The sequence below is a fragment of the Marinomonas sp. UCMA 3892 genome, from assembly GCF_012726345.1.
Classification (GTDB): Bacteria; Pseudomonadota; Gammaproteobacteria; order Pseudomonadales; family Marinomonadaceae; genus Marinomonas.
Genome location: NZ_PTXN01000023.1, coordinates 1 through 57671 on the forward strand (window position 1 = coordinate 1; position 57671 = coordinate 57671).

A 57671-nucleotide genomic window follows, 5' to 3' on the forward strand; every position below is an offset into this window, starting at 1 on the left:
GCATTATCTCTCGCTTGTGACAGACGCTTTTAATCGAAAAATCATGGGGTATAAACTCAGTCATGATATGAAAGCAGACAATGTCGTTAAAGCCTTAAAGAAAGCGGTTCAGTCTCGTAAAACGACAAAGCCACTAACGCATCATTCAGATAGAGGGTCGCAGTATTGTTCGGCTCTTTATCAAAAAGAATTACAACGTAATAAAATACGACCGTCGATGACAGATGGCTATGACTGCTACCAAAATGCGTTAGCAGAAAGGGTGAATGGCATATTGAAGCAAGAATTTTTGATTGGAAGATGCAGAACTTTTAAAGAGTTAGAAAGGCATATTAGTGAGTCTATTGATATTTATAATAGGTATCGACCTCACTTAAGTCTAAATATGAAAACACCAGAAGAAGTGCATGAAAAAGCCAGTATGGAATCCATACTGGCTTAACAAAAATCGTCAACGTATTTTAGGACGAGACATAAGGCTAGACTAATTGAGTTGAAAGGGTTCGGAGCCTTTTTAATAGATAATGCGTCATTAGAACGAGACTTGAATATTTTTGTCAGTTAACTGGCGCTTTTTTGTTATTGATGAAAAGCATTCCCAAACTACTATAGAGGGTAAGTGAAGAGTTCTATTGATAGGGAATATTAATATGTAATCAATCTAGTGAAAGTTAAGGTTGAATGCATGAAACAGAACTTAATAATAAATACGAGGGGCTTATGAAAATTTTAGTATCTGTAAAGCGAGTCATAGACTATAACGTCAAGGTTCGTGTCAAATCCGACCATACAGCGGTCGATCTTACCAACGTCAAAATGTCCATGAACCCTTTCTGTGAAATCGCCGTGGAAGAAGCTATTCGCTTAAAAGAGAAAGGTGTTGCTTCTGAAGTTGTGGTTGTTTCTGTTGGTTCAAAGTCTTGCCAAGAAACTTTGCGTACAGCAATGGCATTAGGTGCAGACCGCGCCATTCAAGTGGAAGCGGAAGATGGTTTAGATTCATTGTCCGTTGCCAAATTGATCGCAAAAGTTGCCCAAGAAGAAGCGGCAGATTTAGTGATTATGGGTAAACAAGCCATTGACTCAGATAATAACCAAACAGGCCAAATGGTCGCAGCGTTATTGGATTACCCCCAAGCGACTTTTGCGTCAGAGGTGGTTATTGAAAATGGCGAAGCACAAGTTACTCGTGAAATTGATGGCGGTTTGCAGACCTTGGCGATTACCCTGCCCGCGGTTGTTACTACGGACTTGCGTTTAAATGAGCCACGTTTTGCTTCTTTACCAAATATTATGAAAGCCAAGAAAAAACCATTGGATGTAAAAACACCTGCCGATCTAGGTGTAGAAGTTGGGTCTAATGTCAGCATCGTATCTGTTACTCCGCCGCCACAACGCGCTGGTGGTATTAAAGTGGGCTCGGTTGCTGAGTTAGTAGACAAACTTAAAAATGAAGCGAAGGTGGTGTCATGAGCGTTTTAATCATTGCAGAACACGACAATAAATCTCTTAAGCCTGCGACGCTAAATACAGTAACCGCAGCCACACAAATTGATGCCGAAGTTCATATGCTCGTTGTTGGCTTTGAATGCCAAACGGTTGTTGAACAAGCATCACAAGTCGCTGGGGTGACAAAAGTTTTAGTGGCAGATAATGCAGCCTATGAGCATCAGTTGGCTGAAAATGTTTCTAAATTAATTGTCGACGTTGCTGAGGGTTATGGACATATTTTAGCGCCTGCAACCACGACTGGGAAAAATACCTTGCCACGTGTAGCGGCACTTTTGAATGTTGCTCAGCTGTCTGATGTTATTAAAGTTGAGTCGGCCGACACATTTGTTCGTCCTATTTATGCTGGCAATGCTATTGCTACTGTTAAAACAACTGACGCAGTAAAAGTTCTTACAGTTCGAGCAACTGGCTTTGATGCCGCGGCTAGCTCCGGTGGCAGCGCAGAACGCCAAGTATTGTCTCAAGTAATCAATTCTGAGCGCAGTCGTTTTGTTAAAGAGCAACTTGCAGAGACTGATCGCCCAGAGTTGACTGCGGCCAATGTAATTATTTCGGGTGGTCGTGGTATGGGGAATGGTGATAACTTCAAATTACTTGAAGGTGTCGCGGATAAACTAGGCGCCGCTATTGGTGCTTCACGTGCCGCAGTGGATGCTGGTTTTGTGCCAAATGATTTGCAAGTTGGTCAAACCGGTAAAACTGTTGCGCCAGATCTTTACATTGCTGTGGGTATTTCTGGTGCTATTCAGCATTTAGCTGGGATGAAAGACTCTAAGGTTATTGTTGCAATTAACAAAGATGAAGATGCACCTATCTTCCAAGTAGCTGATTATGGATTGGTTGCTGACTTGTTTGATGCCGTACCTGAGCTAGAAAAAAGCTTGTAATTTTTTAATAGAAAGTCGCCTGTTTAAGCTTTTTGACAAAGCTTAAACAGCTTTTTAAATACCGGATAGTGGTGAAAGATTGTTTCACCACTATCAAAATAAAAATAACTGGAGACCAGCATGATTTTCGAAGGACAAGCAGTCAAGGTTGCAGTCGATGATGCCGGCGTAGCAACCGTTACTCTGGATTTGGTCGGTGAATCGGTCAATAAATTCAATAGTCTTACCTTGAATGAATTGGCCGAAGCCGTTACTGCGCTAAAACACATTGATGACTTACAAGGTGTTATTTTTGCCAGTGCAAAAGATGTTTTTGTCGTAGGTGCGGACATTACCGAATTTACCTCTTGGTTCAAGCTTGAGGACGATGATTTAGCCGATAAATTGCGTCACGCTCACAGCATTTTTAATGACATCTCTAACCTATGTTGCCCAACGGTAGCCGCTATTAATGGTATTGCTCTTGGTGGCGGCATGGAGTTGGCCTTGGCTTGTGATTATCGCGTGATGGCTGACACAGCGAAAATCGGTTTACCAGAAACTCAACTGGGTATTTACCCAGGTTGGGGTGGTACCGTTCGCTTACCTCGTTTAATCGGTGCCGATAACGCTTGTGAGTGGATTTGTGGTGGTGCTCAGAAACGCAGCGAAGATGCTTTTAAAGATGGTGCGGTTGATGCGGTTGTGCCTGCAGCGAAAGTCAATGAGTCAGCTCGTCATCTTATTCAGCAAGTGCTGGATGGAAAGTTGAACTACCACGCTCGTCGTGATGAATTACGCGCACCAATGGAATTTACTCCTATTGAAAAAATGATGGTTTTCGAATCGGTACGCGGTGTAGTTGGTGCGAAAGCGGGTAAACATTACCCTGCGCCAATGGCTGCGATTAAAACCATTGAAAAAGGCATCAGCCAAGATATGGAAAAAGCCCTTGATACCGAAATCAAAGGTTTTATTAAACTTGCTAAGGGCCCAGTAGCGAAATCTTTAGTGAACTTATTTTTAAGTGATCAACAGATTAAGAAAACGGCAGGCAGATACGCTAAAAATGCGACGCCAGTTAAGCAAGCTGCGGTATTGGGTGCAGGTATTATGGGTGGTGGTGTTGCCTATCAGTCTGCGTCAAAAGGCACACCAATTATCATGAAAGATATTCGTCCTGAAGCCCTAGAGTTAGGTTTGAGCGAAGCGAATAAGCTATTCAATGGTCAAGTAGAGCGCGGACGTTTAACAACCGAAAAAGCCTTTAAAGCAATGAATGCAATTATTCCTGCTTTGAGCTATGGCGAATTTGAACATGTTGATCTAGTAGTCGAAGCGGTTGTTGAAAACGTTAAAATCAAAAAATCTGTTTTGGCTGAAGTAGAAACTAAGATCTCAGACGACGCTATTTTGACGTCTAATACTTCAACTATTTCCATTACTGAATTGGCAAAAGATCTAAAACGCCCAGAAAATTTCTGTGGTATGCATTTCTTTAACCCTGTGCACCGTATGGCTTTGGTCGAAGTTATTCGCGGTGAAAAAACCAGCGATGCTGCAATTGCCAAAACGGTTGCTTATGCTCAAGCTATGGGTAAAACACCTGTTGTGGTAAATGACTGTCCAGGGTTCCTAGTTAACCGTGTGTTGTTCCCTTACTTTGCTGGTTTCTCCTTGATGATGCAGGAAGGCGCGGATTTCCAAGTGGTAGATAAAACCATGGAAAAATTCGGTTGGCCAATGGGGCCTGCTTATTTGCTTGACGTGGTTGGTATCGATACGGCTTATCATGCGGATCAAGTTATGGCAGAAGGCTTTCCAGATCGAATGAAGCATGAAGGCACAAACGCAGTAGATTGTTTGTTCGAGTTAGAGCGTTTTGGTCAGAAAAACGGTAAAGGTTTTTATACTTACGAACCAGATCGTAAAGGTAAACCGAAGAAAATCTTTAATGAAGAAATCGATGTTTTACTTTCTTCCATAGTTGTGTCGAAGTCTGAGTTGAGCGAAGACGACATAGTGGCACGGATGATGATTCCACTTTGTATTGAAACAGTACGTTGCCTTGAAGAAAATATCGTGGCATCGGCGGCAGAAGCTGACATGGGATTGATTTACGGTATTGGTTTCCCTCCATACCTTGGCGGTGCTTTGCACTACTTAGATCAAATGGGACTGCAGGCCTTTTGTGACCTTGCAGATAAATACAGCCACTTAGGTAAGTTGTACGAGCCAACCGCAAAAATGCGTGAAATGGCGAAGAATAACGACACTTATTACGGCGCATAATTTCCCATAGGCTAGAGGAGAATTTCCATGAAACTGAATCCAAATGATGTCGTCATTATCGACGCCGTTCGCTCACCAATGGGGAAAACGAAAAATGGCGTATTCCGTAATGTGCGAGCAGAAAACTTATCTGCAGCGCTAGTAAAAGAATTGTTCAAACGCAATCCAAATGTGGATCAAAAAGACGTTGAAGATTTAATCTGGGGTTGCGTTAACCAAACCTTAGAGCAAGGTTTTAACATGGCGCGTGCTGTGTCTTTATTAGCAGGTTTGCCTATTACATGTGCAGCACAAACCGTGAACCGCCTTTGTGGTTCATCTATGTCAGCCATTCATACAGCGGCTCAAGCTATTATGACAGGACAAGGTGATGTATTTGTTGTAGGCGGTGTCGAGCATATGGGGCATGTTGGCATGATGCATGGGGTAGATGTAAACCCAGCGCTGTCAAAACATATGGCGAAAGCTTCTATGATGATGGGGGTGACTGCCGAAATGTTGGGCAAAATGCACGGTGTGAGTCGTGAAGACCAAGATGCCTTTGCGGTACGTTCACATCGTCTTGCCCACGAAGCGACTTTGCAAGGGCGTTTCAATAACGAAATCGTATCTATTGAAGGTCATGATGCAGATGGTAATAAGATCCTCGTTGAAGTGGATGAAGTGATTCGTCCAGAAACCTCTATGGAATCTTTAGCGAAATTAGCACCGGTGTTTATGCCTAAAGTGGGTACTGTAACGGCGGGTACGTCTTCCGCTTTGTCTGATGGTGCGTCGGCTATGCTGATGATGTCTGCTAAGAAAGCCGAAGAGCTTGGCCTAACGCCAATTGCTAAAGTACGCAGCATGGCAGTAGCGGGTTGTGATCCAGCTATTATGGGTTATGGTCCAGTACCTGCAACGAAGAAAGCGCTAAAACGTGCTGGTTTGACGATTGCGGATATCGATATTGTTGAGCTAAACGAAGCCTTCGCTGCCCAGTCTATTCCAGTACTTAAAGATCTTGGCTTGCTGGATCTTGTCGATGATAAAGTGAACTTGAACGGTGGCGCGATTGCCCTTGGTCATCCGCTTGGTTGCTCTGGTACTCGCATTTCAACGACCTTGCTAAATGTGATGCGTGAAAAAGACGCGACCGTTGGCCTAGCAACCATGTGTATTGGTATGGGGCAGGGTATAGCGACGGTATTCGAGCGCATTTAAGTAATATTGAACTAAGTACATGAAGTTGTGTGCCTCCTTGCTCTAGAACAGCAAATTGTAATCTCTGTCTTTAGCCCCGCCATGTGCGGGGCTTTTTTTGCTCTGGTGTTTTGTACTATCTTGGTCGATGATAAGCACCATTAACCAAGCGATATCAGATGAGTAAACGAGGATTGTTGCGTGAAAGTAGCCGTATTAGATGATTACCAGAATTGTGTTAAAGATCTTGCTTGTTTCCAAGTATTACAAGGTCATGATGTACATGTATTTAATGAGACTTTTACTAATACAGAAGAGTTGGTCGCTAAGCTAAAGGATTTTGACGCTTTGGTTTTGATACGAGAGCGCACGGTGATCTCTGAAGAATTGCTTGCTAACTTACCTAATTTAAAACTGATTAGTCAAACAGGAAAAATCAGTAATCACATTGATGCCAAGCTCTGCCAAAAATACGGGGTTGCTGTGGCGGAAGGTGTTGGTTCTCCGGTTGCGCCATCTGAATTATGCTGGGGTCTTATTATGTCTGCGAGTCGACATATTCCTGAATACGTTGGGCAATTTTCACAAGGCTATTGGCAACAGTCTGGTTCTTTAGGGTTAGGTCGAGTATTGAATGGGTCAATGTTGGGGATTTGGGGCTACGGTAAAATAGGCCAACGTATTGCGCAGTATGCGAAAGCTTTCGGCATGAAGGTACTGGTTTGGGGAAGCGAAAGCTCAAGGTCATTAGCCCAAGAGCATGGCTTTTTAGCGGCTGTCTCCAAAGAAGATTTTTTTAAAACGGCAGATGTTATTACTTTGCATTTGCGACTTAATGACGCAACTAAAGCCATAGTGACGCAAGCGGATTTAGCCTTGATGAAATCGGACTCTTTGCTCGTAAATACCAGTAGAGCAGAGCTTATTGAAAGTGGTGCCTTGTATAGTGAGATGTCATTGAATCCAAGTAAACGTGCTGCCGTCGACGTGTTTGAGACAGAACCTGCGAATACTAATAATGAGCCTTTGTTATCACTCCCCAATGTACTATGTACGCCGCACATTGGTTATGTCGAAAAGAACAGTTATGAGCTTTACTTCAAAATTGCTTTTGAAAATGTTGTGGCTTTCGCCAACGGTAAAGCGGAAAACTTGGTTGTTAATCCATAAGATCGGACGCGAATTAACGTTGTTATTAGCTCCGTTAATTCGTGTTAACATTTATTGGCTAAAGCTTTTAATCAATCTGCGCAATGACTTCTCATTACGCCACTGGATATATTTTAAATTACATAGGATGTCGCGATGAAATTTTTTGTACCTAAGCTGTTTGTTGCAGTGTCAGCCTTAGTTTCTTCTAGTTTATTAGTTGCTGAAGAAACCACTGAGGCGCCTGTCTGTGAAATCAAAGATATAACGTCTTTTTCTTACATGGAAAACCTTCCGCCTAATAGCGACATAGATGTTGGGGCGATATATAAAGCCAAAACAGAAGAGCTTATTGCTTTTGGTAAAACGAATAATTTAGAAGACTTTCAAGTCATTAGCCAAGATGCATCTTTTAGCCCTAACTGCTGTGGCAATTATGGTTCACAAGTAAATATGAATTATACCGTGAGCTATAAGCCTAGCTATGATGCATTTAATGCTTTCCGTAAATTTGCGGGGATGGGAGCCGTATCAACGTATCGCGTTGGTATGGAAAACTGTCCTGTAGAGAATAATTAATTAACTGTCTTGCTCTTTAACTGCTAATGTTAAAGAGCAAGACGCTATTTATAGCTCACTTTATCTTTTACTAATTTCTACCTCTAGTAACACTAGATTTTAAAGTTTCCTACTTCGTTGTTAAGTGTTTTATACAATTCTGTGATTTGTGTGGACTGTTTGTTTATTAGGTTTGAAACATCTTTCACACCGTTGGTTTGCTCTTTTAGCAGCATAAGGCTCTGGTTTATACCGTCGGACAGCGCTGCTTGTTCGATTGTAGCTTGGGCTGTTTTTGAGGCCATTTGTTGTACTTTTTCAAAGGAATGATTTAGAGAGTCAAAAATGTTGATGACGTTGTCGAAGTTAGCTGCTGTGTTATCGGCGTTGCTCCGGCTGTTTTGAGTGGAAATAGAGGACTCTTTAACATTCTGTTTGAGTTGTTCAATAATGGTTTCTATTTCATCTGTACTGTTCTGTGTACGGGTTGCCAATGTTCGTACTTCATCTGCAACCACGGCAAAACCACGACCTTGTTCCCCAGCTCGAGCAGCCTCGATGGCTGCGTTTAAGGCCAATAGGTTGGTTTGTTCGGCAATGTTTCTAATCACTTCAAGTACGGAGGAAATATTTTCTGAGCTTTTTTCTAACTCTTCTGCTCGTTTCAATGATTCTTCGATATTACTGATTAGACTGGAAATGGCTTTGTGTGACGTATTTACTGCTTGAATACCTTGTTCGGTTAATTGGCTTGAAGTGGTTGCTTCAGCTTCGGTGTCTTTTGCAACTTCCGCCATCTGCTGGTTAGATACATTCATTTCTTGTCCAGCACTGATCATAGATGACGATGCATCCACTAGAGCATGAGTTATATTATTAGTGGTTTCGGAGGCATTCTTTAATTCTGTTGTCATGCTGCCAAGAGCCGATGATTGTTTATGTATATTGCTAATGATTGATCGTAGTTGTTCAACAAAACCGTCGAACTCTTTAGCAAGATCGCCAAGTTCGTCTTTAGCGCTTGAGTTAATTCGTTGGGTTAAATCACCATCACCTTCGGCGATCTCTCTAATCCGGCGTGCCATACTTTCCACATTACGAGTTATTTTGAGTGGAACGTAATAACCAAAAGCCATTGCAAAAATAAACGCGATTACCGTTAATGTCATAGCAAGTTTTTGGTTTTGTTCGACGTTTTCAGCTGTTTGTTGTTCCATGTCTCGAGCGTGTTTTCTTACTGTTTCACCTGCTTTGTCTAATAGCTCGCGAATTTCAGCGAAATTTTTGTCAGCTTCAACAATTTCTTGTGGTAGTTTTTTAACTAAATCTGATTCTGGAGAGCTAATTTGATCAAGACTGCCTTCGTACCATTCATTGAAGAGCCCGCTAAACTCGTCATAAGGTTTTGTAAGCTCGGGCTCGTTAACTAAATAACCTCGGTAAGCTCTAAACCTGTCTATGGCTTGTTTACCGTTTAATCTAAACTCTTCTTTATTGGCTTCTTTATCACCAATGCCATTGAGTATTCTTTGGTGGGCGAGGCGAGCTTGATAGAGGTCGCGGTCAGCGTTGAGGACTTCGGTAATGGCTTCTATAAAATGGTTTAATTCATTGGCTGAGTTGAATTCGTCTTTATGTTCGTTGGTATAATCATGTAGTTTCTCACCGGCTTTATCCAGCATGTCCCGAATGACTTGGAATTTCTGATCGAGCTCTATCATAGCGTTTGAAAACTGCATGCTGCCGTTTGATGATGTGATCAATCTTTCGCTTGAATTTACCCAAGAATTATAGAGTTCTTCAAAAGATTTAAAGGGGGTTAGTAGCTCTTGAGGTTCGTCTTGAAGATACTTTCTATAAAGTTGAAAACGATCAAAAACTTGCTGGGCGTTTTCTCGAAAGTCGACCTCATTTTCTTTATTAGGGGCTTTACCATTTAGCATTTTTTCTTGTGCTAAACGGGCTTGATAAATATCTCTATCTGCATTTAATACAACTGAGATTGCTTCGAAATAATGCTCTGCTTGTCGTTTCATATTATTTTTTTGAATACTGCTCATTAGCATCATAAAGATAAAAAGGCAGATCAAAATTGCTGAGAGAAAAATGATTGGAAGCATCATTTTGATTCGAATTGAATGGACGCGCATATATAATCCTTTATCATTTTTAAGTTATTTACAGTCTAGGAAAAGATGTTTGTAAGCGCAAAAAAATGATCAAATTTTGATCTGATCTTTTGTTTTATTGTTAGCTACTTATTTTGTTTTATTGTTAGCTACTTATTTTGTTTTAATGGGAATTAGACGTACAGAAAAGGTGAAAGTGCTATATCATTCACCTTTTCATTGAAGGAATATTCACTTGTAGATTATTTTGTCGCTTGTGTAATCCAAGGTGGAGTTATCACCTGAGATGGTTGGCGTTGCATAATAATTTCACCGCGACGAACAGACAGTAAAACCTCTCCTTGTTTACGCAGCACGCTGTAATCATCTTGCCCTTCCAATAAGATAAAGTTTGCTGCATTACCTTCTTGAATTCCGTAATTTTTTAAGCACATAGTGCGAGCGCTGTTGTCGGTAATCATATCTAGTGCACGAGCGTAGTCTTGATAGCCCATCATTTGGCAAATATGCATGGCATAATCTAATGTCCGTAGTAGTTTGCCATTGCCGAGTGAATACCATGGATCGAAGATAGAATCTTGACCCAAGCACACATTGATATTGGCTTCTCTTAGTTCTTTGACTCTGGTCACTCCACGACGTTTTGGATAAGTGTCAAAACGGCCTTGTAAGTGAATGCTTTCGGTGGGGCAAGAGATGAAGTTGATGCCAGAATTTTTCAGCAATCGGAATAGCTTTGAACAATAGGCGTTGTCATAAGAGTGCATCGCTGTCGTGTGGCTAGCGGTGACTTTTGAGCCCATGTCATGGAGTAAGGCTTCATGAGCGAGAAACTCTAAGAACCGAGAGTTCGGGTCGTCAATTTCGTCACAATGGACATCGACCAAGCGATCGTATTTTTGAGCCAACTCAATGATGAGTTTGACGGACTTTTCTCCTAACTCGCGCGTGTATTCAAAATGTGGAATGCCGCCAACCACATCAGCACCAATTTCCAAGGCTTCTTCCATTAATTTTAAGCCATTTGGGTAAGACAACATGCCATCTTGTGGGAAGGCCACCACTTGCAAGTCGATTTTGTCTTTTAGCTCATCCCGTAAAGCGCAAAGTGTTCGAACACCAATTAATGTTGGATCTGTAGTATCTGCATGGGTTCGAATGGCTTGAACACCGTTTTGCACCAAAAGCTCTATTGTTGATAGCACTCGTCGGCGGATATCTTCTTCATTCAGCATGGGTTTTCGTTGACGCCAGCGTTCAATGCCTTCAAACAAGGTACCACTTTGGTTCCATTCTGGTTCACCGGCTGTTAGAGCTGCATCAAGGTGGATATGAGGCTCAACAAAAGGGGCGCAAATTAAATTACCGCCAGCATCTATTGCATTGTCGGATGCTACTTGCGTGCTTTCTTGAACTTCAATTTTACTGAAACGGCCTTTGTCTATGTAGATGGAAAATAGCTCTGGACGTTGGCGTAAACGGGCGTTGATGATTTGCATAAAAATTCAATCCTTTTGGGTCAGGCGTGACGGCCTGATCATCAAAGTTGTGATGGTGAAATATGATTTGTTCAATGAGTAGAGCATTTTGTAAGTTGAGTCGCAAAAATGGGTCTTGTAAAGAATAGCCTAAGCGTTGTTCCGGTGACAAAAAACAGCTTACCACCACTGCCCCATGGTTGAATGGAGTCGTTCTCTGCAACATAAGGCCAGCAGACAATACGTTGACCTCCAGTTAAACCGGCTCGAAAGCTGATGCTTTCGAGCCGGGTAGACGAGGTATATCTGCGCAACAAATACTCATTAGTTTCCTAGTGCGGTGACCGTTTGTCTATGGGTTAGAAAAGATAATATGCCATAAGCCACAATGGCCACAAAGACCCCAACAATAGGTGGCATAACAGGAGATAGATAGGCCGCTGCAGACGCAATAGCATAAGCGCCAAGCCCAATCCAGTTAAAAGCGGGAAGGTTTACATCGGCTAGTAAAGGATACTGACCTTTATGGCGTAACCAAAAGTCCGCCATGATGACGCCACCAATAGGCGGGATAAATGTTCCCAGTAATACTAAAAATGGAATAAGGAAATTGTACATACCAAACACAGCCATGACTGTGCCAATGGCTGCCCCAGTGACGGTCACAATTCGACGTTTATCGGTGCGAAGAAGGTTACACCCAGCAACGGCAAAGTTATAAATGGTATTGTCTTGAGTGGTCCAGATATTAAGAAATAGCATAAGCACAGCCAGAATCATAAAGCCTTGAGCGAGCATAACATCGACAATATCCGCTTGTTGATAAATTAACGTACCAAGCGCTCCGGTTAATACCATCAAACCATTGCCGATAAAGAATGCGCCCATGGTTGCCCAAATAGCGACCTTGCCACTGTTCGCAAAACGACTCCAATTGGTTGCCTGAGTGGCGCCGCTGACAAACGTACCTATGACGATGGTGATGGCGGCGGTGAAGCTCAAACTTTGTGTTGGCTCAATACCAAATAAAGCTGAGAGTCCACCTACATCGACTAAGCCAGTATAAAGACTAATTAAAATAAACAAGAGCATGGCAGGAACGGCGATGCGGGACAAAATATCCATGCCTCGAAAGCCAATCATGGCGGTGATACAAAAAGCCATACCAAACAAAATCATTAATGGCGTTTGCCATACTTCTGGTATGCCCGTGATTTTAACCAACACAATAGCGAGCGTTGCCGTTCCCCATGCGTACCAACCTATTTGAGTAAAGCCCAAGATGAAGTCGGCTAGTTTGCTACCAATTTCACCAAAACAAAATCGACCCATTAAAACGCTGTTTAAACCACTCTTATAGGCAATGAATGCTAGACATGAAGCATAAAGACCAAGAAGCAAGTTGCCGACAAAAATGACCAAGAGTAATTCGGCAAAAGAAAAGGCTGTACCTAATGTACCTCCAGCCCACATGGTGGCAGTAAAAAAAGTGAAGCCAAGCAGAATCACTGCCATCGGTAGCAATCCTCGACGTTGGTTTTGAGGCACTTCAATTAATGGATAATCTGATTGAGTCATAGTCGTTTCCCATGATGGTTAAGTTAAAGTCGCTTTCATTTGTGGCCTTGCTTTACCTGACTAAGCAACTTGTGAACCAGTTTTGGCTAAACACGGTATAAGAAATGAGTTTATGGCGAGATGACCAAGAATAGTAATAATCATTAGTTAACTTATACATAGCTGGGTTTTAGTTAACCTTGAATACTTATGTTTTTGAATGCTGGATGCACCATTTGATAGCAATAAAACAGCTGGTGGCCAGTTTAGGCTATCGTAGTCTTAGTTTTTATTTATTAGTTACTTACTCTTTTTAAGTTTATAACTATAGTTAATTAAGCGTTATTGAAAAATAAATGTTCTAAGCAGCAAGCAGGAGAGACAGTCATGTCTAAAGAAAATATGTCAAACGAAGGTAAGTGTCCTTTTAATCACGGTGCCGCTGGTACAAATCAATCATCAGGTCGCGGTACATCTAACAAAGACTGGTGGCCCAACCAGTTAAACTTAAACATTCTGCATCAGCATTCGCCAAAGTCCAATCCGATGGGTGAAGACTTTGATTACGCTAAAGAATTTAATAGTTTAGATCTTGAAGCGATTCGCCAAGATTTGTTTGCCTTGATGACAGACTCACAAGATTGGTGGCCTGCCGACTATGGACACTATGGTCCATTCTTTATTCGTATGGCGTGGCACAGTGCTGGTACTTACCGTACAGCCGACGGCCGTGGCGGTGCCACTTCAGGTACCCAACGTTTTGCACCATTAAACAGCTGGCCAGATAACGTTAACCTAGACAAAGCACGTCGCTTGCTTTGGCCTATTAAGCAAAAATACGGTCGTAAGATCTCTTGGGCCGATTTAATGATATTGGCTGGTAACTGCGCACTAGAATCCATGGGATTCAAAACATTCGGCTTTGCTGGTGGTCGTGTTGACGTATGGCAACCAGAAGAAGACATTTATTGGGGAACAGAGAAAACTTGGTTAGATGACGAGCGTTATACCGGTGATCGTGAATTAGAAAATCCATTAGCTGCGGTACAAATGGGTTTAATTTATGTCAATCCAGAGGGTCCAGAAGGCAAGCCAGATACGTTAGCCTCTGCTCGTGATATTCGCGATACCTTTGGTCGAATGGCGATGAATGACGAAGAAACCGTTGCCCTTATTGCTGGTGGTCATACCTTTGGTAAAGCCCATGGTGCGGGCGATGCAGCTCAAGTTGGCGCTGACCCTGAAGCAGCAGGCATAGCCGAGCAAGGTTTTGGTTGGAGCAATAGCATGGGCACGGGTAAAGGTGTCGATACTATTTCTAGCGGACTAGAAGGCGCTTGGACGAAAAGCCCAATTGCTTGGGATAATGGTTACTTCGAAAACTTATTTGAATACGATTGGGAATTGACTAAAAGCCCAGCTGGTGCTTGGCAGTGGACGCCAAAAGATGGCGCGGCAGCTAATTCTGTTCCAGATGCTCACGATTCATCTAAACGCCATGCACCAATTATGTTTACATCGGATTTGGCGTTACGTGATGATCCAATTTACGCACCAATTTCTAAACGTTTTTACGAAAATCCAGATCAACTTGCCGATGCGTTTGCTCGTGCTTGGTTTAAATTGACTCACCGTGACATGGGGCCAGTAGCTCGTTACCTTGGGCCTTTGGTGCCACAAGAAGAGTTAGTATGGCAAGACCCGATTCCAGCCGTGACTTACGTCACCATTAATGATCAAGATATTTTGGATCTTAAAGCAAAAATTCAGGCTTCGGGTTTGACAGTTGCGCAATTGGTATCGACAGCTTGGGCATCTGCATCGACTTACCGCGGTTCAGATATGCGTGGTGGAGCAAATGGTGCTCGAATCCGTTTGGCGCCACAAAAAGACTGGGCCGTAAATCAGCCAGAACAGCTTGCCAAGGTGTTGTCTGTTTTAGAAGGTATTCAAGCAGAGTTTAATCGCCAAGATTCCACTAAGCAGGTTTCCCTTGCTGACTTGATCGTTTTAGGTGGCTCTGTTGGCGTTGAGCAAGCTGCAAAAGCAGCGGGACACAGCGTTACAGTCCCATTTACAGCAGGCCGTGCTGATGCTTCTCAAGAGCAAACGGATGTGGAATCTTTTGCTTTCTTAGAGCCTGCTGCAGATGGTTTCCGTAACTATTTGAAAGGTAAGTACACTGTATCGGCGGAAGAAATGCTGGTGGATAGAGCGCAGTTGTTAACGCTTTCTGCGCCAGAAATGACCGTGTTGTTAGGTGGTTTACGCGTTTTGAATGCTAATGTTGGTCAATCCCAGCATGGTGTGTTCACTGACAAGCCAGAAACCTTAAGCAATGATTTCTTTGTCAACTTATTGGATATGGGAACTAAGTGGTTTGCGACTTCGGAAGAAGAAGAGGAGTTCCAAGGGCGTGACCGTACAACAGGTAAGATCAAGTGGACAGCGACTCGTGCGGATTTGGTCTTCGGTTCAAATTCTCAACTACGCGCAATTGCTGAAGTGTATGCTTGCTCTGATTCACAAGAGCGCTTTGTGAAAGACTTTATTGCAGCCTGGACGAAAGTAATGGAATTGGATCGTTTTGATCTAGCTTAATCTCTTATCTTTATTTATTAGCGTTACCAACACCAAACCCCGTTTCCGAAAGGAATTCGGGGTTTTTTTTATACAGTCTTCGTTAAAAAGCCAACTTCTTACACTAAAAAGCTAGTAAAGGTAGAGATTTATAAATAGCTGTTATAACTTCAGCGTAACTTGTTAAATTGAAATAATTTGGTGTTATCAAGTTTAATATTGAATTTGCATGGAAGCGGTGACGCTGTTTTAAGTTTATTAAATAGGTGGTGAAAAATGAAGGTCTCTCATAAGGTTGTCTTGTGCGCATCAATTATTGTTGTTTTAGCATTATCCATATATTCATGGTTGCAATACAGCAGTCTTAGAAGTGCATTGTTTGAGAAAACCACAACGAGTACTCAGGAAAGTAGTAAGGCACTGGCTTTACAAGTTGAAAACTGGTTGAAGAATAAAATGGATTTGATTGATGTTATTTCGCAGAAAGTCGATGCTAGTTTTAGTAAAAAAACAATCCAAGAGGCGTTTGATCTTCCAATTTATCAAAAAGAATTTATTCAGCTATTCGGCGGTTTAGATGTCGATGGCAAACCGATAACTAATGACCCAAATTGGAATCCCGTTGATTGGGACGCTCGCAAACGTCCTTGGTATAATTTTGGTAAGGATTATAAACAAGCAATTTTGACAGAGCCATATATGTCTGTTGAAGGGGAGTTGCTAATTTCGGTGATTTCAGGTTTTCGGGATCGCGGTGAGTTTAAGGGAACTTTTGGTGGTGATATCAGCCTTAAAACAGTCTCTGAGTCAGTAAATGCACTTAACTTTAATAATACTGGTTATGCTTTTTTATTGAGTAAAGATGGAAAAATCATTAGTCATCCTAATGCGGATTTAAACGGCAAGTCGGTTTCTAGTTTACTGCAAGGTGGTGTGCCAACATTAAGTACAGACTTGGTAGAAAAACAGCTGACTGACGATACTCCTGTGTATGTTTCTTTTAGTCCATTACCTAATTTGTATGGCTCAGATTGGTATGTCGGTGTGGTGTTGGATAAAGATAAATTGTTCGCCAGTGTCAGAGAATTTGGCTGGGTGGCTTTTTGGGGAACCTTAATTGCTGCTTTGCTTGTTTCTATCGTGCTGTATTTTGTCGTGACAGGTTTGCTACAACCACTTCGTGCTTTGCATGAATCGCTAAAAGATATCAATGGCGGAGAAGGTGATTTAACCAAACGTCTTGCGATTACCAGTGACGATGAATTTGGTCATGTATCGGGTGAATTTAATAAGTTTATTGATTATTTACAGCGATTGATTGGCGAAGTGAAAAGTCAATCTCGTCATATTCGTGAAAATACGGACAAGACAGCCGCGTCTTCTGTAGAGTCCTCAAAGCAGTTGTATACTCAGCTTAATGAACTGGACCAACTTGCGACAGCGATGCATGAAATGTCAGCCACAGCCCATGATGTGGCTGACAATGCTCAAACGGCGGCAAGCCGAGCGAATCAAGCGGATGTTGCTGCGAAAGAAGGTGAGGTTATTGTTGATCGCACGACCACTTCGATTGCTGAATTGACTCATAAAATGGGCGATGTAGTTACTACCATTAATGATTTGGTGAAATACAGCGATAATATAGAATCGATTCTTACCGTTATTACTGACATTGCTGATCAGACTAACTTGTTAGCCTTAAATGCGGCGATTGAAGCGGCGCGAGCTGGAGAGCAGGGCCGAGGCTTTGCTGTCGTTGCTGATGAAGTTCGAAACTTGGCTTCGAAAACTCAGGAATCGACGGAACAAATTCAGAAAATGATTCAGCAGTTGCAAACCGGTGTAAGAGGAGCGGAAAAAGCCATTCTTGAAAGTCGAGAGGGCGCCAATACAACGCAGCAGATTGCCGATAAAGCCAAGCAATCTTTGCAAGCTATTCGTTTAAGTATTAATGAAATTAATGATATGACAGTGCAAATTGCTGCCGCAGCAGAAGAGCAAAGTGCAACATCCAATGAAATTAACCGCAATACTACGAATATTCGTGATATTAGTCAGTCCGTTTCGGATGCGGCACAAGGTCAATCTGTGCTTTGTGAAACTATGGTTGAGATTACCGTTGAACAAGCGAGATCATTAGATAAATTTAAAGTGTAGATTTTTCTAAGTTTTATAAAAGCGAGCTAGGCCTTTGAGTCTGGTTCGCTTTTTTTAATGACTCATTAGTCAGCTTCTATAACCATTGGTAACAAAGGAGGAAAAATATAGTAATCACTTTTTTGTCATCCCATTCAGGTATGCTGACTTTTTTAAAAAGAAGTAGCGTCTATGAAGTTTGAAGGCTTAAAAGCAATTGCGGTCGTTGATGGGGTAAAAGGTCTGCTGGCTTTATGCTTGGCTCTGAGTGTCAATGTGATTGCTGAGCAAGATCTTCATCAACTTGCCGCTAAGGCGATGCAAAATTGGCCAATTTCGCCAAACAATTATTATGTTAATTTGCTGTTAACCTTTGTCGAGAAAGTGACTCAGCAAAATCATCTTTTAGTTATTACCCTTTGTTTAATGTATTCGTGTTTTCGTTTTGTTATCGCCTATGGTTTATGGCATAAACTACGCTGGACGGAATGGTTCGCTTTCATCAGTGGTTCACTTTATATTCCCTTTGAACTCTACGCCATTTACCAAAATCCCAACCTAGTTAACTTTTCAGTGCTCTTGTTTAACTTTGTGGTTGTTGCATACTTGTATTGGATACTTAAACGGGGCAAAAGGGCCTTAGCAAAGACTGTTAAATAGAAGGGTCATGTTGTATGAAAATTCGTCCATTTGAAGAAAAAGATAGGGCCGCTACCATTACCTTGTGGCAACAGTGTGGCTTGGTTGTTCCGCATAATGATCCCAATAAAGACATCGACCGCAAATTAAAAGTAGACGCCGATTTGTTTCTGGTTGGTGTCGATAATAATAAAATAGTGGCTTCTGTTATGGGAGGCTACGAAGGTCACCGTGGTTGGATTAACTATCTTGCTGTAAGTCCAGATCACCAAAGAAAAGGCTACGGACAAGCCATGATGCAAGCGGTTGAAGAATTAATTTTGGCTAAAGGTTGTCCGAAAATTAACCTGCAAGTCCGTAATTCCAACCAAGCCGTCATCGCATTTTACAATGCGATTGGCTATGGTCAGGATCAGGTTATTAGTTTAGGCAAGCGCTTAGAACACGATAATTAATTCTTACTCTTTAAGCCCTTCAAATTTGTTATCGAATGCTTCTATAAAGGCGTTTTTCAATGCTTCTAAAACAGCGTCAAACGCACTAATTTCTGGGTCGTTTAGTGAACCGGTAATTTCGATGATGGTAGCGGCTTTGTCCGTATCGCTGTTGGTAAATAAGCTTGTTAATCCACCACTTAGCCCTTCCCAAGACAATTGAAAGAGTCCGTCGCCATCTTCTACCGCGTCTTGTTGCCAATCAAGAATATCGACTTTTTTGAATAAGGGTTTTACGTAACCGTTTAATTCTCCATCCGCGGCTTTTAGTTCACTGACCACTTCGCCTGTACCTGCTCGAAAATCAAATCCGGCATAGGCTTGGGCAAAATCATTGAGTAAAGGCAGTGAAACGGACTCTGTTTTTAAGGCGATACTAAAATCGTTTGAGACAAAAGGGTCGAACTCAGCATTCATTTCCAAAGAGGCTGAATTCAGAAGTTTTGCGTCTAGATTTAAGCTCGCCACACGTTTACCGTCTTGTCCGGCAATATTGGTCAGGTTAGACACTTCAGCATTGAGTTCGGTAAGCTGTACATTAACAGGCGGCTCGGATTCAAAATTACGAAAGGCAATGCTGCCATTGTTTAAACTGATTTTACTAATGGTAATAGGAATAAGTCCTTCGACGACACCTTGCCAGTCTCCACCTTTGCCTGATTGCGCATTATCCGCTTTATCACTATCGACAAAGTTTACCTGTGGTGAGTTCAGAGCGATATCAGCAAGAATTTCGCCTTTAAATAATGCGCGCCAGCTTAAGGCAATATCTATGTTATCGGCGCGAATGAATGGCACTTTGTGCGTACCTTTTATCTTTGAAACAGATAATTCCTGTAGCTGATAAGCACCTCGATAAAGATCTATGTCGACGTTTTCTATGTGTCCCGAATAATCTCCCATATCAGATAATTTTTGATTCACTGTATAAAGTGCCCAATAGGGTAAATACAGTCTTAATATGATGAGAATACTTAAGATCATCATAAGAAAAGTGATGGTGTTTTTCAGTCGTTCTGCTTTCATGCTAATTTCTCCTTGTTAGCATTTAGATTAAGGTGCAGCGCGATTTTTCTCAATGAGAATCAATGCTTTTCATAATCTATACGAGACCTTTGCATTATGTTAAGTCCAGTTAACATTGAAAAACAAAACAGCTTAAGGCTTATTCAAATGCAGCAATAGACAACTCAACTCTTTGTCGGAAGTCATCAGGAAAGGGAATGGCAGCTTTGGCGGCTTTGGAGAAGCACACATAAGTCACATCGGCTTCAGCTACGGTCTCATTGGTTGGAACCTTGATGATGGTTTGTTTCATGGTGATGCTGCGATTACCGATTTTAGTGTAGCGGGTTTGTACTTCGAGAAGATCCCCGAAGTTCGCTTCGGATTTAAAATTAATGTTTATATTAACCACTGGCCAGACGAGATCTTGCTGCATCCAATCGTTGTCATCGAAAAACTCATCAAAAAAAGCCCAACGACCTTCTTCAATGAACTCTAGATAGCGAGCATTGTTGACGTGTTGAAAAAGATCAAGATGATAACCGCGTACTTTTATTTGCGTTTTGTTGAGCATGTTATTGTTCTCCATAAAAAACTAACGGAAAAGGTTACGATGCTTTAAAAACGAAACAAATAACAAAATCGCTCGATTTTACTAACAGCGAATTTGAATAGTTATGAAGCGCTTGGACGTACGGTGTGTCTCCACACTGGTGGAGCGTGAAATATTAGATGTTGTTTTTTACGCTGCTCTTTGTCAGAGGCGTTTTCCAGTAATGTTGAAATAGCATCTGCCATTGCACCAAGTGGTTGAGAGAACGTAGTTAGTTGATAGCCAAGCCAACTTGCTTGTTCTATATCATCGAAACCGACAATACAGATATCTTCTGGAATACGTAGACCAAATTCATTTTTCGCCACATCCATAAAGCCGCAAGCAATCAGATCAGTGACACAAAAAACGCCATCCGGTCTATCCCGAGAGGCTAATAAACGTCGTGCTGCGTCTACGCCAGTTTGGTAACTCGTTGGTCCTGCTCGTAACAAGGTACAAGCTTGCTTGGCGTCTTCGGCGGCTTGAATAAACAGTTTTTCACGAGTTAGTAAACTAGGTGATTGAATTGTCGACGACACAACCGCAAGCTTCTGGCAGCCTGCTCGTAGCAGCATGTGATGGGCGTCAGCCATAGCAGATTGGTAATCTATGCTGATGTGGTCTGTGCCTTCAAATTGTCCGGCACGGTTCACAAGGATGACTTGTTGTCCGCTTTGTACACAAGTTTCAATCAAAGTGGTTTGTGGTGTGCCTGATAAAACGATGGTCGCCGAGGCGCGGTAATTTAACGTTTGACGTAACGCCGCATCGGCACTGGCTTCGCCGCCTGAGGTGTTAATCACCATCACGGCTCGACCAGCCAGTTGCAGACGTTGGGTGAGAGCATCGAGCAAGCTTGCTTGATAAGGTGCATTAAGATTGGCGCCTAGAATACAAACAGGTCGGCTTTTTTCACTGGATAAGCCACGGGCGAGATGATTGACGTGATAATTCAATTCTGCGGCCGCGGCCAGCACACGTTCACGAGTGTCTTTGGAAACGCTCGCACCTTGGGTAAAAGTGCGAGAAACAGCAGACCGAGAAACGCCCGCTAGTCTGGCGACTTCTGCTGCACTGGCAATGTTTTTCGGTCGTTGCTGTGTCATTATTTTTTCATATCCTGACCAAAACCAGCGTCTCGCAATATTTTTTCCATGCTTGCGGCACGTTCTGCTAAGTGAATCAAAGCCGGTTTTGGGGTTTCAAACCATTCATCGGGATGAAGCTCTCGTGTTTTACGAATGTGTGCGATGGCTGCATCCAACGTAGGGTAGCGATCTGGGTATTCTAGATGTAAAAACAAGGCAACTATGGTGACGGAGCGGCTACGTCCACCGCGACAATTCACTAAGATATTGCCTTTTTCGCGAACTTTATAAGAGGCTTTCTCGGGTAGCTCTTGATCCAGTGCTGAACGCATTAAATGGTAACCTGCCAAGACCATAGATTCAGGGTTACCAGGGCCGTCAATAAGGCCAATTTTATAATAACGAACAGGAGCCCAACCATGTTTTAGCAAGTGTGCTGGTGGGTTAGGTTCTTGCAAATTCACAAGGTCAATATCTAAGTTTACGGCACAATTTAGCACGACTTTGATGTTGTGTTTTTCAAGCAATTCCGCGTCAGCTACACCGTTAGAACCGCCAATATAAATGTCGACGCCCCAGCCTGGAATATTGCTTTCGATCAAGCTAATCGGTGGACGTGGATAATGCTTTTTTACCTTTTTAGATGTCATGGTTTTTCGTTCTCTTTTTTTTGCGCTTGTCTTTTATAAAGTACAAATGAGCCAAGGTGTTAGGTAGTAAGTTCAAGCTCTGTCGTGCGTTGGTTATATAGTTCTTTTGGGGCTTTATGTTCAGCTGCAAGCGATATCATGGTGTCATTGGCAAACTGTTCTGCCACACCGGGAGCGACCGCTAGAATAGCCCCGCCATGCGCTATTTCCTCGTGAGTTTTAGGATAGGTACCTGTTCGTCCACCAGCCTCTCGTACCATGAGTAAACCGGCCAAGCAATCCCATGCATTCATATGCGATTCTGCGTAGCCGTCGGTTCGGCCTTCTGCCACCCATGCCAGTGCCAATGCACCAGAGGCACCACGTCGAATATTAGTACCGCTTGCCAAAAGAGAAGAAATGATTGCCAAGTAGACTTCTTGGGGAATCCGTGTAGACCATCCTAATTCAAAGGATGAGCTATGAGTATCCCTTATGTTAGAAACACGTAGGGCTTGACCATTTTTGGTGACGTATTGGTCTTTTCTAGCCAAGTATATTTCGTTCGTCGCTGGATTATAAATCGCGCCGAGTAACGTATCGCCGTTATGCACAAAGGCGATGGAAATACAAAAATGATCTATGCCCCGAGCGAAGTTAGCGGTGCCGTCAATCGGGTCAACTACCCAAAGCGAGGGATTCGATGTTGAGCCTCCTGTTTCTTCTCCAAGTAATCCATCTTCAGGAAAAAGGTTATAAATAGCTTGGCGAATGTGTTCTTCGACCAGAGCATCAGCTTCGGTCAAAAAGTCTTGTTGGCCCTTCAGTGTAAAATCGCCAGGTTGTCTGGCGCGATAGCTTTCTAGTGCTAATGCTCCTGCGCTTAGAATAATTGAGTGCAGGGCGGCTTCGCGCTTTTCTAGTTCGCTTTTTTTGATGTTGTTGGGTGTCAAGGAGGGATCCTTTTCTATTTGTTATATATAAATCAGTTGGGAAAAATTCGTCCCAACTGATTTCATTTTTAGTAATAGCTAGAGCCTTTTACTGCTTAATTTTTGAAGCTTAGGCTCCATAGGTCTTGCCAATCTTGACGGCTTTCCCAGTCAGATTTTGCTGTAGAAGCATCGTATCCCATGATTTGGTCGCGGACTTTATCTATACCTGCTGGCTCGTTATCAGGTAGTTTAACGGTTTGGTTGGTGGACATTTTTCCATCAACACCCTGTGGCGCGATGCCTTCGGCTGTCATCATGTAATGAATAAATAATTTCGCGGCGTTAGGGCTTTTCGTTCCAGTGGTAATGAAGCCTAAACCTGGATAGCTCCAACCGCTAAATGGCACCATATCGGCACAAAGACCCAGCTTCATACCATTTTCGTTTTGACGAAATTTTGCCGCGCTCACCATGCCGACAAAACTGTCTTTCACATCTGGTGCGCCAACAGCGTTAGCGGCTTCTGTATCAGAACTAGTGACTAGTGGATGATTTTCTGCGAGGGCTTTTACAAAGGCTGCTGTGGCGCTGTCTTCACTGGTTTTTAATGGTTTTCCAAATTCTGCTTGATAGGCATCGGCCATGGCTTTGTCGTGGTGTGTGGCGAGCTGGTTAAACCAATCTGTGTAAGATGGTTTGCCAAGAGGGTCCTGCATGGCGACTTTGCCACGCCATTCTGGTTTAGTAAGTTGCCACACATTGGTTACTGGGCAGGTGTCATAAAGGCCTGTGTTATAAGCCCAAATATTGGGCGCTAAGACCACCGTAAGCGGGTTTTGGTAGGTCGCAGGAATATTAACGGCAAGGTCCGTAGGAACCCAGCTGGTGACATAGCCTTTTGATAGTAGCTGCTCCATGCCCGCAGGTGCATCGGCCAGAATAGCGACGTCAGCTTTCACATTACCTGCTTTAGCTTCACGACTCACAATCTCTAGGATTTGCGATGCTTTGGCTTTGATACCTGTTGCTTGAATACCGTATTTTTTACTAAAGGCCTCTGCCTGTTGGACGATTTTCCCTGTGGAGTCATACACAGTCAACGGTGCTTCTTGTTTTGCAGCCGCGATTAATGCTTGAAGATCAAATGAGTCTGTGGCTGAAGCTGAAATAGAACCGAGAGTTGTTAAGCTAACACTCAGTGCAAGAAGGCTTTTTTTCATCGGGAAGTTCATAACAGTTTCCTTTTTAAGATTAGCTTATGCTTGTTTAGCGTAGGATTGATTCGTGTGTATTTGATTAGCGTTTTGTTTATTAGGTAATGCTGAGCTGGGCAGTAAATTGCTGTAATCAAGGTGACTTTCTGACAGAACAAGACGCTTTTCATCATGATCAAAAAAGTGCAGTGATGGTGTTGGCAAATACGCGTTTACCTGATCGCCTTCACGCCACTTCGGACGAGATTGAGTCGAATGAAATAATCGGTCTTCAGCGAAACTTAGTTCAATCACCCAGCTACCGCCTGTGGGCATGATATTTTCTATGACCATCGGTAGTGTGTTGATGTTTGCTGTGTTGGTGAGAATGATTTCTTCAGGGCGAATGGCGCAGACATCGGCGAATTTACTTTCTGGCTGTCTGGCTAAAATGTGGCTGGCAAGATTGATGAACTTATCATTGGATTCTTTTAGCTTGATCAGATTGATTTTCGGGTTACCAATAAATTCAGCCACAAAACGATTGCTTGGTTCGGCGTAAATTTCGTCTGGCGTGCCGATTTGTTGCAGCTGACCTTTGTTCATGACCGCAATGGTATTGGCCAGCGTCATGGCTTCCCATTGATCGTGGCTGACAAAAATAATGGTTGTGCCAAAGGTTTGGTGTAAGCGACGTAGCTCGGCGCGCATTTCTAGTCGCAGAGTCGCATCAAGGTTCGATAATGGCTCGTCTAATAGCAGCACACCTGGATTCACCGCCAGCATACGTGCCAAGGCAACACGCTGTTGTTGGCCGCCGGATAATTGAGACGGATAACGATCGGCGTATTCAAGAATGCGTAACTTGCTCATCACATCCAAACAACGTTCTTTGCGTTCTTGGGCTGGCACCTTTTGTAAGCGCAAACCAAAGTCCACATTGCGTTCCACTGTCATGTGAGGCCAAAGTGCATAATTTTGAAATACAAAACCAATACGGCGCTGTTCCGGTGGAATAAAACAGGACTGATGGACAGAATCTACCACCAAATCGTCTACGGCAATTTCACCGCTGGTGGAATGTTCGATACCAGCAATCATGCGCAAAATGGTGGTTTTGCCGCATCCAGATGGGCCAAGCAAACACATAAATTCGCCGTCTTCCACTGTCAGTGATACTTGGTCAACGGAAGGTTCAGTATTGCCGTCGTAGCATTTCGTTAGATTGGTTAATGTGATAGCAGGCATATTAATTCTCCAGACCTTGAGCCAAACCCGTACCGGAGATCTTTTGGATCAATACGGTACCAAGCCAAGCGATAAGAGCAATCATTAAGACCACCGCATTGGCGGCTTGGTCGTAGTTGTAATCGAGTAAACGCAGTGAATAGGTGGTGAGTACATCGGTGGATGGAATCGCCAAGATAATGAACAAGCTGACGCCTTTAATGCCGGAAATGAAAGGTAATAGAATCCCCGTTGCCAATGGACCTGCTTGTATTGGAATAATGATTTTGCCCATGCGGCTAAACCAGTTGGCACCAGCAATACGTGCCGCTTCTTCGGGTTCTTTGCCCAGTTGCGTCATAGCTGCAATACCTGATCGGCTGGCAAAGGGCATTTTTTCTGCGACGAGGGCGATGATGAGAATCAACGGTGTTCCGTACAGCGCCGGAATTGGGCCGCGAGCCACAGCGAACAAAGATAAAAACGCCGCCGCAAAGGCAATGCCGGGAACCAAATAAGGCAAGAAGGTAATTTGGCGTAAGAAAGAACCCACGCCTTTGAATGAGCAACGTAATACTGCATAACCGACTAACAACCCTAAGACGCCAGATATCATCGAAGATGAACCGACAATCACAATAGTATTCCATGCAGCTTGCCAAAATTCTGGTGTCAGCAAGATGCCATTGCGTAGGGCAACCGTGTCTAAATTACTGCCGATCCAGTAATCGAGAGTGAAGTTGTCTAGCGTAAAGCGACCGGGCAAAATCATGATGGTGGATAAGAACAAGGTCAGTAACGGCAGAACTACTCCGATCAATACAAAGGCCCCCGCAAAGCCAGATGCAGGTAAACGCATACGGCCCAGTTTGCGTAGCCTGTCCATGTTGCCTTTACCGCCGACAGTTACGAAGCGGCGAGCTTCTTTCATCATGCGAACATCAATCAGTAAGGTAATCACACCGATGATCATAATAACCGCAGCAATCACTGCCGCCACGCCGTTTTGACGGGTGTCTAGTGCTCGATACAATCCAGTTGCCAAGGTGTCATAGCGCACAGGTAAGCCTAAAATATAAGGCACTGCAAACTCGCCAATACAATCGGCAAAAATCAATAAAGCGGCAGACATTAAGGCAGGGCGAATTAATGGCAGAACAATAGAAAAAGCGATGGTTCGTGATGGCGCACCAAGTACACGAGCGCTGTCTTCCATTTGTGAATCAAGGCGACGTAACGCATTGCCGACAATCAAAATTACTAGCGGTGTGTAATGCAAAACCAAGATGAAAACGATGGGGAAATAGCCGTAAGCAACACTGTTTGAAGTAGTTATGCCTAAGGATTCTAGCCAGCCGGGTTGTCCACCAACGGTGCGGTTTTTAAAAATTGTCGTCCAAGCGAGAGCGAAGGTCCACGTCGGTAACATAAAAGGCACAATTAGCGCCGTGGCAAACCAAGCACGTCCTGCCATGTTGGTGCGATTTACCAACCACGCTAGCACTACGCCAATACTCATAGAAAACACCACAGTACTGGCCGCAATGGCTAAGGTGTTATAGAGAGGTTGCCATATGAGGATTTCAGAAATGCGTGAGTAGAGAGTGCGTACAATATAGTAAAAGGTGAAACTGCCTTCGTCTTGGTGGGTTCTGGCTTCGTCTCCTGATTGCACGATAAAGGAATCTACAAGAATCGAGAGCACAGGTGCAAGAATCAAATAAGCAAAGAAAATAGCCAGAACAAGGCCAATCAAATTAGCAGGTTCATGTCTGGCAACAGCAAATGAATGCCTTGCGCGTCGCCAAAGATTTGGCTTCTTTTGCTCTGCTGCGGTGAGCAAGGTAGTCATAGGTTATTCCTTAGAAAAACATTTAATTTTCTAAACAATAATCTTTGTCTATGACAAACCGATGACATTTTGCACATATGTGCAAAAAAATTTTTCGAACGTTTTTTTAAGCTAAATAACCTTATTAGATTGAGCACGCTGACATCTCTTGTTACTTTAGTTTTTCTAGTGAAGGGAGAATGTAATGGAACATGTATTGCCGAACGATGAGGCTTTTTATGGAAAAACCTTCACCGACTTAGCTATGGTGCAGGAAAGTGTGAGCCGTAAGGTGTTTGAGTCTTGCGTATTTGAATCGTGTGATTTCAGCGAAGCCTTCTTTGATGCCTGTACTTTTAAGGATTGTCAGTTCCGTAAGTGCAAGTTGACCGCGGTAAATGTGAGAAACAGTAAGTTCTCAGATGTACAGTTTTATGAATCAAAAGTTTTGGGTGTGGATTGGACCAAAGCCTATTGGCGAGGCTTAGAGCTGGGCGCGCCGCTTTTTTTTAAAGAATGTATGGTTAATGGCTCGTCGTTTTATGACTTGAAATTATCAGGAATTGTTTTTGAAGAGTGCCGTGCTCATGATGTGGATTTTAGAGAAGCGACACTGTCTCGTGCGCGTTTTACTGGAACTGATTTAACGAATAGCTTGTTTGTGAATACTAATCTAACTGGCGCAGATTTTAACGGCGCGACCAACTACGATATTGATGTGAAGAAGAACACCATTAAGAACGCGATATTTTGTCGTTATGAAGCGGTAAGTTTGCTGACGTCACTGGGGATCAAATTGGTTTAAAGGTAACGGATAAAAATAAAAAAGGAAAATGGCATGTTAAGAAAAGATAAAACGGGTTTGGTCGTGATCGACGTCCAAGGAAAGCTAGCGACTATTGTTCATGACAGCGAGGCGTTTATCGCCAATCTCGTTAAATTGGTGAAGGCCGCAAAGTTATTGGGCTTGCCCATTCTGTGGTTGGAACAAAATCCAGAAAAACTGGGCGCGACTGTACCAGAATTGCGAGAGGTTCTGGATATGGTTGAGCCAATTGCTAAGTATTCGTTTAGCGCCTGTGGTGAGCCTGCTTTTGTTGATGCGGTTAAAAAAGCCAAGGTGAATACTTGGTTAGTCAGCGGTATTGAAGCGCATATTTGTGTTTATCAAACGGCGTTGGGCTTGCTAGATTTGGGTTATGAAGTTGAACTGGTAAGCGATTGTGTGTCGTCACGAGCTATAGAGAATAAAGACATGGCGCTTGCCAAGTTAGCTCGCAAAGGGGCAGAAGTGACTAGTCTTGAAATGTGTTTGTTTGAGTTGATTGGTGATTGTCGGGCGGATGAGTTTAAGGGGGCATTGAGTTTAATCAAGTAGCTTTGCTTCGAACAATGTCGATTTAATTTATCTTGAACGGTCTGCTTTGTGGTTTAATCCAGCAATAGTTTTTCATTGAGACTCAATACCTTTCCCTTTAGGCAGGCAGCATGAACATAGATAAATCTAAAAAACGTATCGCAAAGAAAGTTAAAATGGGTTTCAAAGGTTATCCGCAACTATCCATTGCTTACTTCGGCGATACTGAAGACATCGCCACAGAAGTGATTGTCACCTTTACCGTAGAAGAAGGCGCTGAGCCACAAGATCAGCGTTTTGTGGGCCAAAGCGATGTACGCGAAGACGAAGTGATTCAATCCGCCTTGGTGAAAATCATGGAACGCACAGATGCGAAAACAGTATTAGAAGTAGAAGGTGTTTCGATCAAGAGCTGAGACTCTTTTTTTATTTAAATAATATGAAACTGGTGCTTGACCTTGGACTATTATCCAAGGTCTACACTCTCCTTATAGCTTAAAAACAGGAGAGACGTTATGCATCATTCATCAGGTCAAGATTCAAATCAACACACGCCTGGTCAGCATAAAGCCGGCTGTCAGTCAGATTCATTATGTCAGTGCCACCTTTCTAATCAATCAAAAGCTCATGATCATCAAGGGGTAAGCGGGTCTTGTTGCTCGACGTCAGGTAAAGCTTCCTCGTGTTGCTCAAGCGATAATGCGAGTCAAAAAGAAAACCAATGTTGTTCTTCTGACGACGAAGATGCCAGTGACAGAACTTCTGTCACACAAGGGAATGGAAAACAAACTTATATCTGGCGAGTCAGCGGGATGGATTGCGCTAGCTGTGCGCGTTCTATTGAGAAGGCGGTTACTTCCGTGGATGGTGTGGTTAGCGCCAATGTGGTTTTCTCTACCGAAAAATTGCGTGTTTCTGCGGATGCTGATGTCTCGGTCAAGGTTCAGGAAGCAGTGAAAGGGCTAGGTTTTAGTTTGGCTTCTTTGGATAAAAGCGCTTCTAATAACACTAATTCAGCTCAAACTATTTCAAATCAAAACACGACTTCATGGTTTTCACGCCAGCAATTAAGTGAATACGGTCCGATTGCGGCTTTGGCAGTGCTGATGTTATTGAGCTGGGGCATCGCGCAATTTAATCCATTATTTGGCGAAACCGCCTTTATAGTCACTACCTTGGTTGGCTTAGTGCCTATCATGAAAAAATCATGGCGGATGATGCGCAGTGGCTCGCCGTTTGCCATTGAAACTTTGATGAGTGTTGCAGCGATAGGTGCATTATTTATTGGTGCTACCGCAGAAGCCGCCATGGTGTTGTTGCTCTTTATGATTGGCGAATGCTTGGAATCGTTTGCGGCGAACCGTGCGCGCAAAGGCGTGAGCGCTTTGATGGCTTTGTTACCAGAAGAAGCCTTAATCATCAAAAATGGTGTGCGTCAAAAAATCGCTATAGCGGATTTACGTCCTGGGGATGAAATAGAAGTATCGCCGGGTGAACGTTTGCCTGCCGATGCTGAGCTCTTGTCCGAGATGGCAAGTTTCGATGAAAGCGCGTTGACGGGTGAATCTGTACCTGTTGAACGATTACGAGATGAAAAAGTTCCAGCAGGGAGCTTGTTAGCTGATCGAGTTGTGCGACTCAAAGTAGTGTCGCAACCGGGTAATAATGCCATTGATCGAATTCTACACCTTATTGAAGAAGCGGAGGAGCGCCGAGCACCGCTTGAGCGTTTCTTAGATAAATTCAGCCGTATCTATACGCCCGTGATTATGCTTATTTCTGTCTTGGTGATCTTGATTCCGCCTTTGGCCTTTGCTCAACCTTGGGATACGTGGATTTATCGTGGTTTAGCCTTGTTGTTGATTGGTTGTCCTTGTGCCTTGGTTATTTCGACGCCAGCGGCGATTACGTCTGGTTTGGCGGCGGCGACTCGTCGTGGTGCTTTGATTAAAGGCGGATTAGCGTTAGAGCAACTTGGTCGAATAAAAACCATTGCTCTTGATAAAACCGGCACACTTACAGAAGGTAAACCAAGTGTGACGGATGTAGTTACTTTAAACGGTTCTAACTTTAATGATTTGTTGGCTGCTGCAGCGTCCGTTGAAATGGGGTCTCATCATCCATTGGCGAAAGCCATTGTTGATTATACAGAGCAGCAGGGGATAGCATTAGTACATGCTGATAATCGCAAAACCTTGGCTGGTGTTGGTGTGGAAGGGGATTTTGCAGGTAGAAAAATCAAGATTAGTTCGCCAAGTAAGTTAGAGGAAGCGTTAGATGACTCTATTCAACAGGAAGTTATTCGTCTTGAGCAAGAAGGTAAAACTGTCGTTGTTGTTTTAGAAAAAGGTGAATTGTCGGGCTTGATCGCTTTGCGGGATAGATTACGCGATGATGCTAAGGCGGCGCTTAAAGATTTAGCGGCTTTGGGAATTAATGGTGTGATGTTAACGGGCGATAATGCCCGTGCCGCAGCTGCGATTGCGGCAGAGCTGAATATAGATTATCGAGCGGATTTATTACCAGAAGATAAAGTTATGGCGGTCACTGAGTTGAATCAACAACAAGCGACAGCCATGGTGGGCGATGGTATCAATGATGCGCCAGCGATGAAGGCATCTACCATAGGTATTGCCATGGGAAGTGGCACCGACGTAGCGTTAGAAACGGCGGATGCGGCATTGACACATAATCGCCTACAAGGCTTAGCAGAGATGATTCGCTTATCGCGTGCAACCAATGCCAATATTCGTCAGAATATCACTATTGCTTTAGGGCTAAAGGCGGTGTTTCTGGTGACGACCTTGCTGGGTATAACTGGGTTATGGTTGGCGGTATTGGCTGATTCTGGCGCAACCGCGTTGGTCACTGCGAATGCCTTGCGATTACTGCGTAAAAAAGAATCCGCTAAAAATAGCCAGAAATAACGGTTGAAAAAAGTCGCTAGGAGGCATTAAAGAGATTTAGAGAGCATTGAAAATGAACCCTAAGTCATGAATATTTCATTTATGTTAATGAAATGGGTAAGAAAAGATTAATCCGCTTACAAAGCACTAAGTTTTGTTCTGCAAGCGCATTTTTATAGAAAGTTGGTGGTAGGATTTCGCACCTTGTGTTTGATGTTGGTCGTAGAAAGGGCGCTTTTAGTGGTTTTAAACCAATCACAAAATGCTCACACTGCGGTTAGCCTATATCAATGTCTGATGCTGGTGAGGTGCTTTTAGTCTGTCTTTTGAGGATAGCAAGCACGTCCTATCATCCAACTATAAAATAATAGATGTTGTTTGCTTTATGAAAAATCAAAATACAGCTCCAGAAAAATCCTTATCTGCTCCGTTCGTTTATCCGAACATGAAAATCGCGTTTATCTTATTGATTACCTGTTTTGCTGCATGGGGCGTTGCCGCCAATATGACAGATCCATTGGTAAAAGTGTTTAGTAAAATTTTTACCATGAGCACGTTTGAATCCGCTTTAGTGCAGTTCGCTTATTATGGCGCGTATTTCTGTTTGGCGATTCCAGCAGCGTTTATCAATGCTCGTTACTCTTATAAAGCGGGTGTGTTGACAGGTTTAGGCTTGGCTATTTTAGGCGCCTTAGCTTTTTATCCCGCCAGTGTTTCGATGACGTATGGTTTCTTTTTGGCTGCTTTGTTTATTTTGGCAGCAGGCTTGTCTATTTTAGAAACCTCGGCGAATCCTTTTGTGATGACTATGGGACCAGAAGGCAGTGCAGCACGCCGTTTAAACTTGGCCCAAGCCTTTAACCCAGTTGGCACCAATATCGGTGTGTTTCTTGCGGCTACATTGATTCTTCCTAATCTAAATACGGCTTCTCCTGAAGAAAGAGCCAGCATGGCGCCAGAAATGCTACTGAGCATTCGAGCAGATGAATTAAATAGCGTGATGACACCTTATGTCGGCATGGCGTTTGTGTTGATGATCATTTGGGCGTTTATCTATTTTATGCGCGTACCTAAATCGGCTAACAAGGTTAATGTTGATGAGGTACAGAAGATTGATTTTGTGGCGACACTAGGACGATTACTTGCTAGAAAACAATACCGTTGGGGAGTTGTAGCACAGTTCTTTAACGTTGCTGCACAAACTTGTACTTGGACTTTTACTATCCAATATGTGCAAGAAACATTGGGTGGTACAGAAGCCAGTGCGTCTGATTATTTGCAGTATAGTTTGATTATTTTCTTAATATCGCGTTTTGTTATGACGTGGTTGATGGGCTTTTTCCGTCCTGCTGTGTTGCTAAGCATCTTGGCTTTATTAGGTACTGCTTTATGCCTATACGCTGTGATGGTGCCAGATGTAACTGGTGTTTGGGCGATAGTGTCTATTTCCGCTTGTTTATCTTTGATGTTTCCAACGATTTACAGCATTGCGTTGGACGGTCTTGGTAGTGATACGAAATTCGGTTCTGCGGGTTTGGTAATGGCTATCTTGGGTGGCGCAGTAATGCCATTGATCCAAGGCGCGACTATCGATGAGTACGGCGCTATTATTTCTTATGTTGTGCCTGCTGCTTGTTTCTTAGTTGTAGCAGCTTACGGAATGTTCTCAGTGAAAAGCACCTCTGTTTAATTACTGGTTAATGAATTCTAAAGAGCCTCGCGAATTGCGGGGCTTTTTTTTGTCTGTGACTTTGTACGCTTACTTCTTTATGATTCCAGCTCACTCAAATCAATGTTGAAAAGGCTCGTGGTTGATTTTTGTTGGATCATTAAGGATGTTAGTTTGTTATGTATTTATCGAACAGAGCGGAAATATTAGAAGAAGAAAGCCGCATATTTGCTCATTCTGTGACTCAGTGTGATTTACACCATCATGATGCCCATGAATGCTTATGGGTGGTAAAAGGTCGAATTCGAGTTCAGGTGATGGATGAAATACTGCTTTTGCAGGAAGGCGATGTTTTATTTATTAATAAAGAATTGCCTCACGCCACTCAATCTACCGAGGATGATAATTTAGTGCTTTGTCTACAGCATAACTTTGCTGGAGTGGCTCTGGATACTTGCCCAATGAAAGCATGGAGTTTGGTTCAGAAAAATATGCTGCCAACGATTAAGCGGCTGATGGCGCATTTGTGGTGGGAGCACTACTACAAGGCGGATCATTGGCAACAGGCACAAACAAGTTTACTTGCTCAATTTGGCTTGCTGTTTGCTCGTTACTTTCCTTCGACTAATGCAATTAGAGAGGACTCTCTTGAATCTACTTTATTGATGAATGACCTGTTGCGTCAGATTACATTGCGTTACCAAGAGCATCTATCTCTGTCCTTGTTAGCAGAGGAGCGAGGTTTGTCGGAAGCCTATTTAAGCCGGTATTTTAAAGCCAAAGTAGGCGAGACTTTTCTACGCTATTTGACCCTTTATCGATTAGAAAAAAGCTTGTCAGATTTGGCACAGAAACCTAAAAAAGCCGTATCAGATATCGCTTTTGATCATGGTTTTCCTTCTGTAAAAGCCTTTAATATGGCATTTCGCCGAGAATATGACTGTACGCCAACGGAGTTTCGTCTTAAGCGGGAGTCGGTAAGTTTAGTGAGTGTGGGGCAAGCCTATGCGGGAGTAGATGTAGTACTTTTGAAACAACGAATTATGCCGTGGTTGGATAGGCAGTTTTTGTATCTTTAGTAAAAGGTGATTTTTTTTAAGGTCAAAAAACGGCTACTGAGCAGGTCAAAAATCGGATAGCACACTTGATATTAATTCCCATAATGAAGCAAAACAATAAATACAATTAAGGTTTCATTATGAAGAAGTTGTCGTTTTTCGATAAGGTTAGTTATGGCTTTGGTGACTTAGCCAGTAATGTGGTGTTTACTGCTGTTGGCACCTATTTGATGTTTTTTTATACCGATGTGTTCGGGATTTCTGCAGCTCTCGTCGGGACATTATTTTTTGTTACGCGAATGTGGGATGCCATATCTGATCCAATAATGGGTATGATAGGTGACAGAACCCAAACTCGATTTGGTAAATTTCGTCCCTATTTACTCTATGTTCCTATTCCACTGGCTATTGTTGCTGTGCTCACTTTTACGACGCCTGATATGGATGAATCCGGCAAAATCATTTGGGCATTTGTGACCTATATTCTATTGATGACACTCTATACAGCCATCAATATCCCATATTCCTCTTTACCAGCAACCATCTCGGATAGCTCAGTAGAGCGTGGTCAAATGGCTTCATTTCGCATGGTATTGGCTTTTACCGGCGCATTATTGGTCAATGCGAGCACGTTACCGCTTGTTGAATTTTTTGGTGATGGCAATAAGCAGCAGGGCTTTCAGTACACCATGATATTGCTAAGTGCTGTCATGGTTGTAATGTTCTGGCTGTGCTTTTCTCGCGTCAAAGAGCACGTTCCAATGATCAAACAACGTTCTTCTTTGAAGGATGATTTTGCCGTGGTGATCAAAAACCGCGCTTGGTGGGTGACTATTTTAATGGGCATCCCATTGTTTACCTTTACCATTATGCCGTTTGCCGTAGGTATGTATTATTTTACTTATATCGTAGGCGATACAAGTAAAGCTGGAATGTTCTTTACTATGGCTAGTTTAGGAATGATCGCTGGCTCGGCGTTGATGTCTCAGTTAGTGAAGCGCTATTCAAAAAGGAGTTTGGTAATTACTGGTGCCTTGTTGAGTATGTGCTGTATTAGTAATTTATATTGGGTTGACCCATCTAATATGTATTTGATCTACGCCGTTATCTTTCTTAATCAGATGTCGAAGGGGATTGCCGCTTCTTCTTTATGGGGACTCGTTGCTGACACTGCTGATTATGTAGAGTGGAAGTCTGGTCGCCGTGTGGTTGGTTTGTCTACCAGTTCTGCGACCTTCTCTCATAAATTTGGTATGGGGTTAAGTGGCGCCTTAGTCGGTATTGGGTTGAGTTTTGCTGGTTATCAAGCAGGTGTTGAGCAAACTGCAGAGTCTGCTCAGATGATTTTACTTTTCATGAGTCTGATTCCTGCTTTTGGCGCTGGGTGTATTGCTGTTATTGCTTACTTTTATCCGATCACGCGAGAGGTAGAAGACACAATGCAATCTGAATTACGTGCGACTCGTGAAGCGAACCGAGCAAATTAAAGAATACTGAGATTTTATTATGAATGAATCATTCCGTAATGCACCGTTTTTTCTGGGTGACACTGAGCTTACTTGGGTGAATACAACATATTCAGAGCTAACGTTAGAGCAAAAAGTAGGGCAACTGTTTAATCTTATTGTTAGAGCAAATTCTGCAGAAGAGTTATCTCTTATTGATACGATTCAGCCTGGTGCGGTGACTAAGTTTGTCGGGCAAGATCTTGATACCGAAGTAAAGATGATGAATCAGCTGCGCAGTCATTCTGTCATTCCGCTTTTGGTGAGTGGTGACCTTGAAGGCGGTGGCATGAGCTTTCCTTTCGGTGCTCAAGTGCCAAACCAGCTTGGTCTTGCTGGGTTGAAAGATGAGAGTGCGGTGGAATATTGTACCCAAGTGATTGCTCAAGAAGCTAAATTGCTTGGCATTAACTGGTCATTTACTCCGGTTGTTGATATCAACGCTAAGTTTCGTAGTGCTGTCGTAGGTACACGATCATACGGTAGCGATGTTGATGTTATCGAAAGTATGAGTCGCTCGAATATTACTACTTTCCAAAAAAACGGTATTGCAGCAACGGCAAAGCATTGGCCGGGGGAGGGGTTCGACGACCGAGATCAGCATCTAGTCACCACAGTAAATCCATTAACTATGTCCGAATGGGAGGAGCGTTATGGACGACTTTACCGTAGTGCGATTGACAATAATGTGATGTCGATTATGTCCGCTCACATTGCTTTGCCTGAATATGTAAAGGCTCATGAGGGCAACGCAGCAGAGTGGTGGCGTCCGGCAAGTGTTAGTAAGCTGCTCAATGAACAGCTCTTGCGTGGAGAGCTGGGCTTTAATGGTTTAATTGTCTCAGATGCTACTGTGATGGCGGGTTTGAGTAGCTGGACGAAACGTGAAAACGTGGTTGCTGAGATCATTGAAAACGGTTGTGACATGCTGTTGTTTTGCAAGGACCCAGTCGAAGATTACGCTTATATGCTTAAAGCCGTGCGTGAAGGTAGAGTATCTGAAACACGTTTAGAGCAATCTGTTATGCGAATCTTAGCGATGAAAGCCGCTTTGGGCTTGCACGAAAAGCAAGAGGAGATTAGTTCTAGTAAATTTAATGATCTGTTGGCATCGGATTACGCGGACCGAATTCCCGAGTTGAATCGTCGCACGGTGCATTTGGTAAAAAACCGCGATGATATTTTACCAATCAATTTAGAGCGTCATCAGCGTGTGTTGGTTGTTTCTACTGGTATTCGACATGTTTTTAGTCCTATTCCTGCGCCATTAAGTGTGGCTAACATGCTGAAAAATGAAGGCTTTGAAGTCACAGAGTTTCAAACAGGAATGGCATTAAACGTGAAAGAGTATGATTTGTTACTCTATCTTAACGCTGATGAATCTATGTTGGTGAAGTCGCATATTTATATTGATTGGATGGTACTACATGGCGGTTTTGGTAATGCCATGTATCGTCCGTGGGTCGATATTCCGACGGTAATGGTGTCTTTTGGTCATCCTTATCTTTTGTACGACGCGCCTAAAGTGCCAGTATACATTAATGCCTATAGCCCTTTATTGGAGGTTCAGAAGGCGGTCGTAGAAGGCTTGTTAGGACGGTTAAGCTTTAATTCTAATGCTGCTATTGATCCTTTCTGTGGGTTAGAGCAACTACGTTATTGATTGATAATTAGCTTAATAAAAAGAGTCTGTGAGATTAATGTGCGCAGGCTCTTTTTTTGTTTGCTGACTTTGTGTGCGAACTCGCTTATGATGGTCCGTTGTGGTGCAAATCCACCGCTCGAATTGGAAAGAGTGAGTGTTATAAAAACAAGGAAGGTTTCCTGCTAGAGCAAATTCCCCTTCCGTTATACTTTTTTACACACTGGAAAAATTTCTGAAGCAAGTCGTAGGTAATGAGTTTACTTACGGCTTTTTTCTATTTTAAGTAATAGGTTAGACCAAGATAAAGAATAGGTAGATTATGATGCAAAGACCACAAATAACCATTTCATCATTAGATGCTGTGAGACTTGAGAAGATACTGGATTCACTAAGTTATTCGCAATTCCCCAACAAAGATGATTTACAGGAGGAGATTAATCGCGCCGAAATTGTTGAGCCACGAGATATGCCTGACAATATTGTGACGATGAATTCGACTGTAACATTTAAAGTCTTATCTTCTGAAAAGGAATTTTCAAAAACCTTAGTATATCCAAAAGATGCTAATGGCGCTGAAGACACGGTTTCAGTTTTAGCACCTGTTGGCAGCGCGTTACTTGGTCTAAAGGAAGGAGATCAAATTGATTGGCCTAAGCCAAATGGTGATGTGCTGTCGGTAGTTATTATGAAGGTAGACTATCAGCCTGAACGTGCTGGTGAGTTCCAACTTTAGGTTTTTTGGTTGGTTAGTGATCAGTTTTTGGTAATAAAAATAACCCCTTGCGTTTGACGCTCGGGGTTATTTTTTTAGTCTTGCCTGATACCGTTAATTTACTTTGGTTTTATGCTTTTCAGCAGATTGCTCAAGGCGTTCTTTTATAATAGGAGCAATGGCATTTAGCGGTTCAGAATCAAGCATATCTTGATGTCGACATGAAATGTTATGAGTTTCTATTTTACCTGTGATTCTTGAGGCCCAGGCATTGGATTGGTGCTCAAGAATATTGCCCATTGAGCCATTCACACTATCTTCAGCGACAAAAAACAGTAAATCTGCATCCACCTTTCCAGGTTTGAAGCGCCCCGCCAGCGTTAAATTGTTTTCGATAATAGTTTGAATTTTGTCCATAATATCCGCTTGGTTTTTTTGGATGTCTTGAACCACAGACATGGACGAATCATCATAATCTCGCCATAACAACGACGCTAACTCTTCTTTGTTAATTGGCAGCTTTTCCAAAGTGTTGAGGTCATAGCCAAGGAAAAGTAAGGCGGAGCGCACAATATCTGCTTCATTAGTGGGTTGCTCAAAACCAATCTTGTATGGGTAGCTGTCTAACATACATAAAAAAGATACTGTTTCATCTTCTGCTTGTAGCTTCTCAGCAATAGCGTGAGCAACCAGACCACCAAAGGACCAGCCTAGAAGGCGGTATGGTCCTTTTGGTTGCACGTTTTTAATTTGCAATAAATACTCTTCTGCCATTTCTTCTATGGATTCTGGCAAGCGCGCTGCATGGCGTAAGCCCGTAGCTTGCAGTCCATATAAAGGAGTGGGTTTTGGTAAATGGCGCAGTAAGCCGGCGTAACCCCAAGAAAGTCCTAATGCTGGATGAATACAGAATAGGGGAGATTCTGAACCGCTTGATTTAATTGGTAGCATGCTAATTAAAGGGTCCCAATCTTCGCTTTTACTTAGGTAATCAGAAAGATCTGCAATAGTAGATGCTTTAAATAAAACACCTAATGGCACTTCAATTAACAAGTTCTTCTGTATGTGATTCAAAATCCGCGTTGCTGAGATGGAGTCACCACCAATTTCAAAGAAATTATCTCGTATACCAACAAGCGTAAGACCTAAGGTTTCTGCCCAAAGGCTAGTGAGCATTTCTTCAAGTTGATTTCTTGGTGGTTCATATGTATTAGAAGCTTGCCATGTTGGCATGGGTAAGGCTTTACGATCGACTTTTCCATTTGGTGTTAATGGCATCTCATCCAAGAGCATAAAGTGAGCTGGCACCATATAGTCAGGTAACACATTGATTAGCTGGCGACGAAGTTCGCTGGTATCAAGGTTGCTATCAACTGGTATTACATAGGCAACCAGTTGCTTATCTTCGTTCGGCGACGTTTGAGCTACAACGATGGCTTGAATGACTTCGCGACATGCCAATAATGCAGATTCAATGTCACCAATCTCGATACGGAAGCCGCGAATTTTAATCTGATGATCATCTCGACCTTGGTATTCTAATACCCCATCTTGGCGCCAGCGTGCTTTATCTCCCGTGATATATAGGCGGCTGCCTTTTTTGCCATATGGATTAGAGATAAACCGCTCATTTGTTAATTCAGGGCGATTGTAATAACCCAGTGCTAAACCATTACCAGCAATATATAAGTCACCTGTCACGCCTACCGGAACAGGTTCCATAGCGTGGTCTAAAACATACATTTGAGTGTTTAGCAGAGGTCTGCCAATAGGAGGGTGACGCAGGTCTGTTGGTTTAACCAGTGGCATAATACTCGACCATATTGTTGTCTCTGTTGGACCATATAGGTTTACAACAGGATGCCCCAAGTTTGACATGATTTGAGCCAGTTGACCTGGTAATGCTTCGCCTCCTACCAAAGGCCGAATGCCTTTTAGTTCATTACTGTATGTCGGTAATAATGCCTGCCAAAGCGACGGCGTAGCTTGAAGTAAAGTTACACCTTCTGTCACCGCTAGCTCTGTTAAAGCCTGTGGATCACGAACGGTTTTTCTATCCGCAATCAGAACCGATGCTCCAACCGTAATAGGCAGGAATAACTCTAAGATAGAAATATCGAATGAAATGGTCGTAATAGCCAGAAATTTGTCTTCGCTAGTAAGATCGAGTTCTTTTTGCATAGCGCATAAGAAATTTATTAAGGCTTTATGTGAAATTTCTACACCTTTTGGCCGACCAGTAGATCCAGAAGTATAGAGAACATAGGCAGGATTGTTTCCTTGAATTGATAAATTAGTAGGATGAGAAACATTGTTGTCTAAGGAAATGTCAGAATGTGAGTCATCGATTAATAATATCGGCAGATTAACTTTGGGTAACTGTCCAATAGCACCATGGCAGCTGAGTATTAGTTTCGGATTTGCATCCTCAACTATGCCGCGAAGACGCTCTTCGGGAAAGTCAGGATCCAGTGGTAAATACGCAGCTCCAGCTTTTAGTGTACCCAACAAAGCGACAAGCATGTCCGTATTACGTGTGAGTGCAATAGCAACTAAATCGCATGGGCAAACCTGTTCTTTTATTAGCTTATTTGCCCAAGCATTAGAAAGTGCATCAAGCTCTGAATAGTTTAAAGAGTTTTGTCCAGAGGATACTGCGATGGCATTTGGGGTACTGATTACTTGAGCATTAAATGCTTCGACTACGGATTGTTGTGAGATAGAGCAAGCTGTATCGTTCCATGTATGCAGAATTTTGTAGCGCTCACTTGCCGACAACAATGTTGCCTTACTGATAGGATTGGTAGGTGCCAATACCATTGAGTCTATTAGGCGTTCAAACTGTGCTAAATGGTTTTCTAGTTCTTGTTCTGTGTAACGTGTAGGGTTCGCGTCAAACTCTACTTTTAGACCATTATTGTCATGTCTGTCGAAGATAAAAACAGTAAGATCATCGATCAAGGCATTACTTAGGTTATGCAGTGAGGTCGAGCAATTTCCAAATGTTAAGTCATAATTAAAAGGTTCAATGTTAACCCCTAGTGAGGCAATCTGCTGACCAGCAGACATTAGGCCGAGTTCACGCTTTAGGTCTTCATATCGATATTGTTGATGACGTAATGCTCTGAGCACGACTTTAGATACTTGTGCTATTAACTTTTCCAATGTGGTTTCAGTAGATAAACTCAAGCGAATAGGCACAGCGTTTGCCATCATTCCAGGTGTACTTCGTTGCAATCGTTGGACTCTTGCGGTAACAGGCATTGCAAAAACTAAATCATTTGCTCCTGTCATACGATAAAAATACGCAGCCACTAAAGCGATTAGTGTTTGTGGCAGGCTGGCATTGACTTGTTGCCCAATAATAATGAGCTTACTAGTCAATTCTTGAGATAATGTTAGAGGTTTACGTAACTGCTTTTTATTCTGAGAATGATCTATTCTCTGAGAAAGAGACGTAGTTTCAGGTAAGTTGATAAGGTTTTCTAGCCAGTACTGACGATCTTTTTTATAGCGTTTGGAAGATTTGTATTCATGTTCACTTTCGACAAGAGCAGCAAGAGAGCCAAAAGGATTAGGACCTGCATCGAGATTGTTTAGTAATGCATTGTATATTTCAGCGAGTCTTAGCGTGAGCAGGTTCCCTCCGAAACCATCGAGTGCAACGTGATGGCAGCGGTGGTACCAGTAATGATGGTTTTCGCCCAGCTTAATTAGAGCACTACGCCACAAAATATCCCCTGGATTGGAGAGTGGCTGCATCATGTCATCCGTCATCCATTTTATTGCTGTTTGATGTGGATTTTCTGTAGAACTAACGTCTGATAAAAAGAAATAGCCTTCATTTGTTTGATGGATAATCTGGATAGTTTTATCGTCTTCTTCGACGATTCGGCTGCGAATGCAGTCAGCTTCACTGATAAGTTGTTTGATAGCGGAAGTAAAATGAACTGCATCTATTACACCTTTTATTTCAAGGTATTCGGCAATATTAAAGGCAGCATCTTGAGGCGCTAGTTTTTGGGCTATCCATTGTCCACGCTGAGCGGTAGAAAGGGGTAATGCAAATGATTGTTGAGATATAGGTTCTTGTGAACCATAGCAATTGTTATGACTTTTAATCATTTGTTTGCTCCTGCAAAAAACGTCATCCATGTGAGATCTATGATTATTACGTGCTAAATTTTTACTTAAATTAACATAAGTTGGCTTTAGAATTAAGTCTATTAAATGAAATTTACATATATATGAATATATAAGTTGAAAGTATTTTTTATATTGTTTTTTAATTGCAGCCTTAACTAGAAAAAGCAATATTTTTGTTTTTGATGTGACTAGTTACTTGCAGAAAAAGCAGTACGCCTGACAGAATGCCAAAGCCTGCTAGCCCTGACCAAATCCAACCATGATTTATATTTGTCGAAGATAATAGCCAACCTGTGCTGATATTGCCTATAAAAGCGTATAGACCACCCACACAAGAATACAAACCATAATGACTACCTAGTTCCTTAGCGGAGCAAAATTTAGGGACATAAGCCCCTAAAAGTGGGAACACTAACATAGAGCCCAGACTAAAAAATATCGCACAAATTATGAAAGGTAAGGCTGGTAGCCATGGTAGGCTAAGGTTGAGCCATAGGTAGCTAGAACCCATAATCGCCATACCTAACCCTATACCGCGAGCCGTTCCCAAGTGGGATTCCACGAAACGGCTTACGGGCATTTGCATTAAGACTCCCATAATAGAAGATGTCGCGAAAACCCAAGTAATGATACTGACATTTTGCGTGACTACACGGATTTCATGTGGAACAGCAATGTAGAGCTGATGGAACAATAATTGATACACTGAGGCGCATAATACAAATTGCATAAAGGTTTTGTGCTTGAGCATATGGCTCCATTGCTTCCAGAAGTGCGAATGGGCGTGTGCTGTATTCTTTTGTGATTCCAACTCGGGTAGAAAACGCCACTGTACAGCGAGTAGTAGTGTAAATAGACCAGCTGAAATGATGCCAACTAAAGCGAAATCGAAATAGAGTAAAGATAAGCCTACTAATGGACCAAGTAACATCCCTGCACCAGACATTAAATTCTGCAGGGCGAATACTTTATCTCTGGATTTTTGTTCGGGATATTCTGAGGCTAAATAGGCTTGACTGCTTGGTGTAAAAAGTGCGCCAGCAAAACCAGAACAAAATGCCCCTAAGATTAGGATGGGAATAGTCTGACCAATTCCTAATAAGGTAAAGCCAACTATACGAACTGCACAGCCTAATAATATTAAGCGTTTGTAGCCTAATCTGTCGCCTAAAGTACCACCGACTAAAAACATACCTTGTTGGCTTAATACTCTAAGCCCAATGATCACGCCAACATACCAACCACTGATGCCTAAATTATGCTGCAAATGATCGGCTAGGTAGGGTAGCAGCATGTAAAAACCAAGATTGAAGGTGAAACCATTTATCACCAATACTCGTCCCGCAGGAGATAGTAATTGCCAATCTTTTATCAGGTGTTTCGAAAGCATGATGTGGTTAATTTAAGCCTTTATAAAATATTAATATGAAGCAAGTGCTTGTTTATTGCTATTCACTCTGACTGGGTGTTTAGAAAGCGCCTTCTGCGACTTTGATTGCTTGTTCTTTTGGTTCTTTGTTCTTGATGATAGGAGTAGCTATGCGATTGTTTCGGATAGTTCGAACAAAAGGAATGCCTGCGGCGTCTTTGGTAATGTCGGCCTCAACGTTATAAACATTTTTTACTAGCGATGGTGTCAGTATGTTGTTTGGGTGACCGTTAGCAATTAATTTTCCATCTTTAAGAACCAGTAGATTATCGGCATATTGAGCTGCAAGATTTAGGTCATGAAGCACCATTATAGTTATCCAACCTTGTTCTTTTGTTTGAGCATCTAGATGATCAAGAAGGACTTGTTGGAAATGAAGGTCTAATGCGCTGACAGGCTCGTCTAACATGAGTATTTGAGGTTTTCTCATTAAGGCTTGAGCAAATAAAATCATTTGGCATTGACCGCCACTGAGTTTATTTACTGGGCGATCTGCTAGATGCAAGAGGCCAATTTTATCAAGTGCTGATAACGCTTCTTTAATAACACTATCATCTAATCGAAAACCTAGAGCGTTTAATTGCCCAAGTAGAACCACTTCTAAAACACTTAACTCTACATCAAGACGAATATCTTGAGGCATATAACCAAACTGCTTACGCCAGTGTGGTAATTGTTTACGTTGTAAGGTCTCGTTTGCAAACGTTATTTCGCCAGATTTTGCGTGAATATCGCCAAACAAGGTTTTTAACAACGTACTTTTCCCTGTGCCATTAGGGCCAATAATAACGTTGACCTTGCCAGGTTCTAGGTCAAATGACATGTCTTTTGCCAAAACAAGGTCATCTAAAACGACATTGAGATTGTGTACTTGCAGCATAGATTAGCGCCTTTTACCTAGAATCAGCCAAAAGAAAAAAGGCACACCAATAATGGCAGTGACAATACCGATTGGGAATAGTGCACCAGGGACGATTACTTTAGATAACACTGATGCGCTAGAAAGCAAAAAAGCCCCAATAATGAAAGAAAGCGGTAAGAAAAAACGCTGGTCTTCTCCGACCAAAATCTTGGCAATGTTAGGTGCTACGATGCCGACAAAGCCAATAATGCCTACGAAGCTTGTAACAGTCGCTGTCATGACGGCAACGATCAGTAAAGTCCGCAATCTAAGCCGAGTAATATTGACCCCGAGACTTTTAGCTCGCTCTTCTCCTAAGCGTAATGCAGTCAGTTTCCATGCATCGCGTATTAAAAAGAACATACAGATAACGGTGACACTTATGATAATTGAAAGGTTAGACCAAGAGGCCTTTGATAAACTGCCGAAGAGCCAAAATAGAATCTGTTGGCTAAGTTCTGGTGAGGAGATAAATTGTACGAGAGACAATAAAGACTGGAAAAGAAATAATAATGCAATACCAGCTAATATAAGTTGACCTGAACTGATGTGTCTCATGGTTGCTAGAGCGAATAAAAATGTCGCTGCTAACATGCAACAAACGAATGCACCTAGCGGAACCGCAATATCGGTATTCAATCCCAATGATCCAAAATACAACATTAAAGCCGCACCAAACCCCGCCGCGGCAGCCATGCCTAATGTATAAGGACTTGCCATGGAATTATTGAGTAGGGTTTGCATTTCTGCTCCACCGACACCTAATACGCCACCGACTACGACAGCCATTATGGCAATCGGAAGGCGTAAATTAGATACAATGACTTGTGTCGTTGCGTCTACTTCAACAGGAAAACCTATCAGGTTGAGTAGAGCATTGGCAACATCTCTTACATTTAGCAAGGATGGGCCAGTTGCTATATCCAACACAAAAGAAAAAACAAGAATGATGAGCAGGATGCTGATAACGGACCATCGACGCTTTTCGCTACGTCGTTGGTTTGAGACAGCATCAGAAATTAAGGCTGATTGCATTATTATTTACCAGTAATTTGTGTGCTTTTGCTGTGATGCTTAAATCAAGCTGTGTAATTAATAGCAGCACTTCGAATATCCATATTTTAGACGTTTAACATCAATACCAAGTCTTTGTGATGGCCAATCTGCCAATGACACAATGAAATAAAGACTCATAAATAAGCCTTTTTTGTTGAGAATTGTTTCCGTTTGGCATCTTACGGATAGATGAGAATTAATCAAGAACTTTGTTAGGATTTAAAGCGCATTTAAGAGTCATTACTATATACAATAAAAAAACAGGCCTATATTTGGTTAGACCATCGCATAAAATACTTTTTAGATATGGTTCTATGACTGAAAAGTCACAGCGCTTTCTTTTCTTCATAGCCCATCCTAAGCTAACAATATTTTTTATGATGTTTTCTGTTCTTGGTAGAGTGATTACGTAAAATTTACAAATTGTTAGTCTGTATATCAATTGCAAGTGATTCTCATTAAGTTTATATTTACTCTTGATAATGGTTATCATTACAAGGAGTTTTTATGGACACCACCTTCCCAGAATATGCTGATACGTTTGCATTGAATCATTCTCAAAATGATTTATTTTTATTCAATTCGAATTTTAATCTTGTGCGCGCAAATGGCATTAGCCAGCGTCTTACTATTCCAGTTCTTGCTAATACTTTTCATCACGACGTTCAGGCTGTATTCAAAAGAGAGAAAGCTCAAGGGAAGAATAATCCTATTTTGGTTGGGGCTATTCCATTCGATATGAATCAGGCTGCACAACTGGTAGTGCCAGAATGGTACGAGAGAGTAAAGCCCCTAGATCGTACCTGGCCGTCATTTGTGGACAAGGATTTTGTTCATCATGTGTGTGAGCATAGTTTTGGTCCAAGTCATGTGGATTTTTTAGACATGATAGAGCAGGCGTTGTCTATTTTTGAAAGCGGTCCTTTAAAAAAGGTGGTGTTATCCAAAATACTGAAATTAACCTTAGACAGAAATGTAGACGTTCCTCGTTTATTGGCCAATATCATGGCGCAAAATCCAAGTGCTTACCATTTTAGTGTTCCGCTTGAAAATAGTGTTTTGATTGGCGCTAGTCCTGAATTACTCATTAGAAAACAAGGTAATAAGATATTTTCCAATCCATTGGCAGGGTCGGCTAAACGTTTTGATAATGCCGATGCTGATCGGCAAGCGGCGAAAAGCCTCTCTAATTCTAAGAAAGATCACTATGAACACAGGCTTGTTGTTGATGCGATTCGAGCCTCTTTATTGCCTGTTGTCGAACGCCTTAATGTGCGGGAAGAGCCTAGCCTGATTTCAACGCCAACAATGTGGCATTTATCAACGGACATTGAAGCAACTCTGCCTGCTGTAAACCCTCCCTCGGTATTCGATCTTATAAAGCAAATACACCCAACACCAGCAATGTGTGGCACACCAACCTTACAAGCACAGCATCACATTGAAGATCTGGAGCCGCACCAACGAGGCTTTTTTAGTGGCTTAGTTGGCTGGTGTGATGCAGAAGGCAATGGTGAGTGGGCTATAGCGATACGTTGTGCAGAAGTATCGGAGAATAAGGTGACCTTATTCGCTGGCGCTGGTGTTGTGCCAGATTCAAACCCAGAAAGCGAGTGGTTAGAAACCAGCGCAAAAATGCGCACCATGTTGAATGCATTTGGAATAAAGGAAGATGTGATATGAGTATTGTTTTTACGCCTTGGCCAGAATCGTTTGCCAAAAAATATCGAGAAAAAGGTTATTGGACTGATCGTCCATTACTGGACCTAATTGATAATGCACCACAAGAAAATGTTGCTGTTATTTGTGGTGAAAGGTCGTTGAGTTATCAAGACCTGTGTTCTCAATCTAGGCGATTAGCTGTTTATTTTCAGGAGCTTGGTTTACGAACTGGAGATACCGCATTGGTCCAGCTTCCTAATATTGCTGAGTTTTATGTGGTGTTTTTTGCGCTTATGCGTCTTGGTGTTGCTCCTGTTAACGCATTGTTTAGTCATAACAAAATGGAGTTAACCGCTTACGTCACACAAATTGCACCAAAGATTATTGTCGCCAGTGACGAACATGCTTTGTTTCATGATGGTGCTTTTTTCAACACATTGAATGTATTGTTAAAAGAGTTACAGCACGCTTTGATTGTTGGCAAATCAGAATGGGCTGAGACCCTCGAAAATATACTTGGGTCATCGACAAGTACATTGTTAACAGCAACACCAAGCAAGGCAGATGAGGTGGCATTCTTTCAGCTTTCTGGTGGCAGTACAGGTACGCCAAAGCTAATCCCAAGAACCCACAACGATTACTTTTTTAGTGTGCGTCGTAGTACTGAAATCTGTCACTTTACAGCCACTACAAAGTATCTGTGTGCGTTGCCTTGTGCTCATAATTTTCCTCTTAGCTCTCCTGGAGCTTTTGGTGTTTTTCATGTTGGCGGGTGCGTAGTTATGTCGCCAAGTCCTGATGCGAATACGTGTTTCGAGTTAATTGAACGTCATCAAGTGACTGTCGCCGCTTTGGTTCCTCCTGCTTTGGCTCTGTGGCTACAAGCGGCACCGTCTAATAATGCGTCTTTATCTTCTTTGCAGCTAATGCAGGTTGGTGGTGCAAAACTGAGTGAAAGCCTTGCTCGACAAGTGCCGAAAATACTGGGTTGTCAGTTGCAACAGATTCTTGGTATGGCGGAAGGTTTGGTGAACTACACCAGGCTGGATGATGACATTGAGACAATCGTAACTACTCAAGGGCGTCCTATGTGCTCGCTTGATGAAGTGAAAGTACTTGATGCCGAGGGCGAAGAGGTCGCTGCAGGGGAAATAGGCGAGTTGGCTACTCGTGGCCCATACACCATTCGTGGTTATTACAATTCGCCAGAACATAATGCCAAGGTGTTTGATGAGGAAGGGTTTTATCATTCGGGGGATTTGGTATGTCGTAACAATAAAGGGTATTTGACAGTAGTTGGGCGTGATAAAGATCAAATTAATCGCGGTGGTGAAAAGATTGCTGCAGAAGAAATAGAAAACCTTTTATTAAAGCATGAGTTGATTATGCACAGTGCGCTTGTCTCTATGCCAGACAGTATGATGGGAGAAAAAAGCTGTGCTTTTATTGTTCCTAAAGTGGTTAGTCATGGCATGAAAAGTATCTCTTTGCGTAAATATCTAAGAGGCCTTGGTGTGGCTGACTACAAAGTGCCTGATCGGTTTGAATTTATTGATTCTCTTCCCCTTACTCCTGTTGGCAAGCCTAATAAGGTTGCATTACGTGAGTTGATACGTCAGCGTTTACAACATAATTTACAGCTTACTTCTCAGTTAGATAAAACACTATAAAAGGACTTTATATGAGCATTCCAACGATACCGTCTTACTCAATGCCAACTGCTGATACGTTTCCCAATCAAAAAGTAAACTGGGTATTAGAGCCGAAGCGTGCCGTGTTTTTGATCCATGACATGCAGGCGTACTTTCTGCGCTTTTACGACGCTGATTCGGAACTGATTAAAACCTTGAAACAAAACCTTGCCGCTATCAAAGCCTATTGCCGAGCCAATGATATTCCCGTTGTGTATACCGCGCAGCCCAATGACCAGAAACCGCAAGACCGTGCTTTATTAAATGATATGTGGGGAAGTGGCTTAAATGATTTTCCTGAGTTGCAACAGGTTGTGAAAGAGTTGGCTCCAGACGAAAGTGACACGGTTTTAGTAAAGTGGCGTTATAGCGCATTTCATCGCTCTAACCTTCAAGAACTTATGCAGAGCTGGGGACGCGACCAGTTATTGATTGGTGGTGTTTATGCACACATTGGCTGCATGATTACGGCAGCTGATGCGTTTATGCGTGATATTCAGCCTTTCATGATAGGCGATGCATTGGCGGATTTTAGTGAGGGAGAGCATAGACAGGCACTAACCTTTACAGGTGGAAGAACTGGTCGAGTGATTTCAACAAAAGAGGTGTTGATTGCAACCGATATTGTGGATACTGGCTTTCGCTATGAGCAGTTAAAAGCGCAAGTTTTTGCCTTCCTTGATGACGAAGATATCCAGGAGTTTGATGCCAATGAAGAGTTGATGGATTATGGCCTTGATTCGATTCAAATCATGTCATTGGTTACCAAATGGAAAGCGCAGGGAATTGAGGTTTCTTTTCAGGAATTGGCTAGTGCTGCAACGCTAAATGGCTGGTGGCACCTTATTCAAAGCAAAAGAGAGTGTGCAGCATGATCAATCCGCTCGATTTTTCAGGGAAAACAGTTTGGGTAACCGGTGCTGGTAGAGGAATAGGGTTAGAAGTTGCGAACCAATTTACCCAATTTGGCGCAAAGGTTATTGGCTTTGACTTGTCATTTGATAATCAGTCTTATGATTTTGATTGTGTGATACTTGATATTAGCGATGAAAGTGCGGTTTTACAGACGATTCAAAACGTATTGTCAGATTTTCCACGCTTAGATGTGCTGGTTAATGGTGCAGGAATATTACATTTAGGGGGCCTTGAAGAAACCAGCTTTGAGGGTTTCAAACACTGCTTTAACGTCAATGCTGGTGGTGCGTTTTTAATGATTAAGCATACGACTCCGACGTTTAAGCGTCAGAAAAGTGGGGCGATAGTAACCATTAGCTCGAATGCCGCAAAAGTACCGCGTCAGAATATGGCGGCTTATTGTGCATCAAAAGCCGCGTTATCTGCACTAAGCTATACTGCAGGTCTAGAGCTAGCGCCTTATGGTGTTCGGTGTAATCTGGTGTGTCCGGGTTCTACTGATACGCCAATGCAACGAATGCTGTGGACCAATGATGATGCTGAGCAAAACACTATTAACGGTTTTCCCGAGCAATATAAATTGGGTATTCCGTTAGGCAAAATAGCTCAGCCGAGCGATATTGCTCAAGTGGTATTATTCTTTGCTTCTAATATGTCGAACCATATCACTATGCAAGACATTGTTGTGGATGGTGGTGCGACGTTAAATGCTTAATTTATAATTGAATAACAATTGATTGGACTATTTATAAAAGAACCAAAAAGGCGAATCATTTCTGATTCGCCTTTTTGGTTCTTTGCGTTATTCCTAATTATTACATGCGGTAGGTAGCGCTTAAGCCGATAGTGCGTGTTTGACCTACAGAGGCGCGTACTGATCTTCCTCCACTAATTTGGTAAATAATGTCTTCGTCAGTTAGGTTCTTAACATAACCATCTATGGTTAGACTGCCATTAACGTACTGTATGCGAGCATCGGTACGGACATAGTCACCTGCTTTGTAGTCTTCGTTGTTATCTAAATCAGAGTAGTATTTGCCAACATAAGTTGTGTCCGCTCCAAAGGACCAGTTTTCACCAATATATTGAGTGAAGCCTAGGCTTAAGTTTGTTTCAGGGGCGCTAGGAAGGTCATTTCCTTTTGAGGATTCATAATTGTCAATTTCGCTTCGTAGCAAACCAATAGAACCGCGTACTTGAAGATCATCGGTAGCCCAAGCGGTGGCTTCCACTTCTAAGCCGTATGTGTGTGCTGAATCAATGTTGTTGATTCGATCATTATACATGGCTTGATAATCAGAGTAGTCATTGTAGAACAAAGAGGTATTTAATGTAGTGCCATTTTCGAATTGACTTTTGCTGCTCACTTCGTAAGCAATAACCTCTTCGCTATCATAAGTATAGAACTCGCGTGTTGAGTCCCATTGATAAGCAGAACCGCCAGGGCTGTAGCCTTTACGAATGTTGGCGCCTAATGTTGTGGTATTTGATATTGCATGTGTTAAACCGATTTTTGGTAGGAGGTTTGTTTCGCTATCGTCGTGATCAACATCGGTACGGCCATCATTGACAATAAAGCGGTCTGCTTCTTCTCTTTCTACTCGAGCACCACCAATCAAATTTGTTTTCTCAGTTAATGCATAGCTTCCTTCACCGTAGAATGCCAATGTAGTGGTGGAGGTGTCGTTGGCTGTGTACCAGTCTTGACCACGGTAAGTGATGTCTGTATCAGCGTCTTTTTTTGACACGAATAAGCCAATGACACCTGTTAGTTTCGCGTCAGGTTGATTGAAGATGATACGGTTTTCAATCGTTGTGGTATTTTTTGTTATGTCGAGTAGGGTTGTCCCAGGATATTCATCAAAGCTTACTTTGCTTTTGCTATAGGCGATATATAAAGCGTTACTGATCCCATCACCTAGATCGTAATCGATGTCTATTGCAATTGCGTCTGTTGTTGAATCTTGTAGACGTGTATTGCGACCACCACTTCCTAAAGTCATCAGTGGCCCAGAAAAGTTATTTTTTTCATCATTTGCCCAGCTTAAGTACTCTCCTTCATACTTGTGATGTTCAACGGTTAATTTCGTAGTTAAGTTCGGGTTACTTGCAGGCTCCCAAAGCAATTTTCCGCGTACATTGTAGTTTTCTGCATCGTTGACGTCGGGGCCAGTGTCTAGCTCATTGTTTTCTTGAGCGTAGTTCATCCAACCTTCGCCCTTAGTGCCATCGAGTGTAATACGATATGCCAGCTCATCGTCAATTAAGGCACCTGATGACATCGCTCCTAAGTTGTATTTCAGATTTCCGTTTTCGTAATGTTCAAGTCCGGCTCGTATAGCGGACTCATTGGTAAAGGTCGGGTCGTTCGTTTTTATTACCACTGCGCCTGCGATCGAACTGGTACCTTGGGTTGTAGATTGTGGGCCACGTAAGACTTCCACTTGCTGGGCGTCCCAGACACCACTTGGCGTGAAATTATAGCCAGACCAATCTTGGGTTCCACCATCAATTACGGTAGAGACGCGAGAGCGTGCGCCAGTGATCAAGGCGTAACCACCGGAAGCCGCTCCGTTACCACTCATTCCTCGAATCGCGACATTACCAAATGCAGAAGTGACGACGTTTGGTGCTTGCGTTGCTAGTTCTTTTACCTCTTTAGTTTCGCCACTAGCAATATCTTTACCATGAATAATGGTAACGGCTGTTGTTGTTTCTTTAATGTCTTTGTCGATTTTTTCACCAGTAACGACCAAGGCTGGTAATGCATTAACCTCTTCCGCGAATGCATTTGATGAAACACAAGCCGCATTAATGCTAATGACCGCTAGGGCGACGGTAGATAGGTTGCTTGGGAATTGAACTGATGGTTTTTTCTTTAAGAGAGACATGCTATTCCTTTTTGCATTGTTAAGTAAATGTTTGTTAATATTATTGATAACGATAATGATTCGCAATAGTATTTAAGCGTATTTTTGAAATAAAGGATGAATGTGTTGAATCAGGAATCTGTGTTGCCAGTTTGGTTGGAATATTTTGGTGTTTGCCAAGAACAGGTTGGCAGCAACGTTTGGTGGCAAAGCGTCAGTTCTACAGGTATGCCTTTTATAAAGGAGGAAAGTGAGCAAACCAGCTCAGTGTTGTTTGTCTGGCAAGATCCTCAAGGAAATGAATATGAATCAAGCATTGCTGGTGTGTTGCTTGATGTTAATTCGTTGACAGACCATCACAGTTGGGAACCTGTTTGCTTACATCGAATAAGTGGTACGGATGTGTGGTTGGGAGAGTTACAGGTCGATTCTAGCTGGCGAGGCAGTTATTCCTTTATTCCGATCGAAAAGCACCAGTTGCCAGATTCTGTGCGACAAACGGGCGATGGTTCTAGAGAAGCGCAACGTGCTTGGTGGATGTCTGTTGCCGTTAATCAGATTTCTGATCCATTAAATCCATTACCTGAATTGGTTTCGGGGTGGGGGATAAGTTCACCGCTTCATCTTCCTAAAGCCACAACTGCATTGGGTTGGCAGGAATGGGATCGTGGGGAGTTGAATGCTATTCCGGTGAGTCGAGTTCATGCCATCAATTGGTCTTCAACTAATCTGGGTAATCAGCGAACAGTTTGGCTTTTCTCGACTGCAACTAGTGACGCACCATTGGTTATATTGCTTGATGGACAAAAATGGGGAGCGCCAAGTGGCACGCTATCGGTTCTCCAGTATTTAACAGATACCTTTAAAATAGCATCTGCTCATTATCTTTTGGTGCCTTCAATTGATGGGCCAACTCGCTGGAAAGAGCTGAGTTGTCATCACTCTTTTTGGCAGTCTTTGTTAGATGAACTTTTGCCAATAGTAACGTCAATGCTTGCAGTAGACGATTGTTCTGTTACTGATTTTCTTGTTGCTGGTCAGAGTTTAGGTGGGCTTTCTGCTTTGTACGCAGGTATTACCTTTCCAAAGTATTTTTCTAAAGTGATTAGTTTATCTGGCTCCTTTTGGTGGCCAGAAGACAGTCGGATGCGAGCACCTAATGATACGACTTCTAGTGACGAATGGATTAAGAATGTACCTGCAAATAGCCTGGCTGACCAAATCCTAAAAAATCAAATAAGCGTTTCTCATTTACAAGTTTTTTTGAATGTGGGAAGTGGCGAAGCAGATATGTGCCTATATAACGAAGCGACTTATCGAGCGATTCGGCAAAAAGGTGGTCGGGTGCATTACGAGGTAGTTTGTGGTGGGCATGATTGGTTGTCATGGCGCTCAGGCCTTATTGATGGTTTGCGACATTTAATGCCAGCTAGATCCTAACTTTATTGAATTAACAGGGAGTAAAAAATGAGTAATGAAGTAATTAACCCATTTGAAGATGATTCATTGGCGTTTTTGGTCTTGGTGAATGCACTGAAGCAGCACAGTTTATGGCCACTTTTTAAGGCAATACCACCAGGTTGGCAACAGGCTTTTGGACCGAGTTCTCGTGAAAATTGTCTTGAGTATGTCGAAACGAATTGGACGGATATTCGCCCGCAAAATTCCCCTTCACTTTCTAGCGGTTCTTAAAGAAGTTTATTATGGAAAATAACATTGCATCGCGTATTAACAAATCAATAGGCTTAGTGGATAGTTCGGTTGTGCCCCTTACTGATGTGCAAATGGGCATATGGATGGCTGATCATATTTCTTCTCAACGTAATGCTTTCACCATTGCACATAAGGTTCATATTAAGGGTGATCTGGATTCTCAGCATTTATTGGAAGCGATTCAGTTAGGGCTTAAAGAGGCTGATACTATATGGGCTGTTTATCGTGAATACGATGGTGTTCCGACTCAACAGCTGGAATGCAGTGACCTAGATATTACTCCTGAAAGGTTGGACATCTCGAATGAAAGTGATGGACAAGCTTATATGGACTCGCTTATTCAGCAAGATTTGGATGCAGAGTTGACGCTGTCTTCGACTATGCCATTAGTTCGCCAAATTGTGTTTAAACTGTCCGATCAGCTGTATGTTTGGTATCAACGCTTTCACCATATCATGCTAGATGGGTTTAGCTTTAATGCCTTTACTGCCAGAGTAGCGAGCATATATCAGGCGCTTGTTCTGCAAAAAACGGTTTCGAATACACCTTATGCTTCGTTTTATAAGGTAGTAGAGGAAGAGCAAGCCTATAAGAAATCAGATAAATACTTGCATGACAAAGCCTTCTGGGCCGAATACTGTGCCGATTTACCTAACATGATCAGTTTATCTAATCGTGAAGTATCGACGGATGCAAAAAGTGCTTCGGTATCCCAGCGCTTAATTAGAGTAAATGGCCGTATTGGTGGGGAGAAATTACAAAGCTGTCTAGATCGATTCCCCTTTTCTAATCTTACAGCTGCTGACTTGGCAATGGGATTGATCTCAGCGTATTTGATTCGAATGACGGGGCAATGGCGAGTTCCAATTGGGTTACCATTTATGGGGCGCGTTGGTAGTGTTTCTTTAAGTGCGCTTGGGCCAGTGGTGAATGTGTTGCCTGTCATTATTGAAGGGCATCTAGACGACGGTATTTTTGAGCTGGCGCGACGAATAAAACAAATTTTGAAAGCCATACGCAAGCACCAAAAATACAATGCTGAGCAAATTTCTCGTGATTTGAATCGCGTTGGAGAAGCCTTATATGGTCCAACATTAAACTTGCGGCTGTTTGATTATGATCTCTCGTTTGGTGAGGTCTCGGCAAAAATAGAACACCTTGCAGCTGGGCCTGTTGAAGATCTGGATTTCGGTTTGCACTTTGACAGTGGCGATCTTCATATAGAGTGGGTGGGTAATGATCAAAAATACGATATCGAATCGTTAAATAGGCATCTGCAGCGCTTTGAAGAATTTGCTGAAAGACTTTTAAGAGATTCTGATACTCGTATTGCCGATGTTTCAACGTTACTAACCTCTGAGCAATTGCAGATTCAACGTTGGCAGAAGGGCGTAGTGGCATCTAATAGTCACTATGTGAGTTTGATTGAACAGTTTCATGGGTTAGATAATTCTTTGGCACCTATACCGGCGTTAGTGGTGAAAGAACGGTCGATTAGCTTCGCACAATTACATGACAATGTCGCAAAATGGGCGCAAGTGTTGAGTGAGTTTGGGGTGAAAAAAGGCGCTTGTGTTGGACTGGCTTTACCGCGAGACGAACGCATGGTTTACGCCATGTTCGCGACCATGGGTCTTGGTGCACATTATTTACCGATTGATCCGACTTACCCTGAAGAACGCATTCATTGGATGCTAGAAGACTCTGCTCCTCAGTTATTGATTACTTGTGATGCTTATGGCTTTAACGTGTCTGACAGAACACGTGTTTTGTCGGTTGATGATGACAGTTTTATACAATCAGTAGATCAACAAGACCCTTTAAAAGCCGTGTTTGATTTTCCTTCGTCAGATGACTTGGCTTATATCATGTACACATCTGGTTCGACTGGAAAAGCAAAGGGGGTGGCGATAGCTCACAAAGGTTTAGTTAATTTAGCATTTTTCCATTGGTTACGCGATGGCAAGGCGTTGGCAGAAAAGCATTCAAATGTGAATGCCATACTGACTGCTTCTTTTTCATTTGATACCAGTTGGGACTCGCTATATTGGCTGTGCTTTGGGCACACCCTTCATATTGTTGACGATGAAATTTGTAAGGACCCTGAGCTTATTGAACAGTATTTTAATGAACATCGAGTTCATGTCGCAGATCTTCCACCCACAGTGCTAGGTCAGCTTTTTGATCTTGAAACAATAGAGCCAGCCAAGTGCTTTCCTGAGTTAATTTACATTGGTGGCGAAGCGCCATCTTCTCGTTTATGGCAACGAGCACGACGTTACCCAGCATTGAATGTTAGAAATTACTATGGCCCGACCGAGAATACGGTAGACAGCCTAGGAGCCGATATAAAAGACTCGGATCAAGTTGTGATAGGCCGTCCGATCGCCAATACTGAATCCTATATACTCGACTCCAGTCTATCGCCAGTTGCCATTGGAACCACCGGAGAGCTCTATGTTTCAGGACCTGGCTTGGCGCACGGATATCTAAATCAAAGTTCGTTAACCGCAGCTCGCTTTATTGCTAATCCATTCAAATTGGGTGAGAGGATGTATCGAACGGGTGATTTGGCGAGATGGCTAGAGAGTGGGCAGGTTGAGTTTATTGGGCGGATAGATCATCAAGTGCAAATTCGCGGACATCGTGTTGAACCAGGTGAAATTGAGACGGTTCTAAACGCATTTGAAAATGTGAAAAGCAGTCTGGTTGTCGCCAATAAACAGGGCAGTACACATCGTTTAGATGCTTATGTCGTACTTGATCACTATCGAAAGGTTGCTGATGAGCAGGCAATACAAAACAAAGTTCAAACTTTGATAGATGCTTTGTCTCGTCAACTTCCTTCGTATATGGTTCCGGCTACTGTGACGTTATTGGAGCAATTTCCATTAAACACAAACGGTAAGATAGATCGAAAAGCCTTACCAGACCCTGTCATTATTCGCAGCCGTGGAATCTTGCCAAAGAACGATAAAGAAGCGCTAGTGTGCAAATGGGTTCAGAAGGCTTTGAATCTAGATTGTGTCTTCATTGATGATGACTTTTTTGCGTTGGGTGGCGATAGTATTGTCGCTATGTCTTTAGGCAGTTTAGCGCGAAAAGATGGCTACTATTTACGAGCAAAAGATGTCTTTGAAAGTCGTACAATCCGTTCAATAGCAACACAGTTATCACGATTAAATGTCGCAAAAAAGCCGTCAAGTGTTCAATTCGGTCAGCTATCGAATTTACCAATTTATCACTGGATGCAGGAAGCTGGGGGTCTTAATCAGCCTTATTTTCAGGCCGTATGTTTTGCTTTACCAGATTCTATGTCACATCAGCATTTTGAACAGGTTATTGCCAAATTGATTGCTGC

Annotated in this window: 43 protein-coding genes (1 of these 43 running past the window's edge); 27 read left to right on the forward strand and 16 right to left on the reverse strand. The window is 42.6% G+C overall.

Annotated elements, in window-relative coordinates; genetic code table 11:
* From B6N13_RS21495 to B6N13_RS21525, 7 genes are all read left to right on the forward strand, one after another.
* Positions 1-442 (forward strand): IS3 family transposase (locus B6N13_RS21495; protein ID WP_169460560.1); only part of this gene is annotated, 442 nt, incomplete at its 5' end.
* 278 nt (positions 443-720) lie between these two features.
* Complete coding sequence (locus tag B6N13_RS21500; RefSeq protein ID WP_012069287.1) at positions 721-1473, forward strand: electron transfer flavoprotein subunit beta/FixA family protein; 753 nt, start codon at positions 721-723, stop codon at positions 1471-1473.
* Entirely contained in the window at positions 1470-2399 is a 930-nt protein-coding gene (locus tag B6N13_RS21505) for an FAD-binding protein (protein WP_169460561.1), read from the forward strand. Before B6N13_RS21500 ends, B6N13_RS21505 begins: the two co-directional genes overlap by 4 nt.
* A 120-nt stretch (positions 2400-2519) precedes the next feature.
* Positions 2520-4670, forward strand: coding sequence for a fatty acid oxidation complex subunit alpha FadB (gene fadB / locus B6N13_RS21510; protein ID WP_169460562.1), 2151 nt, complete (start codon positions 2520-2522; stop codon positions 4668-4670).
* Between the two features lie 27 nt (positions 4671-4697).
* The gene (gene fadA / locus B6N13_RS21515) at positions 4698-5873 is read left to right on the forward strand and encodes an acetyl-CoA C-acyltransferase FadA (protein WP_169460563.1); all 1176 of its coding nucleotides are present in this window, start codon (positions 4698-4700) and stop codon (positions 5871-5873) included.
* Positions 5874-6053: 180 nt separating this feature from the next.
* Positions 6054-7022, forward strand: coding sequence for a D-2-hydroxyacid dehydrogenase family protein (locus tag B6N13_RS21520; RefSeq protein WP_169460564.1), 969 nt, complete (start codon positions 6054-6056; stop codon positions 7020-7022).
* 135 nt (positions 7023-7157) lie between these two features.
* On the forward strand, positions 7158-7580 hold the full coding sequence (locus tag B6N13_RS21525) for a hypothetical protein (protein WP_012069292.1): 423 nt from the start codon (positions 7158-7160) through the stop codon (positions 7578-7580).
* A gap of 92 nt (positions 7581-7672) precedes the next feature.
* Here B6N13_RS21525 and B6N13_RS21530 read toward each other — a convergent pair whose 3' ends face one another.
* The 3 genes from B6N13_RS21530 to codB all read right to left on the reverse strand — a co-directional run bounded on the left by B6N13_RS21530 (position 7673) and on the right by codB (position 12744).
* Positions 7673-9619: a methyl-accepting chemotaxis protein gene (locus B6N13_RS21530; protein ID WP_248280411.1), complete on the reverse strand. Its 1947-nt coding sequence runs from the start codon at positions 9617-9619 to the stop codon at positions 7673-7675.
* Positions 9620-9930: 311 nt separating this feature from the next.
* Positions 9931-11187 (reverse strand): cytosine deaminase, encoded by a 1257-nt coding sequence (gene codA, locus B6N13_RS21535; protein WP_169460566.1) that lies wholly within the window; start codon positions 11185-11187, stop codon positions 9931-9933.
* Between the two features lie 303 nt (positions 11188-11490).
* Entirely contained in the window at positions 11491-12744 is a 1254-nt protein-coding gene (codB, locus tag B6N13_RS21540; RefSeq protein ID WP_169460567.1) for a cytosine permease, read from the reverse strand.
* Between the two features lie 366 nt (positions 12745-13110).
* Between codB and katG the strand changes: the two genes are divergently transcribed.
* From katG to B6N13_RS21560, 4 genes are all read left to right on the forward strand, one after another.
* Positions 13111-15324: a catalase/peroxidase HPI gene (katG, locus tag B6N13_RS21545; RefSeq protein ID WP_211172973.1), complete on the forward strand. Its 2214-nt coding sequence runs from the start codon at positions 13111-13113 to the stop codon at positions 15322-15324.
* A 255-nt stretch (positions 15325-15579) separates the two neighbouring features.
* Positions 15580-17460 (forward strand): methyl-accepting chemotaxis protein, encoded by a 1881-nt coding sequence (locus B6N13_RS21550; protein ID WP_169460568.1) that lies wholly within the window; start codon positions 15580-15582, stop codon positions 17458-17460.
* A gap of 171 nt (positions 17461-17631) precedes the next feature.
* Entirely contained in the window at positions 17632-18099 is a 468-nt protein-coding gene (locus B6N13_RS21555; protein WP_012069298.1) for a DUF2127 domain-containing protein, read from the forward strand.
* Between the two features lie 14 nt (positions 18100-18113).
* Complete coding sequence (locus tag B6N13_RS21560) at positions 18114-18533, forward strand: GNAT family acetyltransferase (protein WP_169460569.1); 420 nt, start codon at positions 18114-18116, stop codon at positions 18531-18533.
* A 3-nt stretch (positions 18534-18536) separates the two neighbouring features.
* On the opposite strand, the gene B6N13_RS21565 is transcribed toward B6N13_RS21560, so the two are convergent.
* From B6N13_RS21565 to B6N13_RS21600, 8 genes are all read right to left on the reverse strand, one after another.
* Positions 18537-19598 (reverse strand): DUF748 domain-containing protein, encoded by a 1062-nt coding sequence (locus B6N13_RS21565; RefSeq protein WP_169460570.1) that lies wholly within the window; start codon positions 19596-19598, stop codon positions 18537-18539.
* Between the two features lie 139 nt (positions 19599-19737).
* A complete protein-coding gene (locus tag B6N13_RS21570; protein WP_012069312.1) occupies positions 19738-20151 on the reverse strand; it encodes a thioesterase family protein in 414 nt (137 codons plus the stop codon).
* Positions 20152-20252: 101 nt separating this feature from the next.
* On the reverse strand, positions 20253-21278 hold the full coding sequence (locus B6N13_RS21575; RefSeq protein ID WP_169460571.1) for a substrate-binding domain-containing protein: 1026 nt from the start codon (positions 21276-21278) through the stop codon (positions 20253-20255).
* Complete coding sequence (locus B6N13_RS21580) at positions 21278-21910, reverse strand: dual specificity protein phosphatase (RefSeq protein WP_169460572.1); 633 nt, start codon at positions 21908-21910, stop codon at positions 21278-21280. Before B6N13_RS21580 ends, B6N13_RS21575 begins: the two co-directional genes overlap by 1 nt.
* A gap of 59 nt (positions 21911-21969) precedes the next feature.
* The gene (locus B6N13_RS21585; RefSeq protein WP_169460573.1) at positions 21970-22842 is read right to left on the reverse strand and encodes an inositol monophosphatase; all 873 of its coding nucleotides are present in this window, start codon (positions 22840-22842) and stop codon (positions 21970-21972) included.
* A gap of 95 nt (positions 22843-22937) precedes the next feature.
* A complete protein-coding gene (locus tag B6N13_RS21590) occupies positions 22938-24056 on the reverse strand; it encodes an ABC transporter substrate-binding protein (protein ID WP_211172974.1) in 1119 nt (372 codons plus the stop codon).
* A gap of 24 nt (positions 24057-24080) precedes the next feature.
* Complete coding sequence (locus tag B6N13_RS21595) at positions 24081-25265, reverse strand: ABC transporter ATP-binding protein (protein WP_012069317.1); 1185 nt, start codon at positions 25263-25265, stop codon at positions 24081-24083.
* A gap of 1 nt (position 25266) precedes the next feature.
* Positions 25267-27096, reverse strand: a complete 1830-nt coding sequence (locus B6N13_RS21600) for an iron ABC transporter permease (protein ID WP_169460574.1) — start codon at positions 27094-27096, stop codon at positions 25267-25269.
* Between the two features lie 184 nt (positions 27097-27280).
* On the opposite strand from B6N13_RS21600, the gene B6N13_RS21605 reads away from it, so the two are divergent.
* The 9 genes from B6N13_RS21605 (at position 27281) to rnk (ending at position 37948) form a co-directional block, all read left to right on the forward strand.
* Complete coding sequence (locus B6N13_RS21605; protein WP_012069319.1) at positions 27281-27880, forward strand: pentapeptide repeat-containing protein; 600 nt, start codon at positions 27281-27283, stop codon at positions 27878-27880.
* Positions 27881-27913: 33 nt separating this feature from the next.
* The gene (locus B6N13_RS21610) at positions 27914-28453 is read left to right on the forward strand and encodes a hydrolase (RefSeq protein WP_012069320.1); all 540 of its coding nucleotides are present in this window, start codon (positions 27914-27916) and stop codon (positions 28451-28453) included.
* Between the two features lie 110 nt (positions 28454-28563).
* Entirely contained in the window at positions 28564-28848 is a 285-nt protein-coding gene (locus tag B6N13_RS21615) for a hypothetical protein (protein ID WP_169460575.1), read from the forward strand.
* 99 nt (positions 28849-28947) lie between these two features.
* A complete protein-coding gene (locus B6N13_RS21620; protein WP_169460576.1) occupies positions 28948-31359 on the forward strand; it encodes a zinc/cadmium/mercury/lead-transporting ATPase in 2412 nt (803 codons plus the stop codon).
* Positions 31360-31723: 364 nt separating this feature from the next.
* Complete coding sequence (gene fucP, locus B6N13_RS21625; protein ID WP_169460577.1) at positions 31724-33028, forward strand: L-fucose:H+ symporter permease; 1305 nt, start codon at positions 31724-31726, stop codon at positions 33026-33028.
* A gap of 158 nt (positions 33029-33186) precedes the next feature.
* Entirely contained in the window at positions 33187-34086 is a 900-nt protein-coding gene (locus B6N13_RS21630) for an AraC family transcriptional regulator (RefSeq protein WP_169460578.1), read from the forward strand.
* A 119-nt stretch (positions 34087-34205) separates the two neighbouring features.
* Positions 34206-35552 carry an MFS transporter gene (locus B6N13_RS21635; RefSeq protein ID WP_169460579.1) on the forward strand — a complete coding sequence of 449 codons (1347 nt, stop codon included), beginning with the start codon at positions 34206-34208 and terminating at the stop codon, positions 35550-35552.
* A gap of 19 nt (positions 35553-35571) precedes the next feature.
* On the forward strand, positions 35572-37233 hold the full coding sequence (locus B6N13_RS21640; RefSeq protein ID WP_169460580.1) for a glycoside hydrolase family 3 N-terminal domain-containing protein: 1662 nt from the start codon (positions 35572-35574) through the stop codon (positions 37231-37233).
* A 301-nt stretch (positions 37234-37534) separates the two neighbouring features.
* Positions 37535-37948, forward strand: coding sequence for a nucleoside diphosphate kinase regulator (gene rnk / locus B6N13_RS21645; RefSeq protein ID WP_012069327.1), 414 nt, complete (start codon positions 37535-37537; stop codon positions 37946-37948).
* 93 nt (positions 37949-38041) lie between these two features.
* On the opposite strand, the gene B6N13_RS21650 is transcribed toward rnk, so the two are convergent.
* The 4 genes from B6N13_RS21650 to B6N13_RS21665 form a co-directional block, all read right to left on the reverse strand.
* Positions 38042-42052 carry a non-ribosomal peptide synthetase gene (locus B6N13_RS21650; RefSeq protein ID WP_169460581.1) on the reverse strand — a complete coding sequence of 1337 codons (4011 nt, stop codon included), beginning with the start codon at positions 42050-42052 and terminating at the stop codon, positions 38042-38044.
* 172 nt (positions 42053-42224) lie between these two features.
* Positions 42225-43463 carry an MFS transporter gene (locus B6N13_RS21655; protein ID WP_169460582.1) on the reverse strand — a complete coding sequence of 413 codons (1239 nt, stop codon included), beginning with the start codon at positions 43461-43463 and terminating at the stop codon, positions 42225-42227.
* 79 nt (positions 43464-43542) lie between these two features.
* Positions 43543-44382, reverse strand: a complete 840-nt coding sequence (locus tag B6N13_RS21660) for an ABC transporter ATP-binding protein (RefSeq protein ID WP_169460583.1) — start codon at positions 44380-44382, stop codon at positions 43543-43545.
* Between the two features lie 3 nt (positions 44383-44385).
* Entirely contained in the window at positions 44386-45438 is a 1053-nt protein-coding gene (locus tag B6N13_RS21665; protein WP_012069331.1) for an iron ABC transporter permease, read from the reverse strand.
* A gap of 528 nt (positions 45439-45966) precedes the next feature.
* Here B6N13_RS21665 and B6N13_RS21670 point away from each other — a divergent pair.
* Genes B6N13_RS21670 through dhbA form a run of 4 tightly spaced genes read left to right on the forward strand, consistent with a single transcriptional unit; the run spans position 45967 to position 50442 of the window.
* On the forward strand, positions 45967-47142 hold the full coding sequence (locus tag B6N13_RS21670; RefSeq protein WP_169460584.1) for an isochorismate synthase: 1176 nt from the start codon (positions 45967-45969) through the stop codon (positions 47140-47142).
* A complete protein-coding gene (locus B6N13_RS21675; protein ID WP_169460585.1) occupies positions 47139-48791 on the forward strand; it encodes a (2,3-dihydroxybenzoyl)adenylate synthase in 1653 nt (550 codons plus the stop codon). Before B6N13_RS21670 ends, B6N13_RS21675 begins: the two co-directional genes overlap by 4 nt.
* A gap of 11 nt (positions 48792-48802) precedes the next feature.
* On the forward strand, positions 48803-49687 hold the full coding sequence (locus B6N13_RS21680; RefSeq protein WP_169460586.1) for an isochorismatase family protein: 885 nt from the start codon (positions 48803-48805) through the stop codon (positions 49685-49687).
* Complete coding sequence (gene dhbA, locus B6N13_RS21685; protein ID WP_169460587.1) at positions 49684-50442, forward strand: 2,3-dihydro-2,3-dihydroxybenzoate dehydrogenase; 759 nt, start codon at positions 49684-49686, stop codon at positions 50440-50442. Before B6N13_RS21680 ends, dhbA begins: the two co-directional genes overlap by 4 nt.
* A 100-nt stretch (positions 50443-50542) precedes the next feature.
* On the opposite strand, the gene B6N13_RS21690 is transcribed toward dhbA, so the two are convergent.
* The gene (locus tag B6N13_RS21690; RefSeq protein ID WP_169460588.1) at positions 50543-52618 is read right to left on the reverse strand and encodes a TonB-dependent receptor; all 2076 of its coding nucleotides are present in this window, start codon (positions 52616-52618) and stop codon (positions 50543-50545) included.
* A gap of 105 nt (positions 52619-52723) precedes the next feature.
* On the opposite strand from B6N13_RS21690, the gene fes reads away from it, so the two are divergent.
* The 3 genes in view from fes to B6N13_RS21705 are tightly spaced (at most 27 nt apart) and all read left to right on the forward strand, a layout consistent with a single transcriptional unit that may run on beyond the window.
* Positions 52724-54037 (forward strand): enterochelin esterase, encoded by a 1314-nt coding sequence (fes, locus tag B6N13_RS21695; RefSeq protein ID WP_211172975.1) that lies wholly within the window; start codon positions 52724-52726, stop codon positions 54035-54037.
* 27 nt (positions 54038-54064) lie between these two features.
* Positions 54065-54289 carry an MbtH family protein gene (locus tag B6N13_RS21700; RefSeq protein WP_169460590.1) on the forward strand — a complete coding sequence of 75 codons (225 nt, stop codon included), beginning with the start codon at positions 54065-54067 and terminating at the stop codon, positions 54287-54289.
* Between the two features lie 11 nt (positions 54290-54300).
* A protein-coding gene (locus B6N13_RS21705; RefSeq protein WP_169460591.1) for a non-ribosomal peptide synthetase crosses the window boundary here: on the forward strand, positions 54301-57671 show its 5' portion. 5164 nt of this gene lie beyond the right edge of the window; the window shows 3371 of its 8535 coding nt (coding positions 1-3371); the start codon lies at positions 54301-54303; its stop codon lies beyond the right edge, outside the window.

Coding starts and splice junctions, on each gene's coding strand:
- B6N13_RS21700 (WP_169460590.1), top strand. CDS start 54,065: ATGAGTAATGAAGTAATTAACCCATTTGAAGATGATTCATTGGCGTTT.
- B6N13_RS21670 (WP_169460584.1), top strand. CDS start 45,967: ATGGACACCACCTTCCCAGAATATGCTGATACGTTTGCATTGAATCAT.
- B6N13_RS21570 (WP_012069312.1), bottom strand. CDS start 20,151: ATGCTCAACAAAACGCAAATAAAAGTACGCGGTTATCATCTTGATCTT.
- B6N13_RS21565 (WP_169460570.1), bottom strand. CDS start 19,598: ATGAAAGCAGAACGACTGAAAAACACCATCACTTTTCTTATGATGATC.
- B6N13_RS21660 (WP_169460583.1), bottom strand. CDS start 44,382: ATGCTGCAAGTACACAATCTCAATGTCGTTTTAGATGACCTTGTTTTG.
- B6N13_RS21555 (WP_012069298.1), top strand. CDS start 17,632: ATGAAGTTTGAAGGCTTAAAAGCAATTGCGGTCGTTGATGGGGTAAAA.
- B6N13_RS21665 (WP_012069331.1), bottom strand. CDS start 45,438: ATGCAATCAGCCTTAATTTCTGATGCTGTCTCAAACCAACGACGTAGC.
- B6N13_RS21600 (WP_169460574.1), bottom strand. CDS start 27,096: ATGACTACCTTGCTCACCGCAGCAGAGCAAAAGAAGCCAAATCTTTGG.
- B6N13_RS21530 (WP_248280411.1), bottom strand. CDS start 9,619: ATGAGCAGTATTCAAAAAAATAATATGAAACGACAAGCAGAGCATTAT.
- B6N13_RS21630 (WP_169460578.1), top strand. CDS start 33,187: ATGTATTTATCGAACAGAGCGGAAATATTAGAAGAAGAAAGCCGCATA.
- B6N13_RS21635 (WP_169460579.1), top strand. CDS start 34,206: ATGAAGAAGTTGTCGTTTTTCGATAAGGTTAGTTATGGCTTTGGTGAC.
- dhbA (WP_169460587.1), top strand. CDS start 49,684: ATGATCAATCCGCTCGATTTTTCAGGGAAAACAGTTTGGGTAACCGGT.
- B6N13_RS21550 (WP_169460568.1), top strand. CDS start 15,580: ATGAAGGTCTCTCATAAGGTTGTCTTGTGCGCATCAATTATTGTTGTT.
- B6N13_RS21595 (WP_012069317.1), bottom strand. CDS start 25,265: ATGCCTGCTATCACATTAACCAATCTAACGAAATGCTACGACGGCAAT.
- codB (WP_169460567.1), bottom strand. CDS start 12,744: ATGACTCAATCAGATTATCCATTAATTGAAGTGCCTCAAAACCAACGT.
- B6N13_RS21505 (WP_169460561.1), top strand. CDS start 1,470: ATGAGCGTTTTAATCATTGCAGAACACGACAATAAATCTCTTAAGCCT.
- B6N13_RS21575 (WP_169460571.1), bottom strand. CDS start 21,278: ATGACACAGCAACGACCGAAAAACATTGCCAGTGCAGCAGAAGTCGCC.
- B6N13_RS21500 (WP_012069287.1), top strand. CDS start 721: ATGAAAATTTTAGTATCTGTAAAGCGAGTCATAGACTATAACGTCAAG.
- fadB (WP_169460562.1), top strand. CDS start 2,520: ATGATTTTCGAAGGACAAGCAGTCAAGGTTGCAGTCGATGATGCCGGC.
- B6N13_RS21525 (WP_012069292.1), top strand. CDS start 7,158: ATGAAATTTTTTGTACCTAAGCTGTTTGTTGCAGTGTCAGCCTTAGTT.
- B6N13_RS21680 (WP_169460586.1), top strand. CDS start 48,803: ATGAGCATTCCAACGATACCGTCTTACTCAATGCCAACTGCTGATACG.
- B6N13_RS21620 (WP_169460576.1), top strand. CDS start 28,948: ATGCATCATTCATCAGGTCAAGATTCAAATCAACACACGCCTGGTCAG.
- B6N13_RS21690 (WP_169460588.1), bottom strand. CDS start 52,618: ATGTCTCTCTTAAAGAAAAAACCATCAGTTCAATTCCCAAGCAACCTA.
- codA (WP_169460566.1), bottom strand. CDS start 11,187: ATGCAAATCATCAACGCCCGTTTACGCCAACGTCCAGAGCTATTTTCC.
- B6N13_RS21605 (WP_012069319.1), top strand. CDS start 27,281: ATGGAACATGTATTGCCGAACGATGAGGCTTTTTATGGAAAAACCTTC.
- B6N13_RS21610 (WP_012069320.1), top strand. CDS start 27,914: ATGTTAAGAAAAGATAAAACGGGTTTGGTCGTGATCGACGTCCAAGGA.
- B6N13_RS21640 (WP_169460580.1), top strand. CDS start 35,572: ATGAATGAATCATTCCGTAATGCACCGTTTTTTCTGGGTGACACTGAG.
- B6N13_RS21590 (WP_211172974.1), bottom strand. CDS start 24,056: ATGAACTTCCCGATGAAAAAAAGCCTTCTTGCACTGAGTGTTAGCTTA.
- B6N13_RS21615 (WP_169460575.1), top strand. CDS start 28,564: ATGAACATAGATAAATCTAAAAAACGTATCGCAAAGAAAGTTAAAATG.
- fadA (WP_169460563.1), top strand. CDS start 4,698: ATGAAACTGAATCCAAATGATGTCGTCATTATCGACGCCGTTCGCTCA.
- rnk (WP_012069327.1), top strand. CDS start 37,535: ATGATGCAAAGACCACAAATAACCATTTCATCATTAGATGCTGTGAGA.
- katG (WP_211172973.1), top strand. CDS start 13,111: ATGTCTAAAGAAAATATGTCAAACGAAGGTAAGTGTCCTTTTAATCAC.
- B6N13_RS21650 (WP_169460581.1), bottom strand. CDS start 42,052: ATGATTAAAAGTCATAACAATTGCTATGGTTCACAAGAACCTATATCT.
- B6N13_RS21655 (WP_169460582.1), bottom strand. CDS start 43,463: ATGCTTTCGAAACACCTGATAAAAGATTGGCAATTACTATCTCCTGCG.
- B6N13_RS21560 (WP_169460569.1), top strand. CDS start 18,114: ATGAAAATTCGTCCATTTGAAGAAAAAGATAGGGCCGCTACCATTACC.
- B6N13_RS21675 (WP_169460585.1), top strand. CDS start 47,139: ATGAGTATTGTTTTTACGCCTTGGCCAGAATCGTTTGCCAAAAAATAT.
- fucP (WP_169460577.1), top strand. CDS start 31,724: ATGAAAAATCAAAATACAGCTCCAGAAAAATCCTTATCTGCTCCGTTC.
- B6N13_RS21580 (WP_169460572.1), bottom strand. CDS start 21,910: ATGACATCTAAAAAGGTAAAAAAGCATTATCCACGTCCACCGATTAGC.